40 protein-coding genes and 1 pseudogene (1 of these 41 cut by a window edge) are annotated in these 57,671 nt (G+C 40.2%); 22 read left to right on the top strand and 19 right to left on the bottom strand.

What is annotated here, in order from left to right; translation table 11 throughout:
• The 7 genes from GQR53_RS01300 to GQR53_RS01325 form a co-directional block, all read left to right on the top strand.
• Positions 1-1,096, top strand: partial view of a hypothetical protein gene (locus GQR53_RS01300; RefSeq protein WP_165742656.1) — the 3' portion only. Its footprint begins 233 nt before the window's first position; only the last 1,096 of its 1,329 coding nucleotides appear in the window; its start codon lies beyond the left edge, outside the window; its stop codon occupies positions 1,094-1,096.
• A 296-nt stretch (positions 1,097-1,392) separates the two neighbouring features.
• Positions 1,393-5,481 carry a hypothetical protein gene (locus GQR53_RS01305; protein WP_165742657.1) on the top strand — a complete coding sequence of 1,363 codons (4,089 nt, stop codon included), beginning with the start codon at positions 1,393-1,395 and terminating at the stop codon, positions 5,479-5,481.
• Between the two features lie 64 nt (positions 5,482-5,545).
• Positions 5,546-8,242 carry a TonB-dependent receptor gene (locus tag GQR53_RS01310; protein ID WP_138490090.1) on the top strand — a complete coding sequence of 899 codons (2,697 nt, stop codon included), beginning with the start codon at positions 5,546-5,548 and terminating at the stop codon, positions 8,240-8,242.
• A 203-nt stretch (positions 8,243-8,445) separates the two neighbouring features.
• Positions 8,446-9,585, top strand: coding sequence for an aspartate-semialdehyde dehydrogenase (asd, locus tag GQR53_RS01315; RefSeq protein WP_165742658.1), 1,140 nt, complete (start codon positions 8,446-8,448; stop codon positions 9,583-9,585).
• Positions 9,586-10,144: 559 nt separating this feature from the next.
• The gene (locus GQR53_RS20715) at positions 10,145-10,558 is read left to right on the top strand and encodes a hypothetical protein (RefSeq protein WP_231619921.1); all 414 of its coding nucleotides are present in this window, start codon (positions 10,145-10,147) and stop codon (positions 10,556-10,558) included.
• Positions 10,559-10,583: 25 nt separating this feature from the next.
• Positions 10,584-11,675, top strand: coding sequence for a GGDEF domain-containing phosphodiesterase (locus GQR53_RS01320; protein WP_346774380.1), 1,092 nt, complete (start codon positions 10,584-10,586; stop codon positions 11,673-11,675).
• A 229-nt stretch (positions 11,676-11,904) separates the two neighbouring features.
• Complete coding sequence (locus GQR53_RS01325; protein WP_165742659.1) at positions 11,905-13,029, top strand: DUF748 domain-containing protein; 1,125 nt, start codon at positions 11,905-11,907, stop codon at positions 13,027-13,029.
• A gap of 88 nt (positions 13,030-13,117) precedes the next feature.
• Here the strand turns inward: GQR53_RS01325 and GQR53_RS01330 are convergent.
• A pseudogene (locus GQR53_RS01330) lies at positions 13,118-13,928 on the bottom strand (ion transporter).
• Positions 13,929-14,028: 100 nt separating this feature from the next.
• On the opposite strand from GQR53_RS01330, the gene GQR53_RS01335 reads away from it, so the two are divergent.
• The 5 genes from GQR53_RS01335 to GQR53_RS01355 all read left to right on the top strand — a co-directional run bounded on the left by GQR53_RS01335 (position 14,029) and on the right by GQR53_RS01355 (position 16,216).
• Positions 14,029-14,241, top strand: a complete 213-nt coding sequence (locus GQR53_RS01335) for a hypothetical protein (RefSeq protein WP_004334789.1) — start codon at positions 14,029-14,031, stop codon at positions 14,239-14,241.
• 15 nt (positions 14,242-14,256) lie between these two features.
• Positions 14,257-14,538, top strand: coding sequence for a hypothetical protein (locus GQR53_RS01340; protein ID WP_004334792.1), 282 nt, complete (start codon positions 14,257-14,259; stop codon positions 14,536-14,538).
• A gap of 68 nt (positions 14,539-14,606) precedes the next feature.
• The gene (locus tag GQR53_RS01345; RefSeq protein ID WP_004334795.1) at positions 14,607-14,798 is read left to right on the top strand and encodes a YwbE family protein; all 192 of its coding nucleotides are present in this window, start codon (positions 14,607-14,609) and stop codon (positions 14,796-14,798) included.
• Complete coding sequence (locus tag GQR53_RS01350; protein ID WP_004334799.1) at positions 14,798-15,316, top strand: DUF4240 domain-containing protein; 519 nt, start codon at positions 14,798-14,800, stop codon at positions 15,314-15,316. The genes GQR53_RS01345 and GQR53_RS01350 overlap by 1 nt, the downstream gene beginning before the upstream one ends.
• A gap of 438 nt (positions 15,317-15,754) precedes the next feature.
• On the top strand, positions 15,755-16,216 hold the full coding sequence (locus GQR53_RS01355; RefSeq protein WP_004334802.1) for a hypothetical protein: 462 nt from the start codon (positions 15,755-15,757) through the stop codon (positions 16,214-16,216).
• 27 nt (positions 16,217-16,243) lie between these two features.
• On the opposite strand, the gene GQR53_RS01360 is transcribed toward GQR53_RS01355, so the two are convergent.
• From GQR53_RS01360 to GQR53_RS01370, 3 genes are all read right to left on the bottom strand, one after another.
• The gene (locus GQR53_RS01360) at positions 16,244-17,503 is read right to left on the bottom strand and encodes a Y-family DNA polymerase (protein ID WP_165742660.1); all 1,260 of its coding nucleotides are present in this window, start codon (positions 17,501-17,503) and stop codon (positions 16,244-16,246) included.
• Positions 17,491-17,904, bottom strand: coding sequence for a S24 family peptidase (locus GQR53_RS01365; protein ID WP_004334808.1), 414 nt, complete (start codon positions 17,902-17,904; stop codon positions 17,491-17,493). The genes GQR53_RS01360 and GQR53_RS01365 overlap by 13 nt, the downstream gene beginning before the upstream one ends.
• Positions 17,905-17,985: 81 nt before the next feature.
• Positions 17,986-18,405, bottom strand: coding sequence for a MarR family transcriptional regulator (locus GQR53_RS01370; protein ID WP_004334811.1), 420 nt, complete (start codon positions 18,403-18,405; stop codon positions 17,986-17,988).
• Positions 18,406-18,514: 109 nt separating this feature from the next.
• On the opposite strand from GQR53_RS01370, the gene GQR53_RS01375 reads away from it, so the two are divergent.
• Positions 18,515-19,267 (top strand): siderophore-interacting protein, encoded by a 753-nt coding sequence (locus GQR53_RS01375; protein WP_004334813.1) that lies wholly within the window; start codon positions 18,515-18,517, stop codon positions 19,265-19,267.
• A 206-nt stretch (positions 19,268-19,473) separates the two neighbouring features.
• On the opposite strand, the gene GQR53_RS01380 is transcribed toward GQR53_RS01375, so the two are convergent.
• Genes GQR53_RS01380 through GQR53_RS01390 form a run of 3 tightly spaced genes read right to left on the bottom strand, consistent with a single transcriptional unit; the run spans position 19,474 to position 23,368 of the window.
• On the bottom strand, positions 19,474-20,421 hold the full coding sequence (locus GQR53_RS01380) for a sugar kinase (protein WP_165742661.1): 948 nt from the start codon (positions 20,419-20,421) through the stop codon (positions 19,474-19,476).
• Complete coding sequence (locus GQR53_RS01385; RefSeq protein ID WP_145239125.1) at positions 20,422-21,909, bottom strand: altronate dehydratase family protein; 1,488 nt, start codon at positions 21,907-21,909, stop codon at positions 20,422-20,424.
• Between the two features lies 1 nt (position 21,910).
• The gene (locus GQR53_RS01390; protein ID WP_165742662.1) at positions 21,911-23,368 is read right to left on the bottom strand and encodes a tagaturonate reductase; all 1,458 of its coding nucleotides are present in this window, start codon (positions 23,366-23,368) and stop codon (positions 21,911-21,913) included.
• Between the two features lie 186 nt (positions 23,369-23,554).
• Between GQR53_RS01390 and GQR53_RS01395 the strand changes: the two genes are divergently transcribed.
• From GQR53_RS01395 to GQR53_RS01420, 6 genes are all read left to right on the top strand, one after another.
• Positions 23,555-24,319: an SDR family oxidoreductase gene (locus GQR53_RS01395; RefSeq protein WP_165742663.1), complete on the top strand. Its 765-nt coding sequence runs from the start codon at positions 23,555-23,557 to the stop codon at positions 24,317-24,319.
• Positions 24,320-24,342: 23 nt separating this feature from the next.
• The gene (kduI, locus tag GQR53_RS01400; RefSeq protein ID WP_165742664.1) at positions 24,343-25,185 is read left to right on the top strand and encodes a 5-dehydro-4-deoxy-D-glucuronate isomerase; all 843 of its coding nucleotides are present in this window, start codon (positions 24,343-24,345) and stop codon (positions 25,183-25,185) included.
• A gap of 41 nt (positions 25,186-25,226) precedes the next feature.
• Positions 25,227-26,204: a TRAP transporter substrate-binding protein gene (locus GQR53_RS01405; RefSeq protein ID WP_231619922.1), complete on the top strand. Its 978-nt coding sequence runs from the start codon at positions 25,227-25,229 to the stop codon at positions 26,202-26,204.
• Between the two features lie 9 nt (positions 26,205-26,213).
• Positions 26,214-26,702, top strand: a complete 489-nt coding sequence (locus tag GQR53_RS01410; protein ID WP_165742665.1) for a TRAP transporter small permease — start codon at positions 26,214-26,216, stop codon at positions 26,700-26,702.
• Positions 26,702-28,003, top strand: coding sequence for a TRAP transporter large permease (locus GQR53_RS01415; protein WP_165742666.1), 1,302 nt, complete (start codon positions 26,702-26,704; stop codon positions 28,001-28,003). The genes GQR53_RS01410 and GQR53_RS01415 overlap by 1 nt, the downstream gene beginning before the upstream one ends.
• Before the next feature lie 190 nt (positions 28,004-28,193).
• A complete protein-coding gene (locus GQR53_RS01420; protein ID WP_165742667.1) occupies positions 28,194-29,213 on the top strand; it encodes a LacI family DNA-binding transcriptional regulator in 1,020 nt (339 codons plus the stop codon).
• A 609-nt stretch (positions 29,214-29,822) separates the two neighbouring features.
• Here the strand turns inward: GQR53_RS01420 and GQR53_RS01425 are convergent.
• Complete coding sequence (locus GQR53_RS01425; protein WP_165742668.1) at positions 29,823-35,993, bottom strand: pectinesterase family protein; 6,171 nt, start codon at positions 35,991-35,993, stop codon at positions 29,823-29,825.
• Positions 35,994-36,071: 78 nt separating this feature from the next.
• Positions 36,072-39,035, bottom strand: a complete 2,964-nt coding sequence (locus GQR53_RS01430; RefSeq protein ID WP_165742669.1) for a TonB-dependent receptor — start codon at positions 39,033-39,035, stop codon at positions 36,072-36,074.
• 253 nt (positions 39,036-39,288) lie between these two features.
• On the opposite strand from GQR53_RS01430, the gene GQR53_RS01435 reads away from it, so the two are divergent.
• Entirely contained in the window at positions 39,289-40,653 is a 1,365-nt protein-coding gene (locus GQR53_RS01435; protein ID WP_331461828.1) for a hypothetical protein, read from the top strand.
• 69 nt (positions 40,654-40,722) lie between these two features.
• On the opposite strand, the gene GQR53_RS01440 is transcribed toward GQR53_RS01435, so the two are convergent.
• The 10 genes from GQR53_RS01440 to GQR53_RS01480 form a co-directional block, all read right to left on the bottom strand.
• A complete protein-coding gene (locus GQR53_RS01440) occupies positions 40,723-41,685 on the bottom strand; it encodes an alpha/beta hydrolase (RefSeq protein WP_231619923.1) in 963 nt (320 codons plus the stop codon).
• The gene (locus GQR53_RS01445; protein ID WP_165742672.1) at positions 41,686-43,353 is read right to left on the bottom strand and encodes a glycoside hydrolase 43 family protein; all 1,668 of its coding nucleotides are present in this window, start codon (positions 43,351-43,353) and stop codon (positions 41,686-41,688) included.
• Between the two features lie 3 nt (positions 43,354-43,356).
• A complete protein-coding gene (locus GQR53_RS01450; protein ID WP_165742688.1) occupies positions 43,357-44,568 on the bottom strand; it encodes a glycoside hydrolase family 88 protein in 1,212 nt (403 codons plus the stop codon).
• Positions 44,569-44,678: 110 nt separating this feature from the next.
• The gene (locus GQR53_RS01455) at positions 44,679-47,228 is read right to left on the bottom strand and encodes a glycoside hydrolase family 88 protein (protein WP_165742673.1); all 2,550 of its coding nucleotides are present in this window, start codon (positions 47,226-47,228) and stop codon (positions 44,679-44,681) included.
• A 49-nt stretch (positions 47,229-47,277) separates the two neighbouring features.
• Entirely contained in the window at positions 47,278-48,726 is a 1,449-nt protein-coding gene (uxaC, locus tag GQR53_RS01460; protein ID WP_165742674.1) for a glucuronate isomerase, read from the bottom strand.
• A 91-nt stretch (positions 48,727-48,817) separates the two neighbouring features.
• Positions 48,818-49,441 (bottom strand): bifunctional 4-hydroxy-2-oxoglutarate aldolase/2-dehydro-3-deoxy-phosphogluconate aldolase, encoded by a 624-nt coding sequence (gene eda, locus GQR53_RS01465; RefSeq protein ID WP_064664870.1) that lies wholly within the window; start codon positions 49,439-49,441, stop codon positions 48,818-48,820.
• A 13-nt stretch (positions 49,442-49,454) separates the two neighbouring features.
• Complete coding sequence (locus GQR53_RS01470) at positions 49,455-50,927, bottom strand: glycoside hydrolase family 28 protein (protein WP_165742675.1); 1,473 nt, start codon at positions 50,925-50,927, stop codon at positions 49,455-49,457.
• A gap of 242 nt (positions 50,928-51,169) precedes the next feature.
• Complete coding sequence (locus GQR53_RS21685; protein ID WP_269435818.1) at positions 51,170-51,304, bottom strand: hypothetical protein; 135 nt, start codon at positions 51,302-51,304, stop codon at positions 51,170-51,172.
• Positions 51,305-51,312: 8 nt separating this feature from the next.
• The gene (locus GQR53_RS01475) at positions 51,313-51,966 is read right to left on the bottom strand and encodes a TonB-dependent receptor plug domain-containing protein (RefSeq protein ID WP_231619925.1); all 654 of its coding nucleotides are present in this window, start codon (positions 51,964-51,966) and stop codon (positions 51,313-51,315) included.
• Between the two features lie 435 nt (positions 51,967-52,401).
• Complete coding sequence (locus tag GQR53_RS01480; protein ID WP_165742676.1) at positions 52,402-55,116, bottom strand: TonB-dependent receptor; 2,715 nt, start codon at positions 55,114-55,116, stop codon at positions 52,402-52,404.
• A gap of 421 nt (positions 55,117-55,537) precedes the next feature.
• On the opposite strand from GQR53_RS01480, the gene GQR53_RS01485 reads away from it, so the two are divergent.
• Positions 55,538-56,296, top strand: a complete 759-nt coding sequence (locus tag GQR53_RS01485) for a rhamnogalacturonan acetylesterase (protein ID WP_165742677.1) — start codon at positions 55,538-55,540, stop codon at positions 56,294-56,296.
• 276 nt (positions 56,297-56,572) lie between these two features.
• Positions 56,573-57,568: an LLM class flavin-dependent oxidoreductase gene (locus tag GQR53_RS01490; RefSeq protein WP_165742678.1), complete on the top strand. Its 996-nt coding sequence runs from the start codon at positions 56,573-56,575 to the stop codon at positions 57,566-57,568.
• Positions 57,569-57,671: the final 103 nt, after the last annotated feature.

Below are 57,671 nucleotides of genomic sequence, written 5' to 3' on the forward strand. Positions count from 1 at the left end.
ACTTGAAGCGCTGGATAGCATTCAAGAGCGAGCTGCAAGCATGAACTCGTACGAAGTGGCAATGATGCATAACTTTTACGGGTTTATTTATTACAACGAAAACGACTTACCAAAAGCGATTGCCTCGTTTGAAAAAGTGGTAGCAGAGGAAGCCATTCCTGAGTCACTTCGTTTAAGCACTACATTTAGCTTGGCTCAACTGGCTATGGCTAATAGTGATTACACTAAAGTTATCTCTTTTTTAGATGATTGGGACAGTATTAACACTCAGCCTAAAACAGAAGGCTATTACTTGTTAAGAGCTCAAACATACTATCAGTTAAAAGATTATAAAAAAGGGCTTGAGTACATATCTCAAGTGATTGCTTTAAGCGACAGCGAAGGCAAAATCCCTAAAGAAAACTGGTTAGTACTACAGCGTGCAATGTATTACTCGCTTAATCAAACTGACAAAGTTGTTGAAGTGCTTGAGCGCATGGTAAAGCTTTATAATAAGCCTGAGTATTGGGTGCAGTTATCGGGTATGTATGGTGAAACAGGTAGGGAAAAACAACAGTTGGCGGTAATTGAAGCCGCTTACCAGCAAGGATTTTTAACCTCTAAATCTGATTTACGCCAATTAGCGCAAGTGTATTTATACAATGGTTTAGCGTTTAAAGCTGCAAAAGTGATGAGCGATGCCATTGATAAAGATATTGCTGAAAAAACAGCAAAAAACTACGCTTTTGTAGCAGAGGCGATGATCCAAGCTAAAGAAGATGAAAAATCTATTACCTACTTTGGAAAAGCTGCTGATTTATCTGAGCACGGTAAATACGATCAACGTTTAGCCGAAGTATTTGTTAACACAGAGCAATACGAAGAAGCCGCCGATGCAGCGCGTAAAGCACTTGATAAAGGTGGCCTTGATTTTGAATCAAATGCATTTGTTGCACTCGGTATGGCGCAGTACAACATGCAAAACTTTGATGCATCAATTTTAGCGTTTGAGCAGGCAGAAAAACATAAAAAATCTCAGCGTTTAGCACAGCAGTGGATCAAATATGTAAAGCGCGAAAAAGTGCATGCAGAAACACTTAGAACAGCTTTACTGTAAATTTTAAAGCGCTTTACTAATTAACAAGTAACGCGTGTAAAACCAGTTCATAATCGCAATACTAAAACCGCCTCAGGGCGGTTTTTATCGTCTCTAAAAGCATCCAATTGTTTGATTTTAAATAAGTTACTATTGTCATCTTATGGTTATTAAACTGTAACTACTTTGTCATAAGTCTCCCGTATTGTAACCGCAGCTAAACTCAAGTGACCTTAAAGCATTATTTAAGTGTTTTATGGTGACTTGAGTTTATTTGAGCACCTAAAAAATAATTAAATACTTTAACGGAGTGAACAATGAAATTATCTGACTTATTCAAAGTAAGTTTGATTGCAACTGCAGTATCTTTAGCTGGTTGTGGTGGAGACTTAGTAGTATCTGAAGGCGACACAACTATTAATGAAGGTGATACAGTAACTAACGTTATTGAAGGCGGTGACGATACAAGTGGTGAAACGTCATCACGTGATGATTCACAAAATGCTACCACTGGCTTTCCTACTGATATTGATAATGCACTAACTCAAGGTTTAGCAACTGATGTTTCTAGTGAGTTTACATCTATTACAGATAAGCCCGTTTATCGCTTAGCTGCAGATACTGTGTTCACTACTGATGTTTCGTTAACAAACGACGCACACTGGATCTTAAATGGCCGTACTGCGGTTGGTAATGATCGCGCAGATAATGCCAAGCTTTATATTCAGCAAGGTACAACGATTATTGGCGAAACAGGAGATGACTTCCTAGTTGTTCGTCGCGGTTCACAAATTGAATCGGTAGGGACTGTAAGTCAGCCCATTACAATGACCTCAATTCAAGATGTTACAGCTCAAGAAACAACGATTGGTCAGTGGGGCGGTTTAGTATTATTAGGTAACGCGCCAGCAAACTCTTGCGGCGACCAAGAAGGTGAAGCAACAGCTGATGAACTTGCTAATTGTGGTGTGTCGGCTGAAGGTGATGCAGGTCAGTTTGGTGGCGATATCAGTGATGATAATTCAGGTACTTTAAAGTATGTACTTGTTAAGCAAGCCGGTAAAACGTTAGGTAATGGTGATGAGTTAAATGGTATTACGTTTGCCGGTGTTGGCTCTGCAACTACGGTTGATTATATTCAAGTACATGAAAATCTTGATGATGGTATTGAGTTCTTTGGTGGCACAGTTAATGTAAGCAATGTTGTACTTACAAATATTGGTGACGATTCGCTAGATTGGTCTTTTGGTTGGACGGGTTCGGCTACTAATGTTTACATTCAACAAGCGGCTAACGTAGGCGATAACGCTATCGAAGCTGATAACTCTGAGTTTGATTCAAGTGCAACACCATTAACTTTACCTACTATTTCAAACGTTACAATTGTGGGTGCTGAGGGCAATAACGGCATTCGTTTACGTGCGGGTACTGCTGGGGTTCTTAAAAATGTATTTGTAACGGGCCCAGCTACTTATGAAAACTGTTTACGTGTAGGTTCAGATTCAGTACCTCGTGCTGAGGATGGCACACTTACGATTACAAACTCTATTGTTGCTTGTCAAACTGCAGCGAATAACTTTGGCAGCGAAGTTATTAACGGTGGCGATGTACAATCTTGGTTTGAAGGCCAAGACGCTAACCAAACGCTTACCCCAGCTGATTTAATGCTAGATGACAACGGTTATACACCACTTGCTGGCTCGCCACTTATTGCAAATACTCAAATTGGTGCATTTGATGGCTCAACTAATTGGATGGAAGGTTGGACTGTTGGTATCAATGGTGGCTTCCCTACTGATATTGATAATGCGCTATCACAAGGTTTAGCCTCAGATGTATCTAGCGAATTTCCAGAAATTACAGATAAGCCAGTATATCGCTTAGCTGAAGATACAACGTTTACAGCGGATGTAACACTTACAAATGACGCACATTGGATTTTAAATGGCCGTACCGCAGTAGGTAATGACCGTGCAGACGCTACAACACTTTATGTTCAAGCAGGCACGACATTAATTGGTGAATCAGGTGATGACTTTTTAGTTGTTCGTCGTGGTTCGCAAATTAACGCAAATGGTAATGCAACTGCACCTATTACAATGACATCTATTGAAGATGTAACAGGCGCTGAAACAACAATTGGTCAATGGGGCGGTTTAGTACTTTTAGGTAATGCTCCTGCTAACTCGTGTGGCGATCAAACTGGCGAAACGACTGCTGAAGAACTTGCTAACTGTGGTGTATCAGCTGAAGGTGACGCTGGTCAGTTTGGTGGCGATATTAGCGATGATAACTCAGGTGTACTTCGTTATATTGTCGTTAAGCACGCAGGTAAAACTCTCGGTAACGGTGATGAGCTTAATGGTATTTCGTTTGCGGGTGTAGGCTCTGCAACAAAAGTAGAATATATCCAAGTTCATCAAAACCTTGATGATGGCGTTGAGTTTTTTGGTGGTACTGTAAATGTTCGTAACATAGTACTTACTGACATTGGTGATGATGCATTTGATTGGTCGTTTGGTTGGACAGGTCGTGCGCAAAATATTTATATTCAACAAAGTGCTGTTGGTGGTGATAACGCTATTGAAGCGGATAACTCAGAATTTGATTCAAATGCTACACCTTTAACAAAGCCACTAATTTCTAACGTAACAATTGTAGGTGCTGATGGTACTAACGGTGTTCGTTTACGTGCAGGTACAGCGGGCGTTCTACGTAATGTAGTAATTACAGGACCTGAAGGTTACTCAAACTGTTTACGTGTGGGTTCTGACTCTGTAGCAAATGCAGAATCTGGTGAGCTTTCTATTGAAAACTCAGTAGTGGCATGTAGTGAAGATAATAACTTTGGCAGTGAAGCAATTGGTGGTGGTAATGTTCAATCTTGGTTTGAAGGCCAAACAGGCAACCAAACGCTGACAGCTGCTGGCCTTAGTTTAGCAACCGATGGCTTTACACCTAAATCTAGCTCACCATTATTAGGTTCGGGTGTTGATTCGTCAGACCTTGATTCGTTCTTTACTAAAACAGATTATATTGGTGCGTTTGATGGCGATAATAACTGGATGGATGGTTGGACAGTTGCTATAACACCAAGTTTTCCGGATGATATTCAAAATGCCTTAGAGCAGGGTTTTGCTACTGATGTATCAGCGAGCTTTCCTGAAATCACAGACAAGCCAGTTTATCAGTTAACTTCTGATGTTGTATTCACTTCAGACGTAACATTAACTAACGATGCCCATTGGATTCTCAAAGGCCGTACAGCCGTAGGTAATGACCGCGTTGATGAAACGACTTTATATGTTCAATTTGGTACTACGCTTATTGGCGAGTCGGGTGATGACTTTTTAGTTGTTCGTCGTGGTTCTAAAATAGAGGCTGTGGGCAGTGCAACTCAGCCAATTACTATGACGTCTATTGAAGATGTTACTGGTGGCGAAACGACTATTGGTCAATGGGGCGGTTTAGTGCTTTTAGGTAATGCACCGGCTAACTCGTGTGGCGATCAAGAAGGCGAAGCTAACGCTGATGAGCTTGCGAACTGTGGTGTGTCTGCTGAAGGTGATGCTGGCCAATTTGGTGGTAATGACCCAGAAGATAACTCAGGTACTTTAAAATACGTGGCAGTTAAACAAGCAGGTAAAACGCTAGGTAACGGAGATGAGTTAAACGGCATTACGCTTGCGGGTGTTGGTAGTCAAACAGAGCTTGATTACATTCACGTTCATGAAAATCTGGACGATGGTGTTGAATTTTTCGGTGGTACTGCAAACATCAGTCACCTGGTTTTAACTAATATTGGTGATGACTCACTAGATTGGTCATTTGGTTGGACGGGTAAAGCGCAATACGTACTTATCAAGCAAGCTGACTCAACAGGTGATAATGCAATTGAGGCGGATAACTCTGAGTTTGATTCAAGTGCAACTCCACTCACAATGCCTACAATTTCTAATGTTACTATTATTGGTAATGTTGGGGTTAACGGTATACGTCTACGTGCAGGCACTGCGGGTATGCTTAAAAACGTGGTTGTGACAGGTGGGGCAGATTATTCAAATTGTTTACGTGTAGGTTCAGATTCAGCTCCTCGCGCAGAGGATGGTACATTAACTGTTACTCACTCAGTTGTTGCATGTGAAACGGCAAATAACTTTGGTACGCAAGCAATTGGTACTGGTAATGTTGAGTCTTGGTTCTTAGGCCAAACAGGTAACTCTGTGCAAGCAGCCACAGACCTTGGTTTAGCAGATAACGGTTATATGCCTTCGGCTGAGTCATTACTGTTAGGTAATGGTTTTGATTCTTCAAGCCTAGATAGTTACTTTGATTCAGTAGATTATATTGGTGCAATGGATGCACAAACAGACTGGACAGCAGGTTGGGTTAAGGTAGGTCTTTAATCCAAACCACATTATAGCCGAGCGAAAGCTCGGCTAATGTCTTGTTTTGTTTCGGAGTATAAAAATGAAATCTTTTAAACCCTCTTCTCTTGTTCTATGTAAACTAAATTGCGCAGTTATGGCTGCAATTATGGGGCTATCAGTAAACACAGCTATAGCAGCCGAAGCCGAAGAGCAAGAAATAGAAGAAGTAGTTGCTGTTGGCCAGCGACTAAAAGGCAGTGCGGGTGCGGTACTGCAAGAGCGTCAAAATCAGGCATTTGTTGCTGATATTATGGGTGCTGATCAAATATCACGCACAGGTGATGGCGATGCAGCTTCAGCGCTTCGTCGTGTGACTGGTTTAACCTTAGTCGATGGTAAATATATTTATGTTCGTGGTTTGGGTGAGCGTTATTCAAGTACCCAACTTAATAGCATGTATGTTCCAAGCCCAGATCCCACTCGATCAGTTGTTCCACTGGATTTATTTCCATCGGATATTATTGAAAGTTTAAGTGTGCAGAAATCGTTTTCTCCTGATATGCCAGCGCACTTTGGTGGTGGTAATGTAAATATACGCACCAAATCTATTCCTTCTGATTTTTTGTTTAAAATACAGTTAGGTACTTCATATAACACCTCTAACAGTGACACCGGTTATTTTTACAGTGGTGGTGATGATGATTGGATGGGGCGCGATGATGGTACACGTGCTTTACCTTCATTAATTTCTACAGCGCTTAAAAGTGATGCAGGACTTGAAGGTGACAGCAGTACTACGCTTGAGCAGCGTCAAGCGCTCCTACAATCTCTAGATTGGCAAGTTGGACCTACTGAGAAAGACGTTGATCCAGGCATGAATTTTTCAGTAGCACTAGGTGATAGGTTTGAGTCTGAAGTAGGTACTTTTGGCGTTCTAGCCGCTGTTTCCTATGACAATGAATGGGAAGTAGTTAAAGAGCAAAGCGGTACAAATTTAGGTAGTTTGGGCTGCGAAGACAAATGTTTTGCACAAACTTATGATGGCATATCTACTGAACAAACCGTTCGTTGGAGTGGCACATTAAATTTAGGTTATGAATTTAATAATAACCATAAATTTGAACTAACGAATATAGCTCTTCATGATATGAGTGACAGAGTGCGTAATCGTGACTTTTTCGATGCTAACGAGTCAGAAGAAGGTGTTACTGAGTTACGCCGTGTTGACGTTATGTATGAAGAGCGTGAAATGTTCTCTACGCAGCTCAAAGGGACGCATAACTTTCCTGAATTAGAAAATTTATTTTTTGATTGGTATGCCGGTACAAGCCGCGCCAACAGAGATGCTCCTGGCGCATTGGATGTTGTTTTTCAAACTAACTTAAATGATGGTGTATTTGAATCAGAGCAGTTACAAGATGTTGCTGCAACAAACGTAACGCGTGATTATCAAACTTTGCATGATGACGTAGATACATATGGTTGGAATATGGGCATCCCGTTTTATGGTGATGGCTATGAGTTAGAGCTTAAGGTGGGTGGCGATTTTTCTGAAAAAAAACGTGATGCAAGTAATATTCAATTTGGTATTACGCACCGTGGTATAACAGATGAATATACATTTGGCTCAAACATAGACCAAATTTTTTCTGACGAAAATTTAGCTAATAGTGAGTTTTATACAAGTATTACAGGCTCTGGTATTTTTGATGATGGTACCGCAGATGGTGATAAGTACAGCGCTGCACATAAGTTAGACGCTTATTATTTTATGGCCGACTTTTTCTACGAAAACACATGGCGTATAACCGGTGGTATTCGTTGGGAAGACTTTTCTCAAATATCAGTGCCTTTTCAGGCTCATACTAATTTCTTTGATGGAACAATTGAAGAAGTGAGCGAAGTTGCAATAAAAGAAGATAACTTTTTTCCTTCTTTAGCAATTACTTATATTATGGATGAAGAAATGCAGTTTCGCTTAAACTTAAGTGAAACGACGATTCGCCCAGATATGCGTGATGTAAGCTCAACTTATTATGTTGACCCACTAACAGAGTTTTTAGTGCGAGGCTCGCCTACACTTCAAAGCTCTAAGCTAAAAAATGCTGACTTTAGGTTTGAGTGGTACATGCCTTCAGGAAACAATCTATCAGTTGCTTTGTTTTATAAAGATATTGAAAACCCAATTGAAATGGTTGAGTTAGCGGGTGTTGGTGGAGCTGCTCCGCAATTACTAACAGCAAATGCGCAGTCGGGTGAACTAACAGGTATTGAGGTAGACTTTTTAACTGACTTTAGTTTTATTCATAATGATTTATCTGCCATATTTTTATCAGGTAACGTTACTCTATCGGATTCAAGTGTTGAGCTTGGCATAAACGATGCTGATGGGGTTGATTCATTATTTGAACAACAACTAAAAGAGGCGTTGGAAGCTGACTCTGTTTCTAACATTGTTACTAATAATAAACGTCGTTTAGTTGGTCATTCTGAATGGGTAGCAAACTTACAAATGGGTTATGACTCTGCTGATGGTTTTCATTCTACCTCAGTTGTTTATAACGTGTTTGGGCCGCGCATAATCGTACCAGGTACGCGTGGTAACGAAGACGCAGAAGAAAAGTCATTTCATTCTCTTGATTTAGTTTATTCTTACTTCCCTAACTTTAATACTAAAGTTAATTTTAAAGTTAAAAATATACTTGGCCAAGAAAAAGAAATTGAACAAGAAAACTTAACACTTTGGCGTCAAGAAGAAGGCACTGAGTTTAGTTTAAGCTTTAGCTACGAGTTTTAATTTTCTACCCAAGGAAGGGGGATATAATAAAACCTAATTACCTATTAGCCCTGTATTTAATACAGGGCTTTTTTATGACTATGAAAAATATTTAAGTTCTACTTTATTCACTAGTTTTAGCGCGCTGGTGGTGTTATTTTGACGTTAATGAAAATTAAATCTCACGCAATGAATTTAATTTTTAATGTATTAAGGCATCTTTTATGAATCAAACAGTGGAACAAACAATGAAAAAAGTAGGATTAGTCGGTTGGCGTGGCATGGTTGGCTCTGTGTTATTAGAACGTATGCAGCAGCAAAGTGATTTTGCCCATATCGACACCACCTTTTTCACCACCTCACAAGCGGGTCAACTAGGCCCTGATATAGCAGGCGACGCAAAACCATTGCTAGATGCAAGTGACATTAGCGAACTTGCTAAAATGGATATTATTGTTACTTGCCAAGGCGGTGACTACACCAATGCGGTATATCCAAAATTACGCGAGTCGGGTTGGGATGGTTACTGGATTGATGCAGCTTCAGCACTGCGTATGAGTGAGGACAGCATAATAGTGCTAGATCCCGTAAACAAAGATGTTATTGAACAAGGCTTAGAGCAAGGCATTAAAACGTTTGTTGGCGGTAACTGTACAGTATCGCTAATGCTACTTGCATTAGGCGGTTTATTTGAGCAAGACCTAATTGAATGGGTAAGCCCAATGACTTACCAAGCAGCCTCTGGTGCTGGTGCACGAAATATGAAAGAGCTTATTGCACAAATGGGCGCTATTCATGCAAGTGTTGCCGAGCAATTAGATAACCCAAGCTCTGCTATTTTAGAAATTGATAAAATAGTCAGTGAAACAATGGCGTCAAATGACTTACCACAAGACCAATTTGGTGTGCCATTAGCGGGCAGTTTAATCCCGTGGATTGACGTACCTATGCCAAGCGGTCAGTCTAAAGAAGAGTGGAAAGCGCAAGTAGAAGCCAACAAAATTTTAGGCTCTTCTAAGCAACCAGTGCCAATTGATGGTTTATGTGTTCGTATTGGTGCTATGCGTTGTCATTCGCAAGCGATGACCATTAAATTACGTGAAGATATTAGCGTAGAAAAAATTGAAGAAATTTTAGCGTCTCATAATGAGTGGGTTAAGGTAATTCCAAACGAGCGTGAAATTAGTGCCACAGATTTAACACCGGTTAAAGTAACGGGCACTTTAAGCATTCCTGTTGGGCGTATTCGTAAATTAGCGATGGGACCAAAATACATTAGCGCATTTACAGTAGGCGATCAGCTTTTATGGGGCGCGGCAGAGCCACTTCGTCGTATGCTACGCATAATTGTTGATGGTGAGTAATACTAATTCGCAATACTTAATCAATTTGAGGGGTTAAATCTGACGTTAACTACGTTAAATATTTCTGATATAGAACAACTAAATAAAGAAATTTTTTCCATGTTATCGACACGATTTTCTTCCCTCAAAATAGATCACTTAATTAAGCGAATTGGTATAATATATAATCAGTTTTAACAAAAGGGGTTGGCAATTTGCCAGCCCTTTTTAGTTTAATGGCTTATAAAACCGCTTAAGAGGCTAAAACAATACTTTTTTATCTCACACAAATAACTTTGCCAATAAGCGATTAGCATTTGTTAGCTCCTATTTTAGTTCTGCAATTGCTATAAACACGGTTGTTTCTTGTTTTCTTATTTTTAGCAGTATTAACCACAGCGCCTCGCAAGAAAAGCTTTACTGGCTTTTTACGTTATCATTTATTTCATTACTTCGAATAGCAAGCCATGTATTTGTTAACAACACCCATGCTTTTAAATATCATCTGTATTTTATAGGTTTATTATTAACGGCTTTAACATGGGCTGCTTTTCCTATTTTGTTTTATGAAAACATGCAAATGCAGGAAAAATTTGTATCACTGGTTGTTTTTAGCTCCCTTGCTGGTGGCGGTGTAAACGTTTTAGTTTCTGATATTCGTTCCTCCTTGTCGTATATAACCTGCTTATTGGTTCCTTTTAGTATTTTATTACTTTTACAGCCTATTGAAGATGAGAATGTACTAGGTGTTTTAGGGCTCGTTTTATGGTTTATTTTGTGTTTTATAACGGCTTCACGCAGTGCAAAAGATGTAAAGTCATCAATTAATAATGAACTTAAGTTAGATCAATTTATTGAAAACTTAGAAAACGAAGTACAACTTCGTACCGAACAAATAATTTCTTTAGAGCAAAAAGACAACTTAACTAAATTGTTTAACAGGGGGAGCTTTGTTTCTAATGTTGAACTTGATTTAGCCAATCATCAACGATAAATACGGTCACGATTTTGGTGATTTTGTGCTGGCCCAAACAGGTAAACGATTAGTTGAAGCACAAACCCAAGGCGACTTTATTGCTTGTCGATGGGGAGGTGATGAGTTTATTTTTTATTCTCGCACTAACACCGAAGATGAACTTTTTGACTGTGTTTTTAGATTAGTTAAAACCTTAACGAAAACAGTAAGCATGGATAGCTATCAAGTAAACCCCTCTTTTAAGGTTGGGCTGTATTTTACGCGCGAAAATTTTAATCTTGCAGAGGCGATTAAATACGCTGATGTAGCTATGTATGAAGGTAAGAAAAGCCGTAATGAAATATCAGTATTTGACGAGCGAATGCATGAATCGCTTAAAAGAGAAGAAGTACTTCGCAGCTCAATTAAAGAGTGCGTAGAAAAAGGTGACTTTCATCTGTGCTATCAACCTATTGTTGATATAAGCACAAATGAAATAACTACGTTTGAAGTACTACTTCGTTGGCAGTTTAATGATGAATTTATTCCCCCTTCAGAATTTATAGATATTGCAGAGCGATATGGAAAAATTAATATACTCGGCGAATTTGTACTAGAGCAAGCTATTGCGAGCTTAAGTAAGCTAAATACCGTAAATAGTAATATTGGATTGTCGATTAATGTGTCGGTGCTGCAACTAGAAAATCATAACTTTTTAGATTTTTTAGTTGCGCTTTTAAATAGATACGCAGTTAAACCATACAATGTGCATTTAGAAATAACAGAAACAGTCATGATTAAAAATTTACCGTATTTGTCAAAAGTGATTACGGCCATAAAAAATACCGGTGTGCGTATTTCTATTGATGACTTTGGTACTGGGTTTTCTTCTATATCGGTTTTAAAAGAGCTATCAGTTGATTACATTAAAATAGATAAATCTTATATTGATAATATTTGTGAGTGCTCAAAAGACAAAAGTATTGTATCTGCGGTAACTAACATGTCGCATATGATTGGTTGCCAAGTAATAGCGGAGGGCGTAGAAAACTCCGCTCAGTTAACGTTATTACAAAGCTTAGAAATTGATAAATACCAAGGTTTTATATTCAGTAAACCAGTTAGATTTGATCAAGCACTATCCTTGATATATTAAAGGTACTCGCTGTTTTTATTTAGTTAAGTATTGCTGCATAAACCCAATTTTTTGTAGCAATTTTAAATTGGTATAACCTTTGCTGTTAATACTTAAATTAGCCACTTTAACTTCACTTAGGCTATTAACGATGTATTTTAAATACGATTTACGTAGTGTTGTTACAATTTTGCGTAATTCTTACATGTTTAAAATGCTCATTCGAAAGTATTAGGTAAAGGAAATTACAATGAGCTCGGTTTCTAATGTATTTCATAGCAAATGGTTTAACTCATTTGCGGTTATTTTATTAGTCCTTATTATTGCCAGAATAGCTGCACCTTATGCGCTTCAGCAGTACGTAAATTATCAGCTAAAACATACGGAAGGTGTTACGGGGCATGTTGGTGATGTAGATTTGTTTTTATATCGCGGTGCCTACGCGATTGACGACGTTGAAATTTACGCTGTTGATGCAACTTCAGCTCCTAAGCCTTTACTGAGTATTCAAACTCTCGATTTTTCACTTGCGTGGTCAGCCCTTTTAAAAGGGAATTTAGTCACAAACATGGCTTTTACGCGTCCTGAGATAGTTATTTACGATAAAGACCCCAATGCTTCTGAGCAAAATCAACAAGTAAAAGATGAAACCACTTGGGTGGGACTGGCGAATGATTTAGTACTGTTTTCTATTGATACCTTAATAATTGAGCAAGGCAAGTTAACCTTAGTTAACTCAACCAATAACGGTGAAAAACCCACTTTTATATCAAATATTAATGCCAGAATTGAAAATATAACGAATGCGCAAAACCTATCAAAAACACTTGTGACTACTTTAAACGTAGAGGGGGCGTTAATGGGAGAGGCCGCATTAAAACTTGATGGCAAACTAGACCCTTTTAGCAAACGCGCTAATTTTGATTTTAACGCAGAGGTACAGCGCTTCTCAGTTAAAAATCTCGACACTGTGTTTAAAGTGTATACTCCGTTTGATATTGAAGCGGGGGGCATTGATGGTGCAATGGAGCTTGTGGCTAAAGATAATAACTTAAATGGTTATGTAAAAGCGGGTGTTCAAAACCTGAGTGTATTTTCTTGGCGAGAAGATATAGAAAAAGATGATGACGGTATCTTTACTGCCATATTTGAAGGCAGTGTAGATCTACTGGGCTCTATACTCGAAAACGATGAGTCTAAACTCGTTGCTGCACGCATTCCTATAGAGGGGCAATTAGATAATACGGATGTGTCGACTTTTCAAGCCGTTATTTCTGTACTAAAAAACGCATTTTTTGATGCGTTTAAGATGAAAGTAGATAACATCATTTCGTTTGAAGATACGGGTGACAAACCTGATAACGAGGAAAATTAAAGCACTTTGGTAATGTATGTTTGCGTTGAATGCCTAAACTGCACCCACTTTTTAAACTTTAAGTGGGTGCTTTAGTACTCTTATCAGATTAGTTTTTTCGGTTACTCAATAGCGCTTTAAGCTCTGCAATTTGAACTTGTAGCTCATTTACCTGACCTTGTGTTGCAGGTAGAGAATCGTTATCCGCAAGCTCTTCTCGGGCATTTCGGTGCTCCTCACTCATTACCTCAAGTATTGCACCTACCATCATGTTTAAAAATACAAATGCGGTTAAAAATATAAACGTAAGGTAATAAATCCAGCTTAATTCGTATACCGCCATTGTTTCGTACATGATGTCGGTCCAATCTTCAAACGTTGCGACCCTAAACAAAGTAAGCATTGAGATTGAGACGTCTTGCCAAAGTACGGGGTTTATTTCAGCAAACATCATGCTGCCCATAGCGGCGTATATATAAAAAATAACAAACATTAATAGAGCTATATAACCCATTTGCGGAATTGCTTTAAGCAATGAGTTAACTAATAAGCGTAGCTCTGGGATCATCGAAACCAATCGTAACACTCTAAATATGCGCAACAGCCTAGCAATTAACATTGTAGAGCCAGCAGCAGGGTATAAACTGCCCAATACTATGATAGTGTCAAATATATTCCATCCCTTAGAAAAGAAGTCTTTAATGCCTTTACTTGCAACAAAGCGGATTATTAGTTCAATTAAAAAAGAATGCAGTAATGCCAACGTCCATCCAATTTAGAGCAAGCTCTACGGTAGGATGTAGTGAGTAAGTGTGTGCACCTACTGTAAGGGCAGAAACAATAATTACAGCTATAACAAATGATTGAAATATCTTGCTTTTGTCTATACGCTGAAACAACTTTTGTAACTGCGACATCATAGTAATAGATCCTTTGGATATTAAGATTTTATGGCGCTAATATACAATAGTATCGTAATAATTTAACGCTTTTTCGATATAGAAAGTGTAAGGAAATTTAATGTTTATCAATAAACTAAAAAGCAGCGCATTACTTATTATTGGATCATGTGTTTTGGCTGGCTGCAGCTCTGATGCACGTTTTCATGAATTACAATCGGCGCGCCTTGATGAGTGTAACTATAAAGCTGACAAAGAATATTACGAATGCCTAGATAAACAAGACTCTAACTACGAAGAGTTTAAAAAACAGCAACAAGCCCAGACTAAATAAGTAACCTTTATATTTATGACTAAAACTCAAAAACAGCGCGATAAGCAAATTCGCTTAGCGCTTACTAATGCATGCGAAGCAATTAAAGAAATGGTAATTGGTTTTGATTATCTAACGCATACAGTTGATTTAAATAACGAAGTAAACACGTTAAAAGTACAATGTTACTTTATTGATGAGGTAGCCCGTGAAGATGCAAAACCGCAACTTGATGAGTTAACGCAGATTATACTTAGCCAGCTAGCAGCTATTAAGTTGAACGCAAAACCAGCACACATCTCATTTTTAGCCAATTAACAGCGGTTTAGTTGGTATGACATCACATGGACGTTATAATTAGATAAATTATTTTTAGGGTTTAAATTATGGCTGTTCCTTCGCGTTCGCAAATTTCACCAGGTACCACAGTAAATATTGTATTAAAAGAAGATCAACGCAGCGGCACATTAACAGAAGGTGTTGTTGAGCGCCTTTTAACAAAATCACCAAATCACCCACACGGTATTAAAGTACGTTTAGAAGATGGTCAAGTTGGCCGAGTAAAAGAGATTTTATAATGGCAACGTTAACAGAGCAGGCTTTTTGGGATTTAGTAACAACGCCTGATTTAGGGCTCGATCCGCAAAGTGTGAGCGATAACCTAAAAACTAAACTTAATGATTTAAGCGATCAGCACCTTATTGATTTTGATAAACACTTTGGCATACATATGCGTAAATGTTTTACCTGGGATTTGTTTGGTGCCGCTTTTGTGATGGCTGGATGTAACGACGATTACGGTTTTAGCGAGTTTAGATGTTGGTTAATTTCGCGCGGTAAAACAGTATTCGAAAACGCTTTAGAAAATGCTGATTCGTTAGCGCAGTGTACACCTGTTTATTACTTAAACGAGCAGCCTTACCCGTATATTGATGAGTATGATTTAATAGCCGGTTTATTATTTGAAGAACGCAGCGAAGACGAATTACCGTTTATTCCATCAGGCAGTGATGAACCTAAAGGTAAACGTTTTAAAGACAAACCTAAGTTCTTAAAGCAAAGCTACCCTTTATTATTTGCAAAGTACTGGCAATAAAACAAACAGTAATTTGAGCGCTATTCAAACAATTTTATGAGTTCAATTTCCCTTCAAGTAAGCGCATTGATATAAATCGTTTTGCTGTTTAAGCACGTATTAACTAAAGTACTTAACAGCAAAATGGTTTGTAATGCAGTATCTAGGATGAATCTTTGTGGATTTAAATGTGTTCAATTTAAGGGATTTATTTGCGGCACGAGGTTTGTAACCTAATGGGCTCGGTAATTGCTCTTGCTTTATCTTACTGGCTTACACACATGTAAGAATCAGTATAGTCGAGCAAAGCTCCCTTAGCTGCTCGTGTCTTAGTTCCTGAATACGACTTCTCTCCTTTTATAGTAAATCTCTGTTATAGTTGTTAAAAGTTATAAAAGCTAAGTGATTAGGCATTTTGCTATTATTTAACACGCTGACTCACGAGGATACACCCACGAAATGAAATATTTAACACTCGCTTTATTAACTGTCGCTTTTACAAGTGCAAATGCTTTTTCTGAGCCGAGTAATAAAACACGATTTATACCGCTTTTAAAGTCAAAATTGGGGGCCTACGAAGTTGTGTCGAGCAACTCAGGGTTATGCGTTAACAGCAATTTGAGTTTGACAGATGAAAGTGATTTAAGTGCTGGTTTTAAACTTGGTGAGCAAATTGTATTTGGATCGCTCCACAATGGTACCCGAACCATTAAAAAACCAAACTTTTGCTTTATAACCAGCACGCTTAAATATAAAAGTGATGGCCTTGAAAACGGCTTAAGAATGAGCCGTTGTGAAAGCCCTGCAAACGAAAAAACAATCAGTCAAAGTATCAAATTTTTAGCTGATAACACACTCAAATATACATTGAGCGAACCCAATGTAGAGTGCACATTTAAAAAAGCAGATGAGAGTAAATAAAGCATCTAGTAAGTAGTAAGTAGCAAATCATTCGCAGTATATTTTAGGGATATCGCGCCAACGCGTAGTGTACTGCGGCGACAAAAAATCACGGTTCATGTGCCACCGGTCATTTAATTTACTACTTGCAAGGCTTAGCATTCCTTTTCCGTATCGATTGTTAATTGTGTCTAAGCATTGCATAAGTTTTGGATTATCAGGGCTTTTATTAAATAAGTCATTTTGCTGAAACTGTTCTGATATTAGCTCTACCGCACCCACACCACACTTATAAAACCGTATACCGGGTTGGTAAATCTTATTAAATACCTCAGATACAGCATTAGCCATCACGCAGGTGTCGTTAGTGGGTGAGGGGAACTTATACACAAAAGACTTTTTATAATATCTATTTTTGTGCGCGCCACTGGCTGCAAAAATATAAAGCTGGTGAGTGAGCGAGTGTTGCGCTCTTAATTTATTAGCCACTGTGGTTACATGGTTAATTAGCGCTGTTTTAAGTGCTGTTGGCTCACATATGCGCTCTCCAAAACTACGGGTCGAATAAATCTCCCGCTTATTTTGTCGTACATCATCCCAGTTTAAACATGTTATCCCGTTAAGCTCGCTTACTGTGCGTTCAACAACCACACTAAATGCACGGCGCATTGCTCTAGGGTTTTGCTGAGCAAGATCCCAGGCGGTGTGTATATTCATTATTTTAAGTTTTTTAGCTAGCCGCCGGCCTATTCCCCACACATCTTCGCAGCTCATTCTTTGTAAAATAGCTTGGCGAGTTTGTTCGCTATTTATTACTGCAACACCATTAAAACCACTGAGCTTTTTAGCGGCATGGTTAGCGGCTTTTGCTAAAGTAGGGGTCGGGCCAAAACCAACACCTACAGGAAGCTTTGTTTCGCGCCATACTGTGCGCCTTATTGTATGACCGTATTCATGCCAGTCTTTAATTAATGATGTGTAGCCATCAAAGTGCAAAAACGATTCATCAATACTGTATATGTGCTGTGTATCGCAAAAGCGGCCAATAATATTCATCATTTTGTCGCTTAAATCAGCATAAAGCTCGTAATTACTAGAGCGAATAACAACGTTGTTTTGCTCAAGTAAATGCTTAACTTTAAAGTACGGGCCAAATTTAGGAATATTTAAGCGCCGAGCAATAGGGCAAATAGCGCATACACAGCCATCGTTATTGGTAAGTACAACCACGGGTTTTGATCGAATAGCAGGGTCAAATACTTTTTCGGCACTGGCATAAAACGACACAGCATCAACTAAGGCATACATTTTAGTAACTCTGGGCTTTGCCTGTGCATTCTTATTGATAGCGTTACTACGCCTTCGAGCTGAAACTCGTCTGCAGAGGTGAGTTGTACAGGCTTATGTAAAGAAGACGCTGAAAGCAGCCGCGCATTGGTTTTATCAAGCAGTTTGCATACAAAAAGACCATTTAAGTTAGCAACAATAACGTCACCATTTTCTGCAGGCTCTGCACGGTCGATAACTAATAAGTCCCCTTCAAAAATTCCGACTTCTTGCATAGAGTTACCCGATGCTAGGCCAATAAAGGTAGCATTTGGGTGCTTTATTAAAAGCTCATCAAGGGTTACACCTAGCTCGGTGTACTGCGCTGCGGGCGATTCAAAACCACACACGCCTGCTTCTATATAAATGGGAATGACAAACATAACACAACCTAAAACGCATATACTGTATAAATGTACAGTATATGCGTTTTGTGTAAGTTATGCCAAGAAATGTATAACCGATCAATCCATATTTTTGATCATTTGCTGTGCGATATCTAAAAAGTCTTTGATTTGCTGAGGGTTTAAGTTTTTACACATTTGATTATTTATTTTCTGCTCTGAGGCTAATAACTTATCAAAAAGAACTTTACCTTGCTCTGTGAGCGACAAAATAAAGCAGCGCTTATCGTGCTCACTTGCCTGCTTATTTATTAAATTTAAGCCAATAAGATCTTTAATTAAACGTGCTATTTGCGCTTTGTCGCGCTGCGTTTTAGTAACAATATCGTTAGCCGTACAGTTATTTACGTTCGCAATAATATGTATGCAGCGTACGTGCATAGCATTTATACCAAGTTCGCCTGCGTTAATTGCTTCACGAATTGTGACGCGGTAATTTTGCATCAATTCAAACAGCGTATTTGATAAAGGTGTATTCATAAAACCCTCAATGTAGTTGACAAAGTCAATTAATTTGTTATAGTTGATTTTATCAACCAATGGGGCGTTGTGCAATTAAACATGTAATAAACCTTCTGAGGAGATCAAAATGAGTAGAAAAGTACGTCGTGCAACCGTAATAAGCACAACAGCGATAGCTCCGCATTTAAAGCGTTTGGTTGTTGGTTCAGATGAGTTTCATGATTTTCCTGCGGATCAACAAGGTGCGTACGTAAAAGTACTATTACCACATGCTGGACAAGATGAGGTTGAAATTGACCTCAAAGCAGCTGAACCTGCACCTAAGCGCTCATATACAATCAGAGCGATTGATACTATTAACCATACAATTACGCTTGATTTTGTCGTCAATCAGCATCGTGGTATCGCAACTGATTGGGCTAAACAAGCAAAACCTGGTGATAAACTCGCAATTGCAGGCCCTGGCCCTAAAAAGTTGGGTGATTTTAGTCAGTCGCAGTATTTGATGATTGCTGATTTAACCTCAGTTAATGCTATTAACGGCTATTTACAACAACTACCTGCAACAGCTGATGTTGATGTGGTCATACACGTTACAGACTCCCAAGATATCATCAAATTAGATACAATAGAGGTGCATACTAAACATCGTATTAAGTGGTTAGTTACGACTGAGCCACAAATAGAGTTAGTAGAGCAGGTCGCGCACTGTTTAAATAAGTACACGGGCACACCATTAATTTTTATGGGGCTTGAAGGCTCACTTGTGCGCACAATTCAAAACCTTGCGAAAGAGCAGTTTGCGGTCCCCAGTGCAAAAATAGTGTGTTCAGCGTATTGGAAGCGTGGCATCGATGCCGATGGCAAACCAGCCCCTTAGCCATAAGTGAATGTTGTAGTAATGATAAATTAGAGTGCATACCCATGAGAGGAAGTTTACTTAAACAAAATAAGCGTCTCACAGCACTTACTTTAGAATAAGTAAACTTAGGTATGCACTCAGGTTCGGTGTCGAGACGTTAAAGAGTCTTAACTAATCGATTTAAGCATTTAACTTCTAGCGGGCTAAATAAAGCGCTAACTGCATTAGTAGTTTTTGATTGTCGCAATGTTAATCTCGACAATTGCTCCACGCTTTTGGATCACTTGGGCGGCCAGTAAATTACCCGCTTGTGCACATTGTTTTATAGGTTGCTCTGTTAACCACTGGGCTAAAAAGCCGGCGTTAAATGAGTCACCTGCGGCGGTAGTGTCGATCACTTTTTCTACAGCGACAGTATTAAACAGCTCGACTGAAATTGAATTATCAAGGTGTTTTTTACTGTATTGGCAGCCATCCGCGCCGAGTTTTACAACGACCTCATGAGCGCCTTGTTGGTGCAAACGCTCGGTACATTGCGCAACATTACTATCTCCCCATAATTGTGCTTCATCGTCAAAGGTCACTAATGCTAAATCGGCTAGTGCGTATGCTTTATTATTGGCAAGGTGGCAGTGCATTTTGCTTGACCATAATGCAGGGCGATAGTTGCTATCATAAATAATTTTTATGCCTTGCTGTTTTAGTAACGCTAAATGGCTGAGTAAAGTATGGCAATCTTGCTCTGCTAAGATTGCCAGCGAGATCCCCGATAAATAAATAGCATCAACTTCGGCAAGGTTGGTTAGTACTTTTTTAAAATCAGTATGTTGCAATAAATATTTAGCGGCTGAGTCGCTACGCCAATACTGAAAAGTACGCTCCCCTGACACATCGTTTTGAATCATATACAAACCTGGTTGTTTGTTATGACTGAGCAGCACATTGTCAGTATTAATATGGTGAGCTTGCCATTTTTCAATCAGTGCACGACTTAGTGGATCAGTGCCCATGGCACTGACGTAATTGACGTTTACTTCATTGCCTGCGAGTTTTTTTAAGTAAATGGCGGTATTCATGCTGTCGCCGCCATAATTTTGTTGCATAGCAGTAAATGGTTGGCCGCTAAGCTCAACCATACATTCGCCAATAATTGCGATGGACTTAGGTGTCATTTATAACGTCACTCCTTTTTTCCAAATAGCGACTTCACGAATGTCGTTTATTTCATTGCAAGTTGGTTGGCCGTTTACGATGTTGACTAGCAGTTCAACAAACTCCCCGTGGACTTGCTCCATTGAGACATCGTTAATTAAAACGCCAGCGTCAAAATCTATCCAGCGTTTTTTCTTATTGGCAAGTTCTGAATTAGTAGCAATTTTTAACGTTGGCACAAATCCACCATAAGGCGTACCGCGGCCAGTGGTAAATAACACCATATGACAACCTGCAGCACCAAGTGCGCTGGTGGCAATAGGGTCGTTACCTGGTGCATCTAATAGATTTAATCCAGGTATTTGCAGGCGTTCACCATAGTGTAAAACCGCTTGTACTTTACTGGTGCCGGCTTTTTGCGTACACCCTAATGATTTATCTTCTAAGGTAGTGATCCCGCCTTTTTTATTACCTGGCGACGGATTTTCATAAATAGGTTGATTATGAGCTTTGTAATAACCTTTAAAGTTATTAACCATGTTAACGAGCTTGTTAAAGGTTTCCTCGTCTTTACAGCGCGACATTAATAAAGTTTCAGCGCCAAACATTTCAGGTACTTCGGTTAATACCGTTGTGCCACCTTGAGCAATTAAATAATCTGAAAAATAACCCAGCATCGGATTCGCCGTGATACCAGACAAACCATCGCTGCCACCACATTCAAGGCCAAACTTTACTTCAGATAAAGTACCTGGTTGACGTTTATCTTGTTTTACTTGGGCATAAATTTGTTCAAGTAGCGCAACGCCTTCTTCAATTTCGTCATCCGCTTGTTGGGTGATCAAAAACTTAATTCGGCCTTCATCGTAATCCCCTAAGCCATCACGAAATGCCGGTAATTGATTATTTTCACAGCCTAAGCCAACGACTAAAGCGCCACCAGCATTTGGATGCAGTGCCATGTTTTGTAGCAGTATCCGTGTTGTGTCTAAATCATCGCCCAGTTGAGAGCAGCCAAACTGGTGAGGAAACGCATAAATGCCATCAATTTCTAATTGTGGATGACGCAGTTTAAACTCTTTGATCATTTGGTTGATCATGCCATTAACACAGCCTACCGTAGGGATCAGCCAGATTTCATTACGAATGCCAATTTCACCGTTTTGTCTACGATAAATATTTACTTCAGGCGAAGGGGTCGCTTCACTTTGCTCAATAAACTCAGGAATATACTGATAATCCAGTTCATCATTGAGGGTGGTTTTAACGCAATGGGTATGCACCCAACCGCCTTTTTGAATATTCTCTAGGGCAAAGCCAATGGGGGCACCGTATTTAATAACATTCTCTTGTTTATTAATATCACGCAGCGCCACTTTATGGCCTTTATCAATGTTCTCATTGACTAAGATCTCTTCGCCATCAACGGGCAATATTTCACCAGCGGTGATATTACGCATTGCAATGGCAACATCATCAGTTGGGTGTAGTTTAATTAATGGTTTCATATTATTGGCCTAACTGGTTAGTAAGCGTAGTAGCTACACCTTCAGTGAGCATATTACGTAGGTGAGCTGTAACGGTGGCAGTTAATTCAGGAAGTTCATTTAAATCACTTTCCCAATGCCATTGTGCCCCTAGTACTTGTTCAACAAGCGTGTTTAAGGATAGGGTGTTGTTATCAAAGTCATGCCACAGGGTATTAAATAGTTCTAGCCATTGTGGTGCATCGCTCAATTCAATTTGCTGCTCATTACGTAGGCCTTTATACATCAAAATTTGCCCTGCAATAGCCAATGCCATCATATTCGGTACGGCGTTATTTGTTTTCACATAGGTGTGCAACTGCGGCAAAATACGGGTCTTAAATTTAGTCATACTGTTGAGTGAAATAGACAGTAATAAATGGCAAATATACGGATTTCTAAAGCGGTTCAGTACATCATTGGCAAAGCGCTTTAATTCATCTTCAGGTAAATCAAGAGTGGGAATAATTTCAGCAAAGATTAATTGCGTTAGGTATTTTTCAAACAAAGGATCGGCCAGCGCATCGCCCACAGAATCAATGTTCGCCATGTAAGCTAGTGGCACTAAAGCCGTATGAGCACCATTTAAAATACCGACTTTTTGTTGTTTGTAAGGTGAAATATCATCAACAATTTTTATATTTAGATCACTGTCTTGCAAGCATAATAATTGTGCTAGATGCTGCGGTCCTTGAATAACAAACAAGTGAAAGTACTCAGCGGTCACCATAAAGTTATCTAAATAACCTAACGATTCTTGTAGTTGTTGATGCTCATCACGGGGGAAGCCGGTGACAATACGGTCAACTAAGCTTGAGCAAAAGTGGTTAGCTTCATTCAACCAGCTTGAAAACGCCTCAGGTAGTTGCCAAAGTTGGCAGTATTGAAACACGATTTCTTTGAGTTTCTCGCCATTGTAGTCAATTAACTCACAAGGGATGATCACCATACCGCTGTCAGCTGAGCCGTTAAAGTGATTAAAGCGATGGAACAACCACTGCGTTAATTTAGCTGGGAATGCCTTAGCGGGAGCGTCGTCGAGTTTATCAGTATCAATATATTCAATACCAGCTTCAGTGGTATTTGAAAAAATAATTTTCAGATCCGGATTCTCAGCTAATGCCATATAACGCGGAAAATCTTTATAGACAGGAATTTCTTCATTGATTGAACTAATAATACGATGATCGGCGACGGTTTCACCTTGCTCGTTTAAGCCACGAATAATAGTGGTATACAAACCGTCTTGAACATTAAGTAAAGGAATTGCGTCATAATCAATAGGACGAATAACTGCAACGCCGGCGTTGAGAACACTTGTTTCATTGAGTTTATCAATTTGCCAATCGATAAATGCACGCAAGAAATTCCCCTCACCGTATTGCATTATTTTTGTTGGGTATTTGTCTTTATTAAAGTTTTTTCTATTCAGTGCTTGCATAATAAGAACCTATAAATGTTATATGGGCTGATTGATATTTATATCTTAGTCATATTTGCCACCGGTGGCAAATAGTATTTGACAAATTGCCACCGGTAGCGAAGAATGAGTGTTAACAAGTTTAGTTAATTCAATTTACATTGAATTAGTAATTACGTAATAAATACTTTAATACAGGAGTTTAAAATGACAGCTACCTTGTTTGATCTAACTTTAAAAACAGCACTCGTCACCGGTGCAAGCCGCGGCCTGGGTCAACAAATTGCAATGGGTTTAGCCGCTGCTGGCGCAAAGGTTATTTGCAGTAGTAGCAAAGAGCGTGGCTGCCAAGCAACGTGTCAGATGATCGAAGAACGTGGCGGTGTGGCTTTTGATTATGCTGCTGATTTGAGTAATGCAGACTCAGTTAATGCATTAGCAAACAAAGCGTTAACGGAACATGGCGAAATAGATATTTTGGTCAATGTTGGCGGCACTATATTTCGCAGCCCAGCGGTTGACTACCCGTATGAGCAGTGGCAGAACGTGATGAAAGTAAACCTTGATGCCAGTTTTTTATTGGCCCAAGCGGTTGCGCCAAACATGATCAAACAAGGGTTTGGAAAAATAATTAATATTGCCTCAATGCTGTCATACAGCGGCGGTATGACAGTACCAGCATATACCGCGAGCAAACATGCGGTAGCGGGTCTTACTAAAGCGCTGGCAAACGAATGGGCGCAACACAATATTCAGGTTAATGCTATTGCGCCAGGTTATTTTAGAACCGACAACACCCAAGCATTACAAGATGATGCCGCCCGTAATAGTGAAATTGAAAAGCGTATCCCTGCGGGGCGTTGGGGTGAAGCAGAAGACTTAATTGGTTCAGCCATATTTTTATCATCAACAGCCAGTGACTATGTCAATGGCCATATTCTCGCGGTTGATGGTGGCTGGTTAGCACGATAATTTTTAATTTTAGGTAGCATATTATGAACACACAAATAGAGTCACGTTATGCCGTTGGTCCAAATGAAGTTAAAGGCTATGACACCCAACAGTTAAGAGATGAGTTTTTGGTCGACAAACTCATGCAAGAGAACACCATTTATTGGTTATACACCCACTACGAGCGTTTTATGGTGGGCAGTGCGGTGCCAACCAGCGCACCGCTTAGGTTAGAAACGGTAGACAACTTAAAAGCAGCAAACTTTTTAACGGGTAGAGAGCTTGGTGTGATCAATGTTGGCGGCAGCGGCACGGTGACTGCTGATGGAGAAGATTTTCAGCTTGGCTATAAAGATGCCTTGTATTTAGGTAAAGATACCAATGAGGTGCTGTTTACTAGTCATGACAGTGGCAATCCTGCAAAATTTTATCTTAATTCTGCACCAGCTCACCACAAATATCCAAATAAGTTAGTGACACGTAATGATGCCAATGTATTGCATTTAGGTGCGCTTGAAACCTCCAATGAGCGCGATATTAATCAGATGCTGATCAATACCGTAGTACAAACATGCCAACTACAAATGGGGCTAACGGAATTAAAACCAGGCAGCGTCTGGAATACCATGCCAGCTCATCAGCATGATCGTCGCAACGAAGTGTATTTTTATTTTGAAGTGCCAGAGCAGCAAGCGGTGTGTCACTTTATGGGCGAGCCGACTGAAACTCGCCATATTTGGGTACATAACGAGCAAGCAGTGGTATCGCCACCATGGTCAATTCACTCAGGTGCTGGCACACAAAACTACAGTTTTATTTGGGGCATGGCAGGCGAAAACCTCGATTATGATGATATGGATAAATATCAACCGGGCGAGCTGAGATAATCAGCTCTTTCATGATCATATAGCGATAAGAAGAAATAATAATGAATAGAAATCTTCTCATAAAGATAATGCTAGTTTTGTCGTTATTTTTACTAACTAGTTGCACTGATGACAAAAAAACAGTGCGATTAACTTTGGCACATACATTAGACACGCGCCATGTGGTGCATCAAGCAATGGAATATATGGCTGAACGTTTGGCATTTTATTCAAATGGCACAATGGAAATTGTTATCTATCCAGGTGGTCAGTTGGGGTCTGAACGTGAACTCATTGAACTATTGCAAATAGGTAGCTTATCAATCACTAAAGTATCGGCAAGCCCGCTGGAAGGCTTTGTACCTGAGATGAAAGTGTTTGGCATTCCGTATTTGTTTCGCGATAGTGAACATTTTTGGCGTGTACTTAAAAGTGACTTAGGCACCGAGCTACTTAATAAAGTAAGCACTGCAAGGCTTAAAGGTTTGGGATATTACGATGCAGGCAGCCGCAGCTTTTATACCACCAATGGCGCGATTAATACCCCGGATGATTTAATAGGAAAAAAAATTCGCGTGTTAAATAGCCCTACAGCTGTGGCGACGGTACAAGCGTTAGGCGGCGCTGCAGCACCGATTGCATGGGGCGAATTGTATGCCGCACTGCAACAAGGTGTAGTTGATGGCGCAGAGAATAATCCGCCAAGCTATTACTTATCTCGTCATTACGAAATCGCTAAATATTATTCGCTGGACGAACATACGTTTGTTCCTGATGTGATTTTAGCAAGCTTAAAAGTTTGGAACTCACTTAACAATGAACAACAACAGTGGTTAACCCAAGCAATGGCCGACTCAGTTGAGTACCAACGTTCATTGTGGCAAAACGCATCTGATGAGGCGCTTAAAGCCGTGATCGCAGAAGGCGTACAAGTGACTTATCCTAACAAACAAGCGTTTCAAGATAAAGTGGCTGATTTTCATGCTTCGTTCGCTGATACAGCGGTTGCAGCTCACATAAAAAAAATAAAAAGCATGTAGGAGCAAACAATGCGACAACTCAACACACACTTAAATCGCATCATCGAGCGATTACTGATTTTGGCCATGATAGCAATTGTAACCGTTGTTTGTTGGCAAGTATTTTCACGATTTATTTTACGTGCACCGAGCTCATACACCGAAGAGTTAGCGCGTTTTATCCTGATTTGGATTGGGGTATTGGGCGCATCTTACGCGTATCGCACTAAAGCACATTTAGGACTTGATCTGTTTTATCAAAAAATGATCCCGTCACTTAGGTATAAGTGTTCATTTTTAATCGAAATCTGCGTGCTGATCACAGCATTAAGTATTTTAGTTTATGGTGGCAGCCAATTGATGATGTTGAGCTTTGAATTAAAGCAAACCTCAGCGGCGCTTGAGATCAACATGGGTTATGTGTATGTCGTTTTACCGCTAAGCGGGGTGTTGATTGTGATTAATTGCATTGAAAACCTGATCAATTATGCACAGCAAACATTCACGGAGGAAGCGTAATGGACTTAACAGCCATCGTTTTAATTATTTGCTTTTTTGCTTTATTGTTTATTAATGTACCTATTTCTTTGTGTATTGCGCTATCAACATTAGCAGCGCTATTAATGCACATTGATTTTACGCCTGCCACCACGACCATAGCCCAGCAAATGGCCGGTGGCATTGATAGTTTCGCATTATTGGCAATCCCATTTTTTATCTTGTCTGGATTGATAATGGGTCAAGGCGGCATTGCTAAACGGCTGATTGAATGTGCTATGGCGATGATAGGCTTTTTACCCGGCGGCTTGGCACTAGTAAATGTAATGTCGTGCATGTTATTTGGTGCAATATCAGGATCTGCCGTTGCAGCCACATCGGCGATTGGTAGTTTTATGGTGCCAGAAATGAAAAAACATGGTTACAGTGCCAGTTTTGCTGCAGCGGTTACCGCAAGTGCAGCGACTACGGGCATGTTAATACCACCGAGTAATATTTTAATTATCTATGCCATCGCCAGTGGTGGGGTGTCGATTGCGGCATTATTTATTGCCGGCTACTTACCGGGAATTTTAGTGGGGCTGGCGTTGATGATTGTTTGCGCTATTTACTCTATTCGCAACAATTACCCTGTAACAGCAAGACTGCCATTTAACATTGTGATGAAAAAAATACTCGCAGCTTTGCCAAGCTTATTGCTTATTTTTATTGTTATTGGCGGCATTATTGGCGGTGTATTTACCGCAACTGAAGCAGGCGCTATTGCCGTTATTTATGCTTTAGTACTGTCGGTATTTATCTACAAAGAAATCAATATAGCTGAAATGCCCGCTATATTACTAAAAGCTTGTGAAACAACGGCTATTGTAATGCTGATCATTGCCGCGTCATCGGGCATGTCGTGGTTATTGTCATACACACATATTCCACAGCTGGTCAGTGAGTTCTTTTTAACACTCAGTGATAATCCGATTTTAATCTTGTTGTTGATCAATCTGATTTTAATTTTGGTTGGCGCGTTTATTGATATGACACCTGCGGTATTGATTTTTACACCGATCTTTTTACCGGTAGCTGAGCAATTTGGTATGTCGCCGATTCAATTTGGTATTATGATTGTATTAAACTTATCAATTGGCTTGGTGTCTCCGCCAGTTGGGAGTGTGCTGTTTGTCAGTTGTGCGGTGGCGAAAACATCGTTACATAAAATAATTAAGCCAATGATGCCGCTGTATGCTGTGATGTTTTTAGTCTTGATGTTGGTCACATATGTACCGGCAATCAGTGAAACGTTACCGCGTTTATTTGGTTTAATCGAGTAACTAACCTGAACTTAGGATAATTTATTTGTCAGCGTTTAGGTTAACTTAATCAAACAAATCTGTGATGGAGCTCTACAGCTCCATTTTTCTTTTAAATCAAAGTAGTCAATGTATAACAAGAGCTGACTAACTACTTCTATGGATCTACGGTTAGTGTTAAACTTTGCAATCATCCTAAATAGGAACTTTTATGTCAGTAACGATTAATGATGTAGCTAAGCTGTGCGGTGTTTCAAAGCGCACAGTTTCACGTGTGATCAACCGTTCTCCCGCTGTGGGTGAAGCGACGCGGGAGCGAGTGCTTAAAATTATCAGCGAAGTTGGTTTTTCTCCTGACAAACAAGCACGGGGGCTGGCATCAAGTCGTTCTTATTTATTAGGTTTAATTTATGATAACCCCGATGCATTGTATATTGATCAGGTGCAACGAGGTGCATTAAGCGTCTGCTCTGAACTTGGCTATGAATTGGCTGTTCATCCTAGTTACTCTAAAAGTGCTGAATTTATCGACGATTGCCTGTCATTTATCTCTCGCTCTAAGCTTGATGGCGTGATTATTTTACCGCCAGTATCTGAAAACAAAGAGTTGGCTGCAGCAATTCGTGAAGCAGGTTGTCCTTATGTGCGCTTAGCATCGGTAGATTTAGATGATGCTGATAATATTGTGGTCTCAGACGAACGCGCAGCAATGAAAGAAATGGCCAGCTACTTGGTTGAACTTGGTCATAAAGACATTGGTTTTATTTCTGGACCGCAAGTTTATCGTTCTTCAATCGAACGCTTAGCTGGATTTTTAGCTGAACTGCAACAATGTAATGTGCAACTGCCAGGAAATCGTATTATTGAAGGCAAAAATAGTTACGAAAGTGGTATTGAGTGCGCTATGACATTGTTAAGCACTGAACCAAGACCAACGGCCATTGTTGCTAACAACGACGAAATGGCGGCTGGGGTATTACGGGTTGCCAGTAATTTAAATATCAAAGTACCAGAACAGCTATCAGTAGCAGGTTTTGATGATAATATTTTGGCTTCACGGATCATTCCATCGCTAACGACTATTCGAAGACCGGTACAAAATATGGCATGTTTAGCGGTACAAAAACTCATCAATAAAAGCCAATCGACACAAAGTGAAAAAATTAAATTAGATGACGTAGTCACTCCTTACTTAGTGAAGCGTGAATCTACCAACAGATGCGCTAAATAGTACCGATTGCCCCCCCATAATAACCTTTTTGTTACAGACATATAAAGCGCCTAACTGACAGTAGGGCGCTTACTTCTATCCGTAATCCAATATACTTTTTTTGATTTAATTAATGAGTTAATTAAATTTGAGGAGCACCTTTGATAAAATAGCATGAAATATCGCTGTTAAACCAAACGGCCGATATGCTGCTTAAAGCGTAAAATGCATAGCGCTCGTTTTTAATACCTGGAACATTTTAAGTGCTGTAAGCCCCGGCTGATATCAATTGTATTAAGTTACTGACCATTTATAGCGACAGATAAATACAGTGATAACAAGGCAGAAATTTTGATAGGGTGTTCTTGGCAATTACTCCTGCATTGCTCTACCTCCTGCATCTATGCAGTCGTACTTGAAAAATTACTAACTCAATTTAATAACGTTAACTTCATGCCCTCGCTCTTTAACCGCAGCGCCTGTTAATCTCTTTGTGAATTATTAACTTGAAGATTTTGTTGCGCAAAGAGAAAGGAATGATATGGATAAAAAATACCCTTGCTGTGCGGGGCAAGGGTATTGGTAACTATCAAATTGTCTTAAAGCAGCGCTTGGCTGCTCTCATTACAACTACTGAATGGTTATCTCATCCAATGTGATAGTTGCTTCACTTTCCGTTCTGAGAGTGATGAATGAGGTTGCTGTGGCTACCAACCCATCGACGGTGTACGTTTGACCAGGGACGAGCTCTTCAAGTTTTACTGAATAAAACTTTGAAGAGCCGCCATGGATCGAATTAGCGCTACCTGAGGTATTGTTATCTACATATATTTGGAAGCTTTTTGCGGTGTTACCTGCTACAGCCGCGACTTTAAAGCTCACTTGATAGTTGTTACTTAAATCAAGTAGACCCGTTGTGCTTGCATCCGCTGAGGTGGTATTCACCGCAGGGGTGGTATTGGCAATGCTAATACGTGCACCTGTCATGGTTAGTTGCCCAGCGGATACATCGATTGTGCCTGTTACACGATGAAACAGCGGGGTCCCCGTACCCGCTAAACCTGATAGGTCGCGGTAGCTATTACTAAAAAATTCGTCAGCATTTGCTGCGGCAAAATTTTCAGTAAATGGTAAACCAAGCGGCTGTTGCACAGGTGGCTCACTTGGCGCTGCAATGTCAGGGATGTCTAAATCGCTTTGATCTATTTTACCAATACCGGCATGGGCAATAACATGCGCTTTAACGTCCATTACTGGAGTTAACTTATACTCGTAAGGTGCTTGGTATGAGCTGGTGGGTGTCATACCTGTAGCAGTAACCTCTGCTGCCACATCGCCGTCAGCCACATCACCCCAAGTAACGCCTTCACCTAGGTAGTTACCAGAGGTATTCCAATAACCAATTACTTTTGAGTAAAAAGAGACCACAGGATTTTTAGTATGCTCAAAGTAGTTATTCTCAATATGTAGCTCTGCGCCCATTCGTGAGTTAATCGCGCTAGAGGTGATATTGTTATAATAGTTGTTGAATATATGGCCTAGACCAAATCTAAACAACGGAACACGCGATATGATGTTTTCAAAGCGGTTATGGTGAAAGGTAATATGACGATTCTTGTTGCTGCTCGAGTCATCATCACTGTGACCATGGAGTGACGTTTTCCAGCTATCGTGAATATAGTTATATGAAATGGTAATGTTTTCAGCACCCGATTTAGAATCGATTAAACCATCATAATAATCTTGATCAACATTTAACGATGAATAGAGTTCGTTATGATCAATCCAGATATTCGCGGTAGGTTTATTTTCATCACCTTCAATCGAAATACCATCTTTACCGCCGGTAAGTACTTCATGGATTTTTAAGTTTTGGATAATGATGTTATTAGCACGACGAATAGCAATGCCGATACCACTTAGCTCACCACGATCTGCCACACCAATGATTGAGATATTATCCATATCTTTAATTTCGATAGAAGAATTATCGCCGCCACTGTTTGCATCAGTAATGACACCGTCGACATAAATAGTCACTGGAACACCTGATGATTTTGCTTGTGCTAAAGCCGATTTAAGCGCTGTGCCATTATCAACGGTCACGACTGTTCCACCTTCGCCACCGGTTAGGTTAAAATTATAACCAGCAAAACCCAGACTATTATTCACCGGTGTAATTGCAATTGGCTCATCTGGCAAGATTGGGATTGCTAGAGGTTCAGGTGTCCAACCTTGGCCATCATTAAAGCTTGCAAAAATAGCATTACGCTCAAGTAAGTTAACCACGTCGCTGTCTTGCATAATGTAACCGCCAACACGGGCACTTAAATCAAGGGCATTACCTGCTAAATCCATGCTGCCATACTCGCGCCAGCCACTGGTAGCCGTTGCAATTTCTGGATTTGGTGCAGGTTGACTGTTAACACCTTGCACAGCCCAACCTGAGGTTGCAATGTGGGTATCAAACTTATTATTGATAAGCGTTATGTTATCGAAATATGTGTCACTGCCACCACTGCGTGCAATATAGGTTGAATTATCTAACACATCATTGCCAATTGGTCCTGGGCCATGAGTAAAACTACTGTTTAAAAAGATAAAGCCAGGATCTGTTTGCACAGGTACGCGTGCTTGTAATACATAGCCTCCAGAGGTGTCTTTCGTTGGGTCATTGTCTTTAGAGTCACCTATAGTGCGTATTTCACTGCTTTCAAATAATGCGGTAACTGGGTAGCCCCAAATAAAGTCAACATTACCAGCAACTAAGCTGTTGTAGAACCAGCTATAACCTTTCAGTAATAGGGTATCTTGTTCGCTAATAAAGCTGGCATTATTAGCCACTAAACGACCATTACTATTAAAGTAAATTGTTTCAGCTTGGTTTGAATCAACCTTGTTACGCAAATGCGTGTTTTTCAATGTTAGGTTGTTGATCACTAACATATCCGCACCTTCAACTAAGAATACACCACGACCGCCACCCGGTGTGCCAGAACCTACAGGCGCACTGCCACCTGAGCCACCATTGAGTGTTTCGAAGTTTTCGTACTGAATAATAGTATTGTCTTGGCTTTGCCCTTGTATAGTTACGTTATTTTTATTACGTAAGAATAGCAGTTCATTATATACACCATCTTTGACTGAAATGGTGGTTTGCTCATCTTTAGCAAGATTTGCCATTGCAAAGTTAAGTGCACCTTGCACGGTTCTAAAGTCAGCTACACCGTCATCATCAACCAATAGTTGATTGCTTGCCGGCGTTGTCACTTTAGTGGTGAACGTCCATTGGCTATTATCACCGAGGCCAATAAAATCAGTACCGTTGAGTTGTGCGCCTAATACCACATCATCACCAATGACAACACGATAAGTATGGCCATATTCAAGCACATTATTATGCGGTTTAATGGTTAAGGTATTGCCTTCAATTGTGAGCGGGTAGTAGTACACAGAGCGGACTTTATCCTGGCCGGTGTAGCCTATCACATCGACATTTTTACCCACTTTGAGGGTATCAACAAGCGTGTTGTCGTTTTGCTTATAAATACGAACTTCACCTAAACTACCAAAGGTAGGGGCGTTATCAAAAGTAAGCGATAATTGGGTATCAACAAATTGGTTATCGCTAGCAATCGCTGGCATTACTTTAGCTGTTAAATCACCATAGTCAGCAGTTGGCATAACAAAGCCTTCTGCAACAGAGACTTTAATAGTACGGGTAATACTTGGGTCTGAATCCGATACAAATGTGATCGTTGCATCGCCTGCAGCAATCGGTGTAAGGGTGATCGTATTTGCATCGATTGTAACGCTCACCACTGCTTCATTGCTTGAAGTGACCGTGTAGGTATCGGCTGTGATACCGTCGTTTTTAATCGCTGTAACGTTGATCAACAATGGATCCATACTGGTACTTGTATCCCAATTAGGCTCTTTGTAATCAAGGGTTAACTGAATTGGCTTGATGCTAGGGTCGCCCACTTTTACATCATCAATTTCAAACGAACGATTATTCGTAAACACACCAATTAAGCCACGCGCTGTATAGCTGGTATCAGTCGCAGAGCCCATTTTCTCACCATCTAAGTATACGGTAAGTTGATCATCAATCATCTCAAATCGAGTGGTGTACCAAACGCCGTCTTCTGTAGCGCCTTTTTCACCGAGTAAGATTGGTGATTTTGTTTGCACTGGACGCGCAATCGACCCTTCGCTACTAACGGCAACTTCCACTTGCGTACTGCTTGATGAGTTTTGCACATTTAAGCCACCGGCGTACCAATTACCGGCATTTAAATAGCGTGCCATCAAAAAGATCTGCTTATTGGCCGTGGTAGAGTTCTGACGTGGGCGAATTTTCGCTTCAACAAAGTAGTTACCTGTCGACGGCACGTTTGCCATAGCTTCTTCAGTGGCTAAAATTAGCTCGCCCCCAGCTCCGCCTGCGGTGTATCGCATCATGTTATTACCCATGATATCAAGTACATCAAACTCACCCATTGGGGCTTCAGTGTTATCTGGCTTGGCTAAAATTTGCCAATTATTTAAATCACCATTGGCAAAATCATCACAAAAATACAGTTCAGGTGCATCCGTGCAGCTAAATACAGATGGATCTTTAACATACTCAACTCTGAGGTTATTGATAACCACAGTGCCGCCTGTTTCGGTACGTAACTGTAAAAATGAATTTTTAGTCGCAAGCTTTCCGGGTACTGTTAAAGTTTGACCAGCAGTAAGCGAGTTGATCAATTCATTATAAAAACGTGAGTCATTACCATGGATTGATTTAGAACTGCTTGATGAGTTGTTATCCACATAAATTTGGAATTTATTATCACCTTCAGGGTCACTTATACTGACAATATCCATCACCACTTGATAAGGACGAGACAAATCCAGCGCTCCACTGGTGGTGGTATCCGTTGCTGCTGTTTCAATACCTGGGGTGGTGTTACCTAATGTGAAACGACCTCCATTGAGTTCTAATCCAGTATCAATCACAGTGACTGAGCCGCCTGTTTTGCTAAACATGGGGATTTCATCGCCGTTTGCATCAATAATTTTTTGATGATCAACAGAGAAAATATCCGCAGTAAGTGCGGTAAAGTCAGTGGTAATTGGTAATTCTACTGTTGGGATCTCACCTTCCACAGGAGGATCAATCGGTGGTTCAACCGGCGGTTCAACATCTGGTACGTCGGTTGCCACTGTTTCAATGGTTAAGTTATCAATGACAATCATTGCCGCTGAATCAGTGCGTATTTGGAAATATGAATTTTTAATCTCAGGATTTAAAATACCGCGGGCATCGACATGAGTCAGATCAGGGCCAGTATTTACATCTTCGCCTGGAATGTAGATATATGAAAACTGTTGACCTGCAGGGGTGTTGGTTTCGTTTATGTCTTTACCATAAAACTTTGAAGCGCCACCATGCACTGAATTACTTTGACTGGCAGTATTATTATCAACATAAAGCGATAATCCACCAGCACTATTATGAGAAACAACATCAAAGCTAATGGTAAACCCTTCGCTTAAATTATAAATCCCCACACCTGAGCTATCAGTCGCTGTTGATTCTTTGCCGGGCAGGGTATTACCGATGGTAATACGGTCGCCTTCAAGAATTAGTTGGCCTGCTACATCGTCAATTTTTGCACTACCGCCACTTTTAAAATATAACGGGCCGCTGCCTTGCTCATCCGATAAGCTTTTATAGCTCGATGAGAAAAATGTTTCAGTGTCAGTATCAAACTTTTCAATTAAGGCTAAACCAGCTTGCTGAGCTAAATCGTTGAGTTTGATTAACTCTTCTTGAGCTTGTTGTTCGGAGAACACTAAAATATTGTTTTTAGCATCATCATTACTATCACAAGTAAGCACCAGTGTTGCCAATGCACTTGGATCGCTGGTGGCACAAACACTATAGGTATTATTAACCGTATTATGGGAACGAGAAATTATATACTCTGTGGTAGCTGATTCGCCTTCACCTGAGGTCAGTGCAAGTACGCGATTACCAAATAAAAACGAATAATTGCCTGTTACTGTTTCGCTACCATCCACTACTTGGCTGAATGTGCCACTAAGGTTTGCTTCATCAACGGGTGTTAATATCAACTGTGCAATACTTGCCTCACTGCCTTGTACTAATGGGTTATACAATGTTCCGCTAAAATCGGCAGTATTAAATGCTAAAGGTTGGGTGCTGTTGTATTGCTTAAAAATAAAATCAACAAAGTGCACAATCGCTTGATCAGCTGGAATTAAGGTATTATTAGCTGAGCCTGCATCAGCGAGCCACGCATTAACGTTTGCCTCAAACTCATCGCTACTAAAATAGTCCGTAATCGTTTGTCCTTCGGCTAAAGTCATAACGGCTGCTTGTGCTGCTTGCTCGCTGATGGTGATGCCATTGCTAGGATCACCATCAACATCTAGTGACTGTAATAAACGCAAACTATTAATAACAGCAGGATGAAACACGGTATCTGTCGAAAATAAAGCAAGTGGAGTTAATACATTGGCGGCAGAGACCGTAGGGAAGGTAAGTGCACCAATTGAGAAATCGATAGCTTCACCTCTAAAGTAATCGAATTGTCCATTTGCGTTTGTTACACCATTGCTTATTGATGGGCTGTTGTAGGTTAAACCAGCAACAGGGCTGTCAACAAATATCCCTTGCACTGGTGGTAACGGAGCTTCTTTGACATTGATAGAACTATCTTCACCGCAGCCTGCTAAGATCGCGGTGATCAGCAAACACGATGGTATTTTTATTGTATTATTCATGCATCCCTCCAAGGATGAAAGCGCGTCATTAACGCGTTAATTGTGTGTGAAATTAACGTTTTTCATTATTAGTAGCTGTTAATAAAATTTATAATTCATACCTAACTGGAACGTACGACCATAATCTTCACGTTGATAGAGGATTTCACCACCGGATAAATCATTACCTTTGAAATAACGTAGATCTGCTTCATCGGTTAAGTTAATCGCGTCAAAATACACGCTGAGGCTTTTCGTAAAATCATATTTCACTTTCATATCAAAGGTTAAGATATCGTCTTGGTATATATCAGCCCATGACTTACAGGTATGTGGGTCTGATACAGAAGCTGATACTGGACAAGAGCCAACCTCTTCAAGGATATCTGAGCGGTAATTACTAATTAGGCGTAACGAGAAAGTCTCATCTTCCCAACCAACAGCAATGTTACCGGTGATATCTGCTTGGCCTGGTAGCTGCATTTTGTCTTGACGAATAGTGGCGTCGAGTTCGGCTTCACTTTTTACAAAGGTCATATTACTTTGCCAAAATAAGCCATTTTCGAAGAACTGATTGTAACTAAGCTCAATCCCGTAGACTGTGGCTTTATCACCATTGAGGGTGATATCAACCTGATTTAGAGCAAGATCTTGAGGAATTGCAAAATCAGATACTTGGTTTACAGGTAAAGTAAGCGGGAGCTCATCTATGCTCATTTGAATACCGGTGACATCGACGATGAAGTTATCAATATTTTTGTAAAATACTGCAGCTTCCATAAATAACTCTTTTGATGGATACCAGCCAAACGAAGCGTCAAAGTTATCCGAAGTCATTGCCACCAAATTTGGGTTACCTACTTGTAACGCATTGTCTGGCCCTAAAATATAGCCTTGTAAATCAATTGCGCTTTGTCCATCTGGTGAGTTGTAGCATTCATTAGTCGTTGGATCACATAAACTAATATCACTATCAAAACGCGCATAACCACGCGCTTGCTTAAACGAAGGGCGGGTATAACTAGTCCACAGTGATGTACGAACCAACATTTCAGGATTTGGTTCGTAGCGTATATGAATACTTGGGAAAAATTCACTGTAGGTAATGGATGCCTCAGGTAAAGGTACCGAAATATCTAAGGTGTGATCACCGCCAAAATTCCAATCATCATTTGATAATGACATATAACCGGTTGATGAAAATTCGGTATGTGCATAGCGTACACCGGTAATAACACTGACCTGCTCTGATAGCTGCAGCTCAGTCATAATATAAGCTGCGTAGGTATCTTCGTATAAGGTATAGTCTTCTTTGGTGCTGTCAATTGACACCTCGCCACCGGTGGCACTGTCGCGCGTAATTTTAGTTGAGTCAACTATGTACTCAAGGTCTTCGTTGCTAACAAAAGGATAGGTAAATAAGCCACCCTCAGGAACCGCAAAGTTATAATCAGTAACATTTGAGTTGGCGACTGTAATGCAGGTTTCATCCGTTCCACAATCGAGAGGGTTTATTGCATAGCTCCAGCGATCTTTATCACGGAAGTGTTCGCGTTCGTTATAAGTGCCACCAATTTTAATGAAATTAAGGTACTCAAAATCAAAGTCTTTTTGTAAGTTTAACTTGATACTGGTGACTTCATCAGTGCGGACACTGTCTTCCATAAATAAGTTGTCGTATTCCATATTTGATAAATCGCTGATATCACCATCGGCTTCACCGGCAAAAACATCATTATCTGGATCTAACGCAAAACCACCTAAGGCAGCAGCTTCTTCAGGAGTTAGCACCTGTGCAACAATATTGTTTTTAGTTGCTTGACCGTAAACGATATTCTCACGCTCACGAAACTGAACTCGGCGATCCCCCACTGATTTATCATCTGTTTTTGAATACGCATATTCATAATCTACGCGTAAAGTGTCGGTAATATAGTTTTCACCACCGATACTGTAATTGGTTGTAGTCGTTTCACCTTCCTGAATGAAAAATTGGTTATAAATATCGATATCAGACAGGGCAAACTCTTTTGTATCAGCATTTACATAAATAATTTCATCGGCTTGGTCGCCATTATAAAAGTTATAAAACTCTCTTTGTGCAACGTCATCATCAGTGTAATTAGAGTAGTTACCTCGTATGTAATAAAAACTGTCTGCGGTTGGCTTAAACTCAACATTTAAAGTTGCGGTGGTACGTGTTCGATCAGCAATTTCACGGCGGTTTTCGAGTTGCGCGGGGATCAATATTTCTGGTGCAACACCTAATTGCTCTTCACTGAGGCCAATGCCACCTTGTAAAAAGTTTAATTCTCGAGTGCTATGATGGCGTACCTCATCTACTTGAGTTTTCCTATCTTCATAAGAAAGTGCAAAACCAACGCCTATTTTTTCGTCTAAGAATAGCTGTGTGCCATCAAGGCTAAACTTTGGCGAGTGTTCTTCTCTGAGTTCACTGTATGAATCTTGCAGCTTCATTTTTAGGGTGTTTTTGCCACGGTCATATGCTGAGATAGCTTTGACGTTTACTGCGCCACCTATCGAATTTAGATTCATATCAGGGGTAAGGGTTTTAAATACTTCAATGGCTCCTAATGAATCACTAGTGATACCATCAAGGCCAATTTTACGTTCATCACCCGCACCAGATAGTTCTGCACCATTCATGCTCACCGATACGAATTTAGGACCTAACCCCCGTACTGCAATGTATTTTCCTTCACCTTCACTGCGCTCTAAAGTGACACCAGGAATACGGCGTAATGACTCTGCGACATTTTGATCAACAAAGTTTCCCATGTCATCCGTGGCAATCACTGAGCTAAACGCTTTAGCATCGCGCTCCATGGAACGTGCTTTTAAATCTGCTTGATAAACGCCTGTTACAGCAATGATTTCAATATCATCTTCAGCTTCTACGGTTTTTTTAGCTGCTGTTTTCTCGGCGCTTGTTGTTGGTTTGTCATTCTCTACCTTTGGCTGTGCAGGATCAGTTGTTTGCGCATAAAGTGGCATAGCTACCATTAATGCTGCTGCGATCGTGCTTAATCTCATGCTCTTCATCTTTGTTCCTTTTTCAGGCTTATAATTGTGTGTGCGAGATATGCGATTCCCGTTGATTCAAATCCCAGCTTGCCACCGGTGGCAAAATGGAATAACATGAAGTTAACACTGTATTAATGAAACTGTCAATTTACATATTGACAATTTTTTATTTTAACCAGCATTAAAAACGAAATAGCCAAGGAACATTATGCAAGTTCTGAAGAATAATAATTTAAACTATCTCAATATCGTAATACTAAGCATCATTACTGTGTTGACGGTTTTTGTTTCGACTAATTTATACGCTGCACAAGTCAATACAACATTGGCTTTTCCAACGGCAAAAGGATTTGGTAAATACGCAACAGGGGGAGTTAATGGCACGCTTTATAGAGTGACTACATTGGAAGATAATTTAGATAAGCCCCAACCAGGCAGCCTTCGCTATGCAATTGTGCAAAAACATCCTCGCACTGTCGTATTTGCGGTATCAGGTGTGATCAAATTGGCAGGGGAACTTAAAATATCACATGGTAATATCACCATCGCGGGGCAAAGTTCGCCAGGTGGGATTGCCATTGTTGGTGCTCCTGTGACGGTCTCATCCGCAGATAATGTGATTATCCGCTATATGCGCTTTCGCTTAGGTACATTTGGCTATGCTGATGATTCATTAACGGTGCGTAACAGTGAGAATGTCATTATTGATCATTGTTCATTGAGTTGGTCAGTGGATGAAACTGCGAGTTTCTATAATAACCGTAACTTTACATTACAAAATTCCATTATTTCACATAGTTTAAGCCATTCAATTCACCCTAAAGGCGATCATGGCTATGGTGGCATTTGGGGCGGGGCAAATGCGAGCTTTATTAATAATATAATTGCCAATCATGCCAGTAGAACTCCTAGGCTTAATGGTCATAGGCTAAAATCACCGTATTCACAAAATGAAGAGTTTGTTGAGCTTATCAATAATATTATTTTTAACTGGGGACATAATAATGTTTATGGATCAGAAAATGGTCGCTTTAACTTGATTAATAATTACTATAAGCCGGGTAAAGCAAGTAAGATCATGCAGTTTGCTGATATTTGGTATTCCCCAGAGATCAAAGAAAATCAGGCATATATTATGGGTAATGTACTTGAGAATAACCCACAACTGACTGAGCATAATTATTTAGGTGTAAATTATCGCAAAGCGGTTAAAGCAAAACGCACTATTAGTGATGAAAATAGTCAGAGGTTAAGTGATAAAGCAATCATTACATCACCTATGCAAACAACGATGGTTTATGTTAGTGCTGAGCAGGCATTTACTGATGCCATTAAAGGGCAACATATAGGTGCAAGTCGTAATGCACATGGCTATTTCCATGACAGTATTGATACGCTTGTTTATCAACAGCTCACTGATAGTGTCGCGATAAAGAAAAATGGTTTGATTGATCATGAGTTTGAGCTTATTGGTAATTGGGATGCATATAAACAGGAATTTACAGGTGCTCCCGTAATCGTTGATGTTAATGAAGATGGTGTTGCGGATGATTGGTTCAAACAGCATCAGCCTCAATTAAAAAATGCAACTGCAGCGCAGGTTTTGCAGCAGTACTTAAATTCGCTTAGCGACTAACAAAGAACGCCTTGATGACTTAAAATAACCATTAACTCATCAAGGCTTTAATTTTAACAACAATAATGATCAACGAGTTTTAGCAAATTGTGCTGTTAAAAAGTCATCAATAACACTGGTCGTAGGCGTTAACCACGGCTGGAATAACCAAAATGAATGCGGCGCATCATCGAACTGGTAAACATCACTGGGTATATGCAACGCTTGTAACTTTTGTATTGCGCTGTCTCGACCTGCACGAAAGCGTGGCACTGAGCTATTAATGAAAAGTGTCGCAGGCGCGTTTTTATCAATATAGAAAATAGGCGATGCGTCGCGCCAACGCTGTGGGATAGTTTCATACCTACCTCCCAACCACTTGCTGGCTGACGTGACGGTTTTGGTTGGGTTGTTTTCAAAGGGCAGTGCTTCAGGGGACGTGAAGTCACTTAAGCCATCTATATTGATCAGCGCTTGAACATTAAATCGCTTGGAGTTAGTGTCGCTGCTATCAACAATTCCGCCGCAGTAGGCTAACAGCGCGGCTAATTGGCCACCTGCAGAGCCGCCAGATAAAGCAATCTTAGTGCTGTCTATATTATACTGAGTAGCATTATTTTTAAGCCAATAAAACGCATCAACTAAATCCTCAATTGCTGCAGGATAAGGCGCTTCCTCGCTGAGGCGGTAACTGGGCGCAGCAACAATATAACCACGTTCTACCAGCGCAATTGCAAGTGCTGTCATTAATGCGGGGGTGCCTGATTGCCAGCCACCCCCGTGGATCAAAATGATCAAAGGCGCTGTTTGCGTTTGCTGCTTTTGCTGATAAATATCTAAAGTCTGTGCACTGGTTTTAGTTTGCTTGTAAACCAGTGCTTTATGAGCGATGACAGAGTCAGCAAGTGTCGTTGCGGGCACCTGCATGTGTGGATAGTGTTTGATTAGTTTTTTATAAGTATTTTTAACGGTGTAATCAGCTGCTATGCATGGCTCAACAAATAGCAATAATACGGCAATAAAGTTCAACTTTTGATGTTTAAACATATTCATTTAATCCAAAGTGTCGTAACGGGCATAGTCAAAATCGGCATAGCTGCTAGCGCCAGGCGTGTGCGACAGGCTAAATAAGCCTAACTTAGCACCTACCCAGCGGCCTTTTTTAGCTTGGAAGTGTTCACCAATAATTTGAAACTCAGCACTTGCAGCGGTTCTATAACTAAAAATGGCTGTGGCGCCTGGTTGTAGAACGACTTTTAGTTCAAGATAGGGTTGTGTTAATGGTTGTTGCCCTACGATACTTTCTTTACAGCCTTTTCTCGCATTAAAACAGTGCACATAAACTAGCTGTTGTTCGCCAGTAGAAGATGTTTTGATACCCAGCCATGCATAGTCTTCACCAAATAAAATTAGTCCTGAGGAACTAGCTGAGTCTGTTTTGTTGACCTGCAATGTGGTTGTAAAAGCAAACTGTTCTGCAGGGATCTTTTGCAGTAACAAAGAAGGCGTCGACCATAAATTAGTATTATTTTGGGCTGTAATTGGCTGCGAGTATAAGCGTAAAAAGCCGGGGTTGTCTGTCAATGAATACCAGCTGTTACTTGGATTTGCATTCCATTGCCATAATAAGCTTAGCTCAGGGCTGTTGAATTCATCATTGTTCACTATGCTGGTGGGCTGTGGGCTAATTTTGCTTCGAGGCTTAGGGTGCTGTAAAACCGGTTGCCCAGTTCCATTACCATTTTTATCTATGCCAATGATTGGCCAATCATTGTCCCAGTGCATCGGTTGTAAATGAGTGATACGGCCATACGCTTGTTTGCTTTGAAAGTGAATAAACCAGTCCTCATCAAATTGGGTGTGAACCCACGCACCTTGATGAGGACCGTTGATGACTGAGTTGCCTTGTGCCATGACAATTTTGGCTTCATAGGGACCAGTAATATCTTTTGATCTAAATACCGATTGCCAGCCTAAATCTACGCCACCAGTAGGCGCAAAAATATAGTAGTAACCGTTACGTTTATAAAATTTAGGACCTTCAATGGTGCGATATCCAGGGTGATTTTTACCATCGACAATGTGTGTAAATTTATCACTGACCCTACTCGCGTCATCTTTCATTTCACGTAGTGTGAGTACATTATTAAAGCCAGCACGACTTTTTGCCCATGCATGTATTAAGTAGGTTTTACCATTGTCGTCCCATAGAGGTGCCGGATCGATCAATCCTTTACCCGCTAAAATAAGCTGTGGGGTTGACCAAGTTCTAGCAGGATTATCTGTTGTGGTTACATAAATACCAAAATCAGGATCAGGGTAAAAAATCCAAAATTTATTATCATGAAAACGGATTGTGGGCGCCCATACGCCGTTGCCATGTTGTACTTTTGCAAAGTGGGCTTGTTGCAACTGTATTGGCAGCGCATAATTAATTAACTGCCAGTTGACTAAATCGGTAGAGTGTAAAATAGGCAAGCCAGGTGCAGAGTTGAAGCTAGATGCTGTCATGTAATAATCGCCATTAACAGCAACCACATCTGGGTCGGAATAATCGGCATGCAAGATTGGGTTTTTATATTCGACATTACCTAGATCTGCTTGCCACGGACTTTGAGTGTGTGTTGGCGATAGTAATTGCGACTCTTTTGCATAACATTGGCTGCCACTTAAGCAAACAACCAACAGTGCTAAATAGAAATAGTATTGGTTGCTTAGCATCGGTTATTTCTCCATTTCTAAACTAGCAAGAATAAAAGGCCCGACTGCTTTAGGATCGTTCGCACGTACATTTTCACTAATGTAATAAGCAAAGCTGCCATCTCGATAGGGTTTTCCGCCAAGTCCTGCTACTTCACATACTTGTTGGATTGATAAGGTGTTATCTGCTTGTGGTTTAATAAAGTTGCTAACTACAGCATTAAAGGTGTTTTTTGCAATCGCTTGGTAGCTATCAGACAAGTAACCTTGATTAACACCTCTTGCAATCGCATAGCTGAGCATAGCACTGCCTGATGACTCTAAATAATTGCCGTGTAATTCACCTTTATCTGTAACTTGATACCATACACCGGAGTCAGAACGTAGTTTTAACATGTTATCAATCAATGTATTAAAGCGCTGTAATAGCCACACTTTTTTAGGGTAATCATTCGGTAGTTGATCTAATACATCAACCATTGCCATGGCGTACCAACCGATAGAGCGCGACCAATGATTAGGTGATTGTCCGGTTTTTTTATCTGCCCAACGCTGTTGTTTAGACTCATCCCAGCCATGTAAAGGTAAAGCGGTGTCACTGCGATAAGTATGTTTTTCAATTAATTGAAACTGCTTTATAACATCATCATACTGATCTGCTGTCCCAAAGCGGCGGATATATTCGGCATAAAAGGGCGCTGCCATATATAAACCATCAAGCCACATTTGCGAGGTATAGCGTTTTTTATGCCAAAAGCCACCATCAATTGTGCGAGGTTGTAATTTGAACTGTGCATATAGCGTATCGAGGGCAAGGCGATATTTACGGTCTTTTGTTTCATCAAACATAAAAAACAGTAACTTGCCGGCATTGAGCATGTCGAGATTATATTTACTCATTACGTAGGTTTTAATACTGCCATCTTCCATTACTAACGCGTCTACATATTCTTTAATGTAATTGAAATAGCGTTGCTCTGGTTGATGCTGATAGAGCTTGGCAAATGACAGTAACACTAAGCCATGGGTGTAGTCCCAGCGCGGTTCAGTGCGCCAATCAATGGTGTACGCCTGTGGATTACGAGTCATCTCAGAGTTAGCCATTTGCAGGGCATAGCTCAGTGAGTTGTTATTATTTTGCGCAGACACATTCATTATTGAGCAGAATAAGCAGCAGATAAAAAATGAAATAATATTTTTATTTGCGCTGTCTTTATTGGTTTTAATTATACGCATCATAAATCCTTATGAGCTTAGTGTGCTGATGTTGTTGAAGGGAAGTGAGAGTTAGCCGGTAAGCAAAAATGCGATGAACTTTGCTTACCGGCTGACTAATCTATGACTGGTTAGTTGTTACCAGCTAGAAGCTTAGCTACTTCAAGGCTTGCTAGAATGAAGGGACCATTTCCTTTAGGATCATTATTGCTGACCGGCTCACTCATATAATAGTGATAACTACCATCACGGCCAAAGCCAAGGCCTGCAACATAGCATTGGTTGGTCATACTCACCGTGCCATCACTATGGACTAATGTAAATTGGTTAAGTAAACCTTGATACGCTGCAAGCGCGGTGCCTTGATAATCAGCATCGATATAGCCATTATTAAGTGCTTTTGCATAAAAGTAAGCGAACATTGCTGTTGCAGTTGACTCTTGGTAGTTACCTAAAGCCGTTGGTTTGTCTAAAACTTGCCACCATGTGCCGGTATCAGTATCTTGAACTTTGGCTATATCAGTGGCCAACTCTTTTACCATGGCGAGTAAGGTATCGCGTTGCTCTGTGTTTTTTGCTGGGATGTAATCGAGTACATCAACCACTGCCATAGCGAGCCAACCCATACCACGGCCCCAAAACTCTGCGGAAACACCGGTTTGTTTATTCGCCCATGCTTGCTGTTTAGATTCATCCCAACCGTGATAGTACAACCCTGTCTTTGGATCGCGTAGTGCTTCGCGAGTGAGCTTAAATTCGTTTACAACCTCTGAAAAGGTTTCTTGTTGCTGGTGGCCCGTTTCAAATAAGCTACCGTACTGGGCTAAAAAAGGCATACCCATGTAAACGCCATCTAGCCACACTTGATGTTGATATTTGTTTTTGTGCCAAAATGCGCCTTGTGATGTACGTGGCTGTAACTGTAATTGTGCTCGCAAAGCTTTTGCAGCGGATAAGTATTGTTGCTGCTGGGTATCTTGGTATAGCTGAATAAGGTTGCGACCGGGTGGAATATTATCAATATTGAAATTGCTTTGTTTATAGGCGCTGATTTTCCCTTGCTGATCAATAAAGCTGCCAGTAACATGCGCAATCACATCCTTATAAGCTTGTTCATCAGTTGCCAGCCCTAATTGATAATAAGCATAAGGTTGTAAACCGATAATGTCGTATTCAAACTTTGGGCTGCGCTTACGGTTAACATCCCAGCCATTGGCATGATAGCCTAGTGCTTTTCTTTTCAGCTCTGAATCGGCAAGGGCGCGGGCCCATTCAAGGGCTATTTTATCATTAAGCGGTTGCGTCGTTTTTTTTGCTGTAACTGTGGTATGCAAAGTAATGCGTGGTTTAATTGTCAATCTTTCAGCTTGTTGATCAAGGTACTCAATAAAGCTTTCTTTATCGTTGATACCACTTTCAGGTTGCCAAACAGAGGCAAAATAGTAATCAGCATGCAGTGTATTTTGCCCTTTAGGTTTAAGCACTGCAAGGTAGTTATTTTTGTCTTGGCGTACATCAATAACATCACCTTTTTTAAAAAATACCGCCATACCTAAAGCTGATTTATCTAAACTCTGATTGCCCCAACTGGCAATATAGCTATAGCCATAATTACTCATTGCATCCAGATCACCTTGAATAAACTCAGTATCTGGGTGTTTGACCACACCGGCCACTAAATTAGGCAAATCTTTATCAGTGTTCAGTTCTACATGTGCCAAACGTGAGCCGCCGTGCATACTAATATTGGCTATTAAATCTTGCTGTTGATAGCTATTTTGCCAGCCTTGATACTCAATTTGTATACTGGCGCGTAAATAGCCATTTTCAATAATCCGTGCTGTACGTTTGCTAACATCAGATACATGTTCCAGCTCATCATTACTACCCATCAAACCAAATCCGCCAGCACCTAAAGACTTACCCACTTTAAGGATATCCATGCCCCAGTCTTGTTTGTCATGATACGAAGAATAACCATCAAGGCCGACAGTATGTAGCACAGGTTGTGTTGTTAATTTGCCGAAAATATCAAAACCATTACGCCAATCTAGATAAAAACGGTAACCGACTTTATCCGACTCAATACCTGGGCCTTCGTAACGGATCCAATTTGAATGATCGGTGTAATAATCTGGTGGTGTTAACTCATCAACATTTTTAAATTCACCGCCTACATACTCTTTTTTACCTGTGCCAACTTGGTGTTTTGGCGGACGAGAATGAGGCTGCCATTGACCACCTTGTTTATGGGCAAGATCAGCTTGAACACGTTTTGTTTGTGCTGTGATTGATGGGCTACTTTGCTGTGTAATGGTGACTTCAATCGGTTTATCATTTAAATCGACAATAAAATACACACCATCAAGTTCACCGTCTGAATCAATATCTACTGCTTGGCTTGGTAATACTTGCTGCGCTGTTTTTACAGTTAAAGCAGCAGTTTGGCTAAGACCTAAATCGTAATAGCTAAGATAGATAGGCTCGTCAGGGCGTTTAAACGAAGATGGATTAACAATGTCTACTTTAGCAATTAGTGCGCTACTGAGAGAGTTAGTCTCACTTGCTTGCAATGGTTTTTTAAGGTCAGCTTGTTCTTGGCAGGCAGCCAGTAAAAGGCTAGAGCCTAGAGCTGTTCCCATCATAATGCGCTTTGATAACAGTGATGTTTTTAAAGTCATGGTGTGTCCTCAATGGTTGAGCCACTTAAATTAAGTGGCTCTATTATTGTTATTTATCGAGATTATATGCTTTTTTCACTAGCCCATAGGTTAGTTGATAAGCCAGTGTCTGCGCAGCGATTTCACTAATTTGATGATTAGCTACTAATTCAGCTAAGTATCGGCAGTCAACGCGGCGTGCAACATCATGGCGAGCGGGGATAGATAAAAATGCACGGGTATCGTCATTAAAGCCAACTGTATTGTAAAAACCTGCTGTTTCAGTTGTTTGCTGTCTAAAACGTAGCATACCTGCCGGGCTGTCATGGAACCACCATGCTGGGCCTAATTTTAGGCTAGGGTAGTGGCCTGCTAGTGGCGCAAGTTCACGACTATAGGTAGTTTCATCTAACGTAAATAAGATGATTTTAAGATCCGGGTGATTCCCGTATTTACTCAATAGTGGTTTTAACGCATTAACGTATTCAGTTTGGCTTGGAATATCACAGCCTTTATCACGGCCAAATTGATCAAATACCGCTTGGTTATGATTACGATGTGCACCAGGGTGAATTTGCATCACTAAGCCGTCTTTAATGCTCATACCTGCAAGTTCAGTAAGCATTTGACCTCGGAATAACTCTTGTTCTTGCTCAGATGAATGGCCTGTTCGGCATTTTTCAAATAATGCTTCACACTCAGCTGTAGATAAGTCAGCAGTTAATGCAGTAGGGTGGCCATGATCGGTTGCTGTTGCACGGCCTTCAATACGGAAGTAATCACGACGTATTTGAATTGCTGCTAAATAACCTTGCCAAGTTGATGTATCTTGGTCGGTTATCTCACCAAGTTTAATTACGTTGTCGATAAAATCTTCGCGGCTTGCATCAACCACATCATCCGGTCTAAAGGTGGTGATCACACGTTTTGCCATTGCAGAGCCTGCAATTGCACGGTGGTGCGGGAGTTGATCAAGAGCACCTTCGGTTGTGGCAATCAGTTCAATGTTAAAGCGGTCCATCAGTGCATGAGGCTTGAACTCAGGTGTTGCTAACGCAGCTGTAATTTTTTGATAATAGTGCTGACCATTTTCCGAGCAAAGTTTTTCAGTAAAACCAAATACATCGCTGAATACGGCATCAAGCCAATAGCCGCTAGGTGTGCCTGCGTATAGATGATAGTTATCAGCAAAAATTTGCCATACTTTTTCAGGTTCAGCTGCTTTAGAGCGAGCCATATCGCCTTGAAGGCCATGTTCTGGCACACCTAAATCAGTCATTGGGATACCTTGACTGTAGAGCATTCTAAACACATAGTGATCGGGTTTTATAAACAGCTCGGTTGCATTGCCGAAGTTTTCATTTTCATTAAACCAACGTGGATCAGTGTGACCGTGTGGGCTAACAATCGGTAAGTCTTTAATTGATTCATATAACTTTCTAGCGATAGCAACGACGCTAGGAACGCTTGAAAATAAACGATCTGGGTGCAACTCTAAAGGTTCGATATTGCTCGGCATTGAAGATTCCTTAACTGTTCTGCTTGTATTTTGCCACCGGTGGCATGTAAGAGTAAATTACACTGTCAACGTATGGCAGTCAATATGTTAATTAGTTGTTGTTTAGTACCTGAAGGCAGGCTTGAGTGATTTTTTCATAGTCTTTACTTTGCACCCATTGTGGTTGTGCAATCCATGTACCGCCTACGGCCATCACATTGCTAAGTGCTAAATAGTCTTTAAAGTTTTGCTCATTAATGCCGCCTGTAGGGCAAAAGCGAATATCAGCAAATACGCTGCTGACTGCTTTTAAAAACTGTTCGCCACCACACAAAGAAGCAGGAAACAATTTTTGCTCAGTAAAGCCATATTCTTTAGCAAGTAAAATATCTGCGGTGTTTGAAACACCCGGCACAACAGGGACCGACGATTGGCTAAGGGCATCGAGTAACCGTGGCGATATAGCAGGCGTAACAATAAAATCACTGCCTGCGGCAAGGCTTTTTGCAAGTAACGCTTGATCGGTAATGGTGCCTGCACCTACACATAAATCGGGCAGTGCTTTTTTAATCGCGATTAATGCGTCAAGTGACGCTGGCGTGCGCAGCACAACTTCCACTAATTGGATACCCGCCTTATGCATCGCGGTCGCAATAGCGACACCTTCTTCACTACTATTTGCTTGTATTATAGGCAGTATTGGTTGGGTGCCTAATAATGTTGAAAACGCGTTCATACATCGGTTCCTATCATGATTGCTGTAATTGCGCCATTGTCAGTGGCTGTTTGTTTAAAGTGACATTATCTAAACTCATATTATTTACATGAGCTACGATTGACTGACTGCCTACTTGGTCAAAATGGCAGTTTTTAAAATGAATATCGTTAATTGGTGCGCGTTCAAAGCCATTAAGATAAAACGCTTTACTGAGCACATTTTTACAATGTAAGTTTTCAATTTGAATATCGCGAACTGTTGGATCGAATTGTCCTGCATCGCCTTCTTCATAATAGAAGTTGATCACCACAGCGTTTTTAACGGTGCCAACGTCAACATTACGAATGCGTATATGCTCGATCAAACCGCCACGTACTGAGTTAGTTTTGATACGAATAGCGCGTTCTAGATGCGGGCTGTCCATAGTACAATTTTGCACAAAGACATTGTTTACACCACCTGATATTTCGCTACCAATAACCACTCCACCGTGGCCTTCTTTCATATGGCAGTTTTCAATAACAATGTTTTGTGAGGGGACACCGACACGTCTTCCGTCTGCATTTCGCCCTGATTTAATCGCGATACAGTCATCACCGGTATCAAATACACAGTTTTTAATATGTACATGATCGCAGCTCTCTGGGTCACAACCATCAGAGTTTGGCCCGTGGCTTGAAAAATTAACCTTATCAACCGTAACACTTTGGCATAAAACCGGATTCACTAACCAAAATGGCGAGTTTTTAATTGTCACACCTTGGATTAAAATATTTTTACATTTATACGGTTGAATAAAGGGAGGGCGTAAATAGGCGCCAGTACTGTATATACGTTCGCTTACTGGCACACCAGCTTCGGCATCAACCATCAACTGATCCCGTGCTTCACGCTGGTGCAATACTTTACCTTGACTATCTTTAATTAAATCCCAATGGCCTTCCTTGTGTGGTCCCTTCCAAGGCCACCACGTTTGGTTATCGCCATTTCCTTGGAGTGTTCCTTTACCTGTGATGGCAATATTTTCTTGCTCATAAGCATAGATCAGTGGTGAGTACCCCATCATTTCTAAGCCTTCCCAGCGAGTAAATACCTCGGGTAAGTAATGATTAGGATCAGTGCTGAAACTTAATATTGCCTTATCAGCCAAATGTAAATTTACGTTAGAAAGTAAATGAATGGCACCGGTCAAGTAGGTACCATTTGGAATGTAGACCTGACCACCTCCTTGTGCGTGGCAGGCTTCAATGGCGCCTTTAATTGCTTGCGTACAATCATATTGTCCATTTTCTTTAGCGCCAAAGTCTTTAATATTAAATTGCTTAGCAGGGAAGGTCGGGACGACAATGTTGGCTTTTATTTGTTCAGCCATTTGCCAATCGTCTGCGCTAATAGGCGCTTCAAAAACATTGAGTAAAGGTGCTGACTGACAGCCCATTAAAGTTGCTGTTACCAAAGTGCTAGAAGCTAATGCTTTGAGAAAATAGCGTCGTTGATTATTCATCTTGTATCCTGCTGCTGTAAATTGGAATTATTATAATAAGCTAACATTAGCAGTTATTGCCACCGGTGGCAATATCATTTTACTACTTAGTTTAAATTATCAAAGATTTATTGTTTTTGAAAAAGTTATTTAAAATTAGTAACTAATAAAATAATCGACAGTAAAAACCATCGATTATGCACGGGGGGGAGTATTATATTGCAGACATAGCCTCAATTAACGAGGCTATGTGTTAATTAAGTTTAGAAAGTGCCCCTTACACCCAGTAAAAACTGGCGACCTGATGACAGATTTTCATAAGGGCGAGGGGTATAAATATCATTCCACATATCTTGTTTTTCATCTGTTAAATTAACGGCTTCAAATGAAACACTCATTTTTTCTGTTAACTTGTAGCGAGCATAAAAAAAGCACGAGGCGATACATCCTCATCAACATCACTATAACGAGTATTGACATTGTAAGCCCCTTTAAAGCCATCATATTGAAATGGAAGCGCCGTTTGTAAGTTAACATTGCCTGAGATGCCACCGTCTTCAAGTTCAGCAGAAACGGTTTTATTAATATCTATTTGGGTAAACAGTTCAGAGGAAAATACATTAAAATCAAATGCACGAGATGTATTTGAACCACCCGCAGCGTCTGTTGCAGCACCAGCAGATGCCGACTCCATACCATTAATTGTGGTTTTGACGTAACGAGAACCTAAACCGCGAATGGTAATTTGACGACCTTCACCTGCATCCTCTTCAATGGAGATACCAGGTACACGCGAAAGTGAGTCAGCAACATTTAAGTAAGGAAATTTACCAATATCTTCAGCAATGATAGTCTCACGTGTACCAACGGCTTCACGCTTAGTCATTAAAGCGGCATTGATACTACCGCGAAAACCTTTTACTTCGATCACTTTAAGTTGATCATCAGCAACAGCTTCATCTTGAGGCGCTGCATATGCTAAGCCACTGGTTAATGCGCCACTGAGTATTAAATTGGTCATCAACTTACTAAGTTTAAAATTATGTGTGCTGGTTGTCATAGTGGTTCCACGTTCTACTTATTGTTATTAAGTTAACATGACTTGAATTAGTGTGTTTGTCATGTACTTGTTCTGATTCTTATTACACCTAACCTAATAATTCATAATGGGAAAAAAACGAGAAAGTATGTAGCGAAGTATTGATTAATTATTTTTGTTACCGGTGGTATAAGTGAGAAGTATAATGTTATTGATGTGATGTCAAACGAAAAAAATAACATAATTCATCTTTAATTTACATTTTCAATGGCGTGCGAATACCATTCAAGTGCAACATTATTTATAAGCACTGTGATTTAACTGATTATTAGCCATCGGCTGCACTACGTTTTAATTATAAATAACTGGTGCACTACCTTAGTCATAGAAAAACAGCTTAATTAAAATGTTAATTAAGCTGTTTACTTTAGGGGAATTTAAAGTTTAAGCATTGCTTTATAAGTTGTAGCGTATTCCTAAAAAGTACTGTCGACCGGTATGATTATATTCACGTGGTAAATCTAAACTACCATCACCCGTGGTATACAGGCGTTCATACTCATCGGTAAGGTTAATTGCTTCAAATGTTACGGTTACATTTTCATTAATATTATAAAAGGCTGATAGGTCAAAATGTGTTGGACCAGATGTCGCTTCTTCAGCATTCCCATTGTTACCTGTGTAATCAGTGATGTAATTGTCGCGTTTATTCACTGAAGCACGAGCGCCATAGTTTTCTTCTTCATAATACAGGGTAAAGTTATAAGAATTTTTAGAAAGACCCGTAATTTCACCTGCAGAGACATACGTATAGTTAGACACTAACCCCATATTTTTTAACAACCCAGGTAGGAATGAAAAAGGTTGCTGATAAATAAGTTCTAGCCCTTTAATCACAGTTCCTTGACCATTTACAGGGACGAAATGTGTGTAAGGGGTAGTTCTAGGATCGAGTGCACTTGATGGATCATATTGCGGATCATTATCAATAAAGGGTAAATAAGCAGGATCGACGAGTTTTTCTTCACTATCACTTTTTATAAAAGAGCCAATATCTTTGTAAAACGCTGTTGCTGCTAATAGCGACTCTTCTGCAAAGTACCATTCAACACCAACGTCTGTATTGGTAGAGGTGAATGGGTCTAAGAATGGGTTACCCGCACTAACAGTGCCGTTTAAATAAGAAAACGATGGATTACCAGGATTGAGTGAACTCAAACTCGGGCGGGTCATGGTTTTAGATAAACCCAGCCTTACAATCACATCATCGGTTGCATCAAGGGCTAAATTTAGCACTGGTAAAATATTGTCATAGCTATTGTCAATTGATACCGCATCAGTTTGAATAAAACCTGTTGATGTGGTTTCAGTTTTTACATAACGAACACCTGCATTAGTTCTGAGCAGCATACTTGAAATTTCATACTCAAAATTTGTTTCGATGTAGGCAGCCATTGTTTCTTCTTCAACTTTCCAGCTCTGCGCACTGCGTGGCACCCACTCTTTAAGTAAAAGCTGTGAATTTATTGCATCAAAATCAGCCACTAGAAAGGGTGATAACGTGCCGTCATAACCGGTGCCAAAATCATCGTAGGGTATTAGCTGAGAAAATCCAGCTGCAGAATCTTGATCAGGAAAACCGTTTATTTGTGATTCATCGTAACTAACCGTTCTGTCGTTATAGGCTATACCGCCTTTGATATTCATCAGATCCATCTCGTATGATAAATCAATTTTAGCGGTGTCATTTTCGCGCAGTACATCTGTTGCACGTAAGCGCCCATCGGCTAAATCAAAAGAGTTGGCATCTAGAGTATCGTAATCGTAATTCATTACAGCGGTATTATTGCTGGTGCCAAAATCCATCGATACTCTATGAGGTGTGTTATTAGTCATGTTATAACGATACTGTTCAGAGCGAGCATCCGATTCAGCAGTGCCCACCATAGCGTCTAATCGAAGGTAATCAGATAAATGATATTTAGCTGAGAATACGTACTGTTGAAATTTTGTTTTTGAAATCTGCTGACGGCTTTCTACTCGAGATTTAACGCCGTTAAATGTCGCTGCTTGGACCTGTTTTCCATTGTCAGAAATCGTAATCGATTCAGGAGTAATTTCGCTGAATGTGTTTCTAAACATCTCGAAAAAGTTGTACATAGTGCGGTCATTATCAAGAGTTGAATGTAATGTATCTAGTGTAAGGACCAGATCATCGTAAGGAGCATATTGTAATGAACCGGTAAAGCCTAAACGTTCTTGTTCATTACCAAAAAAATCAGGGCGAGGCAGGCGAGGCGTATATAAGCAGTTCACAGCATCGACTGTTTGACCTTCGAACTCACAGTCCCCTGTATTGGGTGTGCCAATAACTTCAGTATTAGAGGTGTCAGCATAGATACCGCCACCATCGAGTACGGGGGTGGTCCAGCGAACTGTACCAAAGCCTTCTTGGCGTACGGTGCGTTCAGATTTTGCGACAGAGAATAAAGCCCCGATTGTATCATCAGCAAATGTGTTGCTGATCATAAATACCATCCGTGGGTCGACTTCTTCAGTGAGGTCGTTATAACCGGCTTGCGCGGACGCTGCAACATGAAAGCCTGTTGTGTCAAAAGGACGTGCAGAATACATATCAATAGTGCCCGCTATACCACCTTCTTCAGTTGCGGCCGTGGGCGTTTTTTGGATATCAACACGATTAAATAGTTCGGATGCAAATATATTAAAGTCAAATGCACGGCCACCGTTTACGCCGCCACCAGAGTCGGTGCCATCGGTACTAGCAGGTACTTCCATACCATTAAGTGTTGTGCGGGTAAAAGCCGGACCTAAGCCACGCAACGTAATTTGACGTCCTTCACCACCTTCACGAGAAATAGCTACCCCAGGAATACGTTGTAATGATTCTGCGATATTCAGATCAGGGAATTTACCAATATCTTCAGCCGCGATGGATTCAGTGGTATTTACTTCAAAACGTTTAGTTGCTAAGGATTTATTTAATGATGATCTAAATCCAGTTACTTGAATTAACTCTATGTCATTTTGGGCTTTAGTATCTGTTTGTGGCTGTTCATCGGCTGCGATTGCATACGATGTTGTGCCCAGTAGTAAGGCACTAACAATGCAGTTAAGTGGTTTGATAACGAACTTATTTGCAGTCTTCATTGTGTGTTCCTTTTTTATGCTGTTGATTTGAGCTTTTATTTTTATCACTTTATCTAGCCAGTAAAATGTAAGTCTATGATTAAAAGTCATAAAACTATTATTTTAATCAGTAGCGATATCAGGGAAATAAAATTGCTACCGGTGGCATAAAAATCAAGTTATATCTAAAAAAGCGTATTGTCAAACCTAGTAAATTACATTTTTCATACTTCATTTACATTTTTTGCAGTAAAAGTACATTAAGGACTGGTTTAATTTTATTCAGCACCATGATTTAACTTGTTATTTGCCACCGGTGGCAGTTGGTGGTATGTTTATAACGACAACCACAATTAAGTAAAATTATTTTTTCACTCAATTACAAAAGATAATTTTATAAAGAGCTAAACTGATTTTTTAAAAACAATAAAGAGCGAGTAGAATGGTAAAATTAATAGCAGCAATATTTATCATGGTGAGTTTTTCAAGTATGTCAGCAACTACTAAAGTTCAGCTTTTTATGGCAGGGGATTCAACCATGTCAATTAAAGAAGTGAAGGATTACCCTGAAACAGGTTGGGGAATGCCCTTTAGTATCTTTTTTAATGATAGCATCGACGTTAAAAATCGTGCTAAAAATGGTCGTAGTACACGTACCTTTATCAGTGAAGGCTTGTGGGCGGGCATTATAAATGAACTTAATAAAGATGATTTTGTGATCATTCAATTTGGTCATAACGATCAGTCAAAACAGAAAGTAGACCGCTACACTACACCAGAGCAATATAAGCAAAACCTAGTTAATTTTATTGCTGAAGTAAGAGCAAAGCAGGCACAGCCATTACTGATGACCCCGGTAACGCGACGTTATTTTGATGAAAAAGGTCAGATCAAGGACACCCATCCTATTTACGCTGATATAGTAAGAGATGTAGCTAAACAGACAGGGGTCGATTTTATTGACATGGAACGGGTGACCCAACAGTATTTTCAAAAGCTTGGTGGGATCAACTCACGCTTACGTTTTATGCATATAGCACCTAACTTGCATCCAAATTACCCTATAGGCGTAGAAGACAATACCCATTTCAATGAACTCGGTGCTCGAGAAGTTGCTCAATTAGTATTAATAGAAATGAAAAAAATAAATCACCCACTCGTTAAGCAATTACGCATACCTGATCCAAAACATTTAAAATAAAAATAATTTTTATAAATCATATTGTTATGTTTGATACAGCTAATAACGTGTGTAGTTTATTTATGTATTGTAATTGCATTGAATGAGTGTAATTGCATTGAATGAGTGTAAGTGCATCTAATGCAATAATCACTCTGCACTTAGCTTAATAGACAGGATCAATTGATTAGTTAAAATCAATGATTGAATTAACCACCCAGCAGACCCATTAATGGAATGATGGTTAAATTATTTTGACTATCTTCATCACTTAATTAAAGGCAATGAGGAGTAAACATGTCTGGGTTATCTGCAATACCGTTTTCTTTACTTGAGCTTAGCCCAATGAAAGAAGATGCCACCGTCTCAAGTACTCTTGCAAATAGTGTCGCTTATGCACAAAAAGCTGATGAACTCGGTTTTAACCGATTTTGGATGGCTGAACATCATAATATGCCGGGAATTGTCTGCGCGGCAACCTCTGTATTAATTGGCCACATAGCAGGGCAAACTAAAACTATACGAGTAGGTGCTGGTGGCGTTATGTTACCAAATCACCCGCCACTGATTGTTGCAGAGCAATACGGCACATTAGAGAGTTTATACCCTGGGCGTATTGATTTAGGTTTAGGCCGCGCACCAGGTAGCGATCATATAACCAGTCGTGCTCTGCGCCGAGATGAACGACGCGCTGAAAACTTTGCCGATGAAGTCACTGAACTGCAAACTTTATTAGGCCCTTACGATGGTAGTCACCCTGTTCGCGCTATACCGGGTGAGGACACAAAAGTTCCGATTTGGTTATTAGGCTCGAGTTTATTTAGCGCGCAACTAGCAGCGCAAAAAGGGTTACCGTACGTATTTGCAGGGCATTTTGCACCGCGCTTTGTGCACGACGCAATAGCGCTGTATAAGCGCGAATTTAAAGCATCAAGCGTACTTGATAAGCCATACGTAATGCTTGCACTGCCTTTAGTGGCAGCAGACACCGACGATGAAGCGCAATACTTGTCGACTACTTCTAAGCAACGTGTACTCGAACTTATACGCGGTAATGAGCTGTGGTTAAAACCACCCGTTGAAAGTATGGACGGGTTATGGAGCGAGCAAGAGCGCGCTCATGTAGAGAACTTTTTAAGCCTAAGCGTAGTAGGCGGGCATGTAAGTATTAAACACAAGTTAGAGATGATAGCGAAACAGCTAGAAGTAGATGAGTTTATATTTACCAATGATGTGTTTGATAGTGAAAAACGCCACCGTGCACTCGAAATTTTAATGGAAATAAAACACTAAAATATAGTTAGTTAAGCAAGCGTACACTCTGGGCTTGTTAATATACAGACATCATCAAAAGTTAAACTTTTTTAACTCATTTTATTAACTTTAAGTGATGTCT

It is taken from the genome of Pseudoalteromonas sp. Z9A6, assembly GCF_011378805.1.
GTDB lineage: Bacteria > Pseudomonadota > Gammaproteobacteria > Enterobacterales > Alteromonadaceae > Pseudoalteromonas > Pseudoalteromonas distincta.

Excerpts from the sequence above, each read along its gene's own strand:
- GQR53_RS01305 (WP_165742657.1), top strand. The coding sequence starts at position 1,393 with ATGAAATTATCTGACTTATTCAAAGTAAGTTTGATTGCAACTGCAGTA.
- GQR53_RS01310 (WP_138490090.1), top strand. The coding sequence starts at position 5,546 with ATGAAATCTTTTAAACCCTCTTCTCTTGTTCTATGTAAACTAAATTGC.
- asd (WP_165742658.1), top strand. The coding sequence starts at position 8,446 with ATGAATCAAACAGTGGAACAAACAATGAAAAAAGTAGGATTAGTCGGT.
- GQR53_RS20715 (WP_231619921.1), top strand. The coding sequence starts at position 10,145 with ATGCAGGAAAAATTTGTATCACTGGTTGTTTTTAGCTCCCTTGCTGGT.
- GQR53_RS01325 (WP_165742659.1), top strand. The coding sequence starts at position 11,905 with ATGAGCTCGGTTTCTAATGTATTTCATAGCAAATGGTTTAACTCATTT.
- GQR53_RS01335 (WP_004334789.1), top strand. The coding sequence starts at position 14,029 with ATGTTTATCAATAAACTAAAAAGCAGCGCATTACTTATTATTGGATCA.
- GQR53_RS01340 (WP_004334792.1), top strand. The coding sequence starts at position 14,257 with ATGACTAAAACTCAAAAACAGCGCGATAAGCAAATTCGCTTAGCGCTT.
- GQR53_RS01345 (WP_004334795.1), top strand. The coding sequence starts at position 14,607 with ATGGCTGTTCCTTCGCGTTCGCAAATTTCACCAGGTACCACAGTAAAT.
- GQR53_RS01350 (WP_004334799.1), top strand. The coding sequence starts at position 14,798 with ATGGCAACGTTAACAGAGCAGGCTTTTTGGGATTTAGTAACAACGCCT.
- GQR53_RS01355 (WP_004334802.1), top strand. The coding sequence starts at position 15,755 with ATGAAATATTTAACACTCGCTTTATTAACTGTCGCTTTTACAAGTGCA.
- GQR53_RS01360 (WP_165742660.1), bottom strand. The coding sequence starts at position 17,503 with ATGTATGCCTTAGTTGATGCTGTGTCGTTTTATGCCAGTGCCGAAAAA.
- GQR53_RS01365 (WP_004334808.1), bottom strand. The coding sequence starts at position 17,904 with ATGTTTGTCATTCCCATTTATATAGAAGCAGGCGTGTGTGGTTTTGAA.
- GQR53_RS01370 (WP_004334811.1), bottom strand. The coding sequence starts at position 18,405 with ATGAATACACCTTTATCAAATACGCTGTTTGAATTGATGCAAAATTAC.
- GQR53_RS01375 (WP_004334813.1), top strand. The coding sequence starts at position 18,515 with ATGAGTAGAAAAGTACGTCGTGCAACCGTAATAAGCACAACAGCGATA.
- GQR53_RS01380 (WP_165742661.1), bottom strand. The coding sequence starts at position 20,421 with ATGACACCTAAGTCCATCGCAATTATTGGCGAATGTATGGTTGAGCTT.
- GQR53_RS01385 (WP_145239125.1), bottom strand. The coding sequence starts at position 21,909 with ATGAAACCATTAATTAAACTACACCCAACTGATGATGTTGCCATTGCA.
- GQR53_RS01390 (WP_165742662.1), bottom strand. The coding sequence starts at position 23,368 with ATGCAAGCACTGAATAGAAAAAACTTTAATAAAGACAAATACCCAACA.
- GQR53_RS01395 (WP_165742663.1), top strand. The coding sequence starts at position 23,555 with ATGACAGCTACCTTGTTTGATCTAACTTTAAAAACAGCACTCGTCACC.
- kduI (WP_165742664.1), top strand. The coding sequence starts at position 24,343 with ATGAACACACAAATAGAGTCACGTTATGCCGTTGGTCCAAATGAAGTT.
- GQR53_RS01405 (WP_231619922.1), top strand. The coding sequence starts at position 25,227 with ATGAATAGAAATCTTCTCATAAAGATAATGCTAGTTTTGTCGTTATTT.
- GQR53_RS01410 (WP_165742665.1), top strand. The coding sequence starts at position 26,214 with ATGCGACAACTCAACACACACTTAAATCGCATCATCGAGCGATTACTG.
- GQR53_RS01415 (WP_165742666.1), top strand. The coding sequence starts at position 26,702 with ATGGACTTAACAGCCATCGTTTTAATTATTTGCTTTTTTGCTTTATTG.
- GQR53_RS01420 (WP_165742667.1), top strand. The coding sequence starts at position 28,194 with ATGTCAGTAACGATTAATGATGTAGCTAAGCTGTGCGGTGTTTCAAAG.
- GQR53_RS01425 (WP_165742668.1), bottom strand. The coding sequence starts at position 35,993 with ATGAATAATACAATAAAAATACCATCGTGTTTGCTGATCACCGCGATC.
- GQR53_RS01430 (WP_165742669.1), bottom strand. The coding sequence starts at position 39,035 with ATGAAGAGCATGAGATTAAGCACGATCGCAGCAGCATTAATGGTAGCT.
- GQR53_RS01440 (WP_231619923.1), bottom strand. The coding sequence starts at position 41,685 with ATGAATATGTTTAAACATCAAAAGTTGAACTTTATTGCCGTATTATTG.
- GQR53_RS01445 (WP_165742672.1), bottom strand. The coding sequence starts at position 43,353 with ATGCTAAGCAACCAATACTATTTCTATTTAGCACTGTTGGTTGTTTGC.
- GQR53_RS01450 (WP_165742688.1), bottom strand. The coding sequence starts at position 44,568 with ATGCGTATAATTAAAACCAATAAAGACAGCGCAAATAAAAATATTATT.
- GQR53_RS01455 (WP_165742673.1), bottom strand. The coding sequence starts at position 47,228 with ATGACTTTAAAAACATCACTGTTATCAAAGCGCATTATGATGGGAACA.
- uxaC (WP_165742674.1), bottom strand. The coding sequence starts at position 48,726 with ATGCCGAGCAATATCGAACCTTTAGAGTTGCACCCAGATCGTTTATTT.
- eda (WP_064664870.1), bottom strand. The coding sequence starts at position 49,441 with ATGAACGCGTTTTCAACATTATTAGGCACCCAACCAATACTGCCTATA.
- GQR53_RS01470 (WP_165742675.1), bottom strand. The coding sequence starts at position 50,927 with ATGAATAATCAACGACGCTATTTTCTCAAAGCATTAGCTTCTAGCACT.
- GQR53_RS21685 (WP_269435818.1), bottom strand. The coding sequence starts at position 51,304 with ATGAGTGTTTCATTTGAAGCCGTTAATTTAACAGATGAAAAACAAGAT.
- GQR53_RS01475 (WP_231619925.1), bottom strand. The coding sequence starts at position 51,966 with ATGACAACCAGCACACATAATTTTAAACTTAGTAAGTTGATGACCAAT.
- GQR53_RS01480 (WP_165742676.1), bottom strand. The coding sequence starts at position 55,116 with ATGAAGACTGCAAATAAGTTCGTTATCAAACCACTTAACTGCATTGTT.
- GQR53_RS01485 (WP_165742677.1), top strand. The coding sequence starts at position 55,538 with ATGGTAAAATTAATAGCAGCAATATTTATCATGGTGAGTTTTTCAAGT.
- GQR53_RS01490 (WP_165742678.1), top strand. The coding sequence starts at position 56,573 with ATGTCTGGGTTATCTGCAATACCGTTTTCTTTACTTGAGCTTAGCCCA.